Genomic DNA, 57,671 nt, shown 5'->3' with positions numbered 1-57,671 from the left:
ACTGCAGAAGGCGGGCGAACAGCAGGTCGCGCGCCTCCAGGAGGGCGAGATCCTCCTCATCGTCGATCTCACCCGAGGGCAGCAGCCTGGCCGCCTTGAGGTCGAGCAGGGTGGCCGCGACGAGCAGGAAGTGACTCGTCAGCTCCAGGTCCCACTCAGGGCCGCGAGCGCGGATGTAGGAGATGAACTCGTCGGTGACCTGGCTGAGTGAGACCTCGGTGATATCGAGCTTGTGCTTGGAGATCAGACCGAGCAGCAGGTCGAAGGGGCCCTCGAAGACCTCCAGGTGCACCCTGAAGGTGTCGTCGGCCGTCTCTGGCTGCTCGGTCATCCCACCATTGTCCCGCACCCGGGACCGCAATCACTGCTCCAGCGCGGCCCACCGGGTGAGGACTTCGCGGGCCAGCTCGCGGTAGGCGCTGGCACCGAGGGAGGAGGAGTCGAAGCTGGTGATGGGCTCACCGGCCACGGTGGCGTCGGGGAAGCGGACCGTCCGGTTGATCACCGTGTGGTACACCTTCTCGTCGAACGCCTCGACCACCCGGGCCAGCACCTCGCGGCCGTGCAGGGTCCGCGCGTCGTACATGGTGGCGAGCAGGCCCTCGATGACCAGGTCCTCGTTGATGCGCTGCTGGACCTTGATGATGGTGTCCATGAGCAGCGCGACTCCACGCAGGGCGAAGAACTCACACTCCAACGGCACCATGACGCCGTGCGCGCAGGCCAGCGCGTTGATCGTGAGCAGGCCCAGGGAGGGCTGGCAGTCGATCAGGCACACGTCGTACTCGGGCAGGAGGGGCTTGATCACCCGGCCGAGCACCTGCTCGCGGGCGACCTCCGTGACGAGCTGGACTTCGGCCGCGGACAGGTCGATGTTGCTGGGCAGCAGGTCCATGCCGTCGACGCCGGTCTCCATCAGCACGTCCCTGGCGGTGATCTGCCGCTCCATGAGGAGGTTGTAGACCGTCAGATCGAGCTGGTGGGGGTTGATCCCGAGGCCGACAGAGAGGGCACCCTGCGGGTCGAAGTCGACCAGCAGCACCTTGAGCCCGGCCTCGGCCAGCGCCGCGCCCAGGTTGATGGTGGTGGTCGTCTTGCCGACGCCGCCCTTCTGGTTGACCATGGCCACGACACGCGCCGGTCCGTGCACCGTACGAGGAGGCGGGTCGGGAAAGACCGGGCGGGGTCGCCCGGTCGGGCCGAGGACTCCCCCAGCGCGAGGGGTCCCGGCGGTCTTGGTGTCCCCCCAGGGATTCTCGGGGTTTCCAGGGGTCGTTCCCCGGACAGAACCGTCGGTGGTCACAGTCACCAGTCGAACCTCCCTGACGGCCTTGAACCGGACCGTCCGGACGGACACTATGGCGTCAACACGTATGCGGCAAGGCGGCACGCCCGGACATAAGCAAGGTCAATGCCGCGCGCGCGGTTGCGCGACGGCACAGGCCTCGCGGAGCTTGTCGACCGCGACCAGGGTGTATACCTGCGTGGTGGTCACCGAGGCGTGGCCGAGCAATTCCTGAACCACCCTAACGTCCACACCCCCGTCGAGGAGGTGTGTTGCGAAGGAATGTCGCAAGATATGGGGTGAGATTCCTGCCAGCCCTCCGCGCTCGGCGGCGGCCTGGAGGACCTCCCAGGCTCCCTGACGGGTGAGCCGCCCGCCTCTGGCGTTGAGGAACAGCCCCGAGGTGCCCCGGCCGTGGGCGGCGATGCCGGGACGCGCCCGGGTGAGATAGGCTCCCAGCGCCTCCCTCGCGAAGCGGCCCAGGGGCACCAGGCGGGTGCGTCCGCCCTTGCCGCGCAGGCGCACCTGCTGGGCCTTCGGGCTCAGGTCGACGTCGTCCACCGCGAGGCCCACGGCCTCGGAGATGCGCGCGCCCGTGCCGTACAGCAGCTCCAGCAGCGCCCGGTTGCGCATCGTGAGGGGCGCCCCCTCGGGGCCGGAGGCGGCGATGAGCCGCTCCACATCGTCCACGCTGATCGCCTTGGGCAGGCGCCGGAGCTGCCGCGGCGGCTGTACGCCGTGGGCCGGGTCGTGGCCTGCGGCCCCCTCGCGCAGCGCGAAGCGGTGCAGGCCACGTACCGCGGAGACGGCACGCGCCGCCGAGCTGGCGACGAGGGCCTGATGCTCCCCGTCGCCCTCCCTGAGCGCGGTCAGGAAGGCCGTGACGTCGGCCTCGGCCACCTCCCCGAAGGTGACACGGCCACGGCTCTTCAGATGATCCACATAACGCAGGAGGTCACGGCGGTAGGAGGCCAGGGTGTTGGCGGCCAGACCCCGCTCCACCGCCAGATGGGTGAGGTAGCTGGAGAGGACGGCCTCCGTCTCGCTCAGGGTGTCCTCCCGTCATGCCTCCGGTGCTTCGGCGGGCCGCAACGAGGCGAAACCATCCGCCGAAGCGGCGTATGCGGCGAGAATACCGGCCACGGCTTGGGAATTGTGGATCATTCCCGCCAGGGCACGCCGAACCGCGTCGGACAGGGGGATCCAGACCACCGGCATGTCGACTTCCTCGTGCCGGTGGACGAAGTCCAGCTCCCCTTCGGGGATGGGGCTGAGGTCTCTGGCGAGGAAGATGCGGGTCCGCTCGTCGGTCATTCCCGGCGAGGTGAAGGCGTCGACCAGGGTGTGCCAGGTCTCCGCCCGGTAACCGGCCTCCTCGGCGAGCTCGCGGGCCGCTCCGGCCTGGAGCGCCTCGCCCTCGACGTCACGCAGGCCCGCCGGCAGCTCCCAGAGCAGGCGCCGGACCGGGTGGCGGTACTGGCGGATCATCAGCACCCGGCCGGCGTCGTCGAGCGCGACGACGGCCACCGATCCGGGGTGGACCACGTAGTCGCGCTCGACGACCTCCTGATCCCGCATGAGGACCGCGTCGGTCACCACGGTGATGACGTGTCCGCTGAAATGCTCGGCGGAGGAGACGACCTTCCACTCCTCCGGGATGTCCCGGACCTCGAACTCGGGAGTGCTCACTTGCCCCGACCGGCCTTGGCGGAGGTGCCCCGGCTGTCGGCGTAGGTCAGAGCGGCGCCGACCAGGCCCTTGAACAGCGGGTGCGCCCGGGTCGGGCGGGAGCGGAACTCCGGGTGCGCCTGGGTGCCGACGAAGAACGGGTGGATGTCGGCGGGCAGCTCGGCGTACTCCACCAGGCGGCCGTCGGGCGACAGGCCGGAGAAGACCATGCCGACCTTCTCCAGCTCGTCCCGGTAGGAGTTGTTGACCTCGTAGCGGTGGCGGTGGCGCTCGTCCACCTTCGCCATGCCGTACAGCTGGCGCGCGAGGGAGCCCTCGGCGAGTTTGGCGGGGTAGAGGCCCAGCCGCATGGTGCCGCCCATGTCACGCTCGCCGGAGACGACGTCCTCCTGGTCGGCCATGGTGGAGATGACGGGGTGGGTGGTCTCGGGATCGAACTCCGTGCTGCCGGCGTCCTCGATGCCGGCGAGGTTGCGGGCGGCCTCGATGACCATGCACTGCATGCCCAGGCAGATGCCGAGCAGCGGGATCCGGTTCTCCCGGACATGCCGGATCGCGCCGAGCTTGCCCTCGATGCCGCGCACGCCGAAGCCGCCGGGGACGAGCACGCCGTCCACGCCGTCCAGCTCGCGGGCGGCTCCTTCGGGGGTCTCGCAGTCGTCGCTCTTGACCCAGCGGATGTTGACGCGGGCGTCGTTGGCGAAGCCGCCCGCGCGCAGCGCCTCGGTGACCGACAGGTAGGCGTCGGGCAGGTCGATGTATTTGCCCACGAGGGCGATCGTGACCTCCTTGGCCGGGTGGTGCACCCGGCCGAGGAGCTGCTCCCATTCCTTCCAGACGACGTCGCGGAAGGGCAGGCCGAGGCGGCGGACGACATAGGCGTCCAGGCCCTCGGAGTGCAGCACCTTGGGGATGTCGTAGATGCTCGCCGCGTCGACCGCGGAGACCACGGCGTCCTCGTCGACGTCGCACATGAGGCTGATCTTGCGCTTGATCGAGGTGCTGACCGGGCGGTCGGAGCGCAGGACGATCGCGTCGGGCTGGATGCCGATGCTGCGCAGCGCGGCGACCGAGTGCTGCGTCGGCTTGGTCTTCAGCTCCCCGCTCGGGCCGATGTAGGGCAGCAGCGAGACGTGCAGGAAGAACACGTTGTCGCGGCCGACCTCGTGGCGGACCTGGCGGACGGCCTCCAGGAAGGGCAGCGACTCGATGTCACCGACGGTGCCGCCGACCTCGGTGATGACCACGTCCACGTCGGGGCCGGCCATGGAGCGGATGCGGTCCTTGATCTCGTTGGTGATGTGCGGGATGACCTGCACGGTGTCACCGAGATACTCGCCGCGGCGCTCCTTGGCGATGACATTGGAGTAGACCTGGCCGGTGGTCACGTTCGCCGAGCCGTGCAGCTCGGTGTCGAGGAAGCGCTCGTAGTGGCCGACGTCGAGGTCGGTCTCCGCCCCGTCGTCCGTGACGAAGACCTCACCGTGCTGGAACGGGTTCATCGTTCCGGGGTCGACGTTGAGGTAAGGGTCGAGTTTCTGCATGGTGACTCGCAGGCCACGCAGTTTGAGAAGACGTCCGAGGCTCGACGCCGTCAGTCCCTTACCGAGACTGGAGGCGACGCCGCCGGTGACGAACAGATGCTTGGTGTGTGCGGCGCTGCGCAAGAAGTCTCCCGTGGTCGTCATAGATCAGTCGGCGCACCCTGATAGCGGCCCACCTGTCCACGGACTCTCAGAATATCAAACCGTTCCTGCGGACCGTCCGCATGCCCCTTGACCCGTATTCCCCTCGTACATGACCGAACGGTAACTTAGCTCCTTATGTCGATTCGTGGCGTGATACGGCGTGCCGTCGGCGGCCTCATCCATCGCGGCTGGGCCGCGATCCGAGCGGCCGGCGCGGTAAGCCCCGCCAACCCCGCCGGCTACCGCTTCCGCCGTCTCGGCGACGGCGCGTGCCTGTCCTTCCCCGTCGGCGCGATCTTCGGCGAGGCCTGGATCGAGATAGGCGAGCACACCCTGATCGGTGAGCGCGTCTCCATCTCCGCGGGCATGGGCCCGGGGGTGGACCTTGGCCCGGTCTCGATCGTGCGGATCGGCGGGAGCTGCTCGATCGGCCGGGGCAGCCACATCGTCGGCCACCAGTCGATCGACATCGGCGATCACGTGTTCACCGGCCCGTACGTCTACATCACCGACCAGAACCACGTCTACGACGATCCGGAGACGCCGATCGGCCGCCAGTGGCCCCGCAACAATCCGGTGGTCATCGGCTCGGGCTCCTGGCTGGGCACCGGCGCGATCATCCTGCCGGGCACCCGGATCGGCAGGCAGTGCGTGGTCGCGGGCGGAGCCGTGGTCCGCGGCGAGTTCCCCGACCACAGCGTGATCGCCGGTGTGCCCGCCAAGGTCGTCCGCCGCTACGTGCCCGGAGACGGATGGCTGCCGCCCCACCTCGGCGGCTCCCGTGCCGAGCCGGTCGAGCAGTCCGAGGCCGTCCCGCCGGCCGGGCCCGTACGGCACGCCGGGCCCGCGGGAACCACCGGACCGGCCGGAGCCGAGCGGGTCGGAGCCGGGCCGGCCGGCACCGGCTGAGCCCCGGACGCTGGACCGTACAAGCTTCTGGGACTTACGGTCGCGGCATGCGCACCGCGATCTGTGAGAGATTCGGCGTCGAGTTCCCTCTCTTCGCCTTCAGCCACTGCCGCGACGTGGTCGCCGCGGTGACCAACGCGGGCGGGATCGGCGTGCTCGGCGCCGTCGCCTACTCCCCCCAGCAGCTCGACGCGGAATTGAACTGGATCGACGCGCGGGTCGGCGGGCGGCCGTACGGCGTGGACGTCCTCGTCCCGGGCAAGATCGACGCGTCCGCGGCCGACCGGAGCGCCCGCCTCGCCGACTTCATCCCCGAACGGCACCGCGACTTCGTGGCCTACCTGTTCGGCAAGTACGGCGTGAGCGCGCCCGAGCCGTTCACCGGCACGATGCCGGCCCACGGCGACGAGATGGGCCGCCGGGTGACCGCCGAGGGCGCGACAGGTCTCATCGGCGTGGCGCTCAAGCATCCGATCGCCCTGATCGCCAGCGCGCTCGGGCCGCCGCCGCCGGAGATGGTGGACAAGGCGAGGAAGGCCGGGGTGCCGGTCGCCGCGCTGGTCGGCACCGTCGAGCATGCCCGGCGCCAGGTGGCGGCGGGGGCGGACGTGATCGTGGCACAGGGGTCGGAGGCGGGCGGGCACACCGGCGAGATCTCCACCATGGTGCTGGTCCCCCAGGTCGTGGACGCCGTGGACGTCCCGGTGCTGGCGGCGGGAGGCATCGCCGACGGCCGCCAGGTGGCGGCGGCGCTCGCGCTGGGGGCCGAGGGCGTGTGGTGCGGCTCGGTCTGGCTGACCACCGAGGAGGCCGAGACCGTCCCCCCGGTCAAGCACAAGATGCTCGCCGCCACCTCCGCGGACACGGTGCGGTCACGGTCGCGGACCGGCAAGCCCGCCCGGCAGCTGAAGTCCGCCTGGACCGAGGAGTGGGACGGGGCCCAGGAGAGTCCGGGCCCGCTGCAGATGCCGCTGCAGATGTTGCTCGCCGAGAGCGCGATGGCCCGGATCAACCGAGCGGCCGAGCGGGGCCGGCCGGGGGCGGTGGAGCTGGCCAACTACTTCGTCGGGCAGGTCGTCGGCCAGATGAACCAGGTCAGACCGGCCCGCCAGGTCGTCTACGGCATGATCGAGGAGTTCGCCGCCTCCGTGGAGCGCCTGCAGCGGTTCACCGACGACGGGCACGCCCCTCACCCGTGACGACGGCGACCGGATGCGCCCCGCAGCCGATGGAGCCCGGCGGGATCCATCGGCGCCCGGGAACCGTTGAAGGAGAGACGAGGAGAACACGACGGAGGCACGATGCTCGCGGCACTGACAGGCCTGGGACTCTCCACCGCGGCGGGGTTGAACGCCTACATCCCGCTGCTCGTGGTCGGCCTGATCGCCAACCTCACCGACCGGATACGGCTGCCCCAGGAGTTCGCCTGGCTGTCCAACGGCTGGGTGCTCGGGATCATCGGTGTGCTGCTGCTCGCCGAGATCGTGCTCGACAAGGTCCCGGTGGTCGACAGCGTCAACGACATGATCCAGACCGTGGTCCGCCCGGCCTCCGGCGGCGTGGTGTTCAGCGCCACCGAGGCGGCCGCCCGGCTCGACGGCTCGACCTGGATGAGCCACAGCCCCTGGCTGAGCTGGGTGCTGGGCATCGGGATCGCGCTGGCCGTGCACGTGATGAAGACGACCGCCAGGCCGGTGGTCAACGTCTCGACCGCGGGGGTCGGCGCGCCCGTCATCAGCACCGTGGAGGACGCCGGAGCGCTCGGCATGAGCCTGGCCGCGATCTTCCTGCCGGTCCTGGTCGTCGTCGGGGTGGCCGTGCTGGCGCTGCTCGCCTGGTGGGCGATCCGCAAGGTACGGCGCCGCCGCGCGCTCAGGCGGAGTCCGGCCTGACGCGCGGCCCGGTGCGGCCCGGCCTGACGCGCGGCCCGTCCCGGAGCGAGCGGTGATCGCGCGGGGGGAGAAACCCCACCGGCCGGCGACCGCCTCCATCTGAACGCGCGGGCTATGCTCGAAGAACCTCATTTCGCCCCCATCGGGAGGTGGCTCCGATCGGCACTTTCCTCACCATCGTGCTGGTGATCTTCCTGTTCCTCCTCCTCCTGGGGGGAGCCGGCATCTACCTTCTGGTCAAGGTAGGGAAGAAGGCGACCAAGAAGGCCCGCAAGGTGAGCAACCGGGTCGCCTCCCACATGGCGGCGATGGGTCCCGGCGACGCCGGCGAGACCGAGCGGATGCGCCTGGATCTGCGCCGCGAGGTCTCCCTGACCCGTCAGGCGGTGGACCACGCGCTGCGCGACGGGTGGGGCCTGGGCGACCTGCCCCAGCTGGTGGCCGAGATCGGCGCACACGCCGACCAGCTCGACGTCCAGCTCGGCCTCTACGCCCAGCACAGCCGGGTGTCGGCCTACGTCGACCACGCCTCCCTGGGCCGTCTGCGCGAGCACCACGCCAAGCTGACCAGTTCCTGTGCCCGGATCCGCGCCGACCTGCTCAACGACCAGATGGCGCACGCGGCCGGAGGCATCGCCGACATCCAGAACCGCACCGACATCGAGATCGAGGCGCGCCGCCGCGCCCCCGACCCGCTGGACCAGATCGACGAGCTCCACCGGCGCGCCATGGTCAACCGGTCCCGCCCCGAAGAGCACCGCTGACGACTACGGAACGTGTCACCATCCGCTCTCCTACGGACGGGCGGTAAATGGCTTGCGGTAGACCGGAACGGGACTGCACAATCATCGATGTCGATCACGCGGCGCCGCTGTGCGCCTTGGACGAAGGGAGGGTGACCGTGGCTGCTTTCTTCTCTCATGTCCGTAAGTCCTCTCCCACCGGTCCTCGCTGACCTGATCGCCGCACCGGTGGGCCTCTCGATCCGGAGAACCCGCAGTGCCGAAGCATCCCGAACACCGCCGCCGTGGTAAGCACGCGCTCGATGACGACGACGTCGAATGGCTTGCCAACGCCCCCGATGATCTCGACGGGCCGCCGTCCGGCGACCGCTGGTCCACCTGGGACCTGAGCACCCCGACCGAGCGCGGCCCCCGGCCGCATCCCGAGTGGCTCGTCACCGAACTGGCCGCCGTCGACACCGAACTCGGCATCCTGAAGACCGGCAAGGAAGCCGACGTCCATCTCATCTCGCGAGGCGTCCCGGACACCGACCGGACCTGCCTGCTGGCCGCCAAGCGTTACCGCTCGGCCGAGAACCGTCTCTTCCACCGCGACGCCGGGTATCTCGAGGGGCGCGGCGAACGGGACAGCCGGATCAGCCGGGCGATGGCCGGCCGATCCCGGTTCGGCAAGCAGATGATCGCCGGGCAGTGGGCCGGCGCCGAGTTCGCCGCGCTGTGCCGCCTCTGGTCACTGGGGGTGCCTGTGCCGTACCCGGTGCAGATCGTCGGCACCGAGATCCTGGAGGAGTTCGTCGGCACTCCCGACGGCTTCGCCGCGCCCCGCCTGGCCGCCGTCTCCGAGGGGCTGGCAGAGCTGTGGGAGCAGCTCGTGGACGCCACGGTGATCCTGGCCCGCGAGGGCCTGGCCCATGGGGACCTGTCGCCCTACAACATCCTCGTCCACGAGGGCCGGCTGGTCATCATCGACCTGCCGCAGATCGTGGACGTGGTGGCCCACCCCGTCGGCGCGGATTTCCTCGACCGTGACGCGCGCAACGTCGCCACCTGGTTCGCCGCGCGCGGCGTGGCCGCGGCCGACGCCGACTCGCTGGCCGCGCTTCTGCGGGCCGAGGCCCGGCTGTCCTGACCTGCGCCCGACAGCGCCAAGCCGGTCTCCGCTGCCCGCGCGGGCAGCGGGGACCGGCGCTCCTCCTCCGAGCCGTCCGCGTGCCCCTTCTCCGGGGGCGCCGGCCGTCTCAGGGCCGCGGCCGACGCGGGCCCGTCCCGGGGACTTCGCCCCTGTCAGGAGACTCCGGCCTCGCGCATGTCGCGGACCTCGCGCTTGAGCTCCTTGATCTCGTCGCGGAGCCGGGCGGCCACCTCGAACTGCAGGTCGGTGGCCGCCTGGTGCATCTGGTCGGTGAGCGACTCGACCAGCGCCTCCAGCTGTGCACGGGGCATCTCCCCCGCGATCGCCTTGGCATGCTGGCCGACCTGCTTGACCGCGAAGCCGGGGACCGGGGCTTTGCCGCGCGACTGCTGGCGGCCGCTGCCGCCGAGGAGCTGGGCGGTGTCGGCGTCCTCGCGGTTGAGCGAGTCGAGGATGTCGGCGATCTTCTTGCGAAGCGGCTGCGGGTCGATGCCGTTGGCCTCGTTGTAGGCCGTCTGCTTGGCACGGCGCCGGTTGGTCTCCTCGATCGCCCGCTCCATGGAGGCGGTGACCCGGTCGGCGTACATGTGCACCTGACCGGAGACGTTGCGGGCCGCGCGGCCGATGGTCTGGATCAGCGAGGTCTCCGAGCGCAGGAAGCCCTCCTTGTCGGCGTCGAGGATGGCCACCAGCGAGACCTCGGGCAGGTCCAGGCCCTCGCGGAGCAGGTTGATGCCGACCAGGACGTCGAACTCGCCCATCCGCAGCTCCCGGAGAAGCTCGATGCGGCGCAGGGTGTCGACCTCGCTGTGCAGGTAGCGGACCCGGATGCCGAGCTCCAGGAGGTAGTCGGTGAGGTCCTCGGACATCTTCTTGGTCAACGTGGTGACCAGGACCCGCTCGTCCTTCTCGGTCCGGGTCCTGATCTCGTGGACCAGGTCGTCGATCTGGGACTTCGTGGGCTTGACGATCACCTCGGGGTCGACCAGGCCGGTCGGCCGGATGACCTGCTCCACCACGTCGCCCTTGGAACGGCCCAGCTCGTAGGTGCCCGGGGTGGCCGACAGGTAGACGGTCTGGCCGATCCGCTCCAGGAACTCCTCCCACTTGAGCGGGCGGTTGTCCATCGCCGACGGCAGGCGGAAGCCGTGCTCGACGAGCGTGCGCTTGCGGGAGGCGTCGCCTTCGTACATCGCGCCGATCTGCGGCACGGTCTGGTGCGACTCGTCCAGGACGAGCAGGAAGTCCTCGGGGAAGTAGTCGAGCAGGGTGTTGGGCGCGCTGCCCGGCTCGCGGTCGTCCATGTGGCGCGAGTAGTTCTCGATGCCGGAACAGGTGCCGATCTGGCGCATCATCTCCAGGTCGTAGGTGGTGCGCATCCTCAGCCGCTGGGCCTCCAGGAGCTTGCCCTGCCGCTCCATCGTCTCCAGGGTCTGGGCCAGCTCGGCCTCGATGCCCCGGACGGCCTTCTCCATCCGCTCGGTGCCCGCGACGTAGTGGGAGGCGGGGAAGATGTAGAGCTCGTTGTCCTCCGTGATCACCTCGCCGGTCAGCGGGTGCATGGTGGAGAGCTTCTCGATCTCGTCGCCGAACATCTCGATGCGCACGGCGAGCTCTTCGTACTTGGGAATGATCTCGATCGTGTCGCCGCGCACCCGGAAGGTGCCCCGGGTGAAGGCCAGGTCGTTGCGGGTGTACTGCATGTCGACCAGCCGGCGCAGCAGTCTGTCGCGCTCGATCTCCTGGCCGACCTTGAGCCGGGTCATGCGGTCGACGTATTCCTGGGGGGTGCCCAGGCCGTAGATGCACGACACCGACGCCACCACGATCGTGTCGCGGCGGGTCAGCAGCGAGTTGGTCGCCGAGTGGCGCAGCCGCTCGACCTCGTCGTTGACCGACGAGTCCTTCTCGATGTAGGTGTCGCTCTGCGGGACGTACGCCTCGGGCTGGTAGTAGTCGTAGTAGGAGACGAAGTATTCGACCGCGTTGTTGGGCATCATCTCGCGCAGCTCGTTGGCGAACTGCGCGGCGAGCGTCTTGTTGGGCTGGATGACCAGGGTCGGTCGCTGCAATCGCTCGATCAGCCAGGCGACCGTGGCGGTCTTGCCCGTGCCCGTGGCGCCCAGCAGGACGTTGTCCGCGTCACCCGCCTTCACACGCCGCTCGAGCTCGGCGATCGCGGCGGGCTGGTCGCCCGAAGGGATCATGTCGGTGACGACCTCGAAGGGGGCCACCTTGCGCTGCAAATCAGTTACCGGCCTCACTCCACCCACTGTAGGCGGAGCCACCGACATTCCTCCCTGGCCCGGAGCCTGGCTCTCGTTTTAATCGGGTGGCAAGCGATCCGCAAGCCGGGTGTTCTTTACTGTCCCGGATGCCCTCGCCTACGAAGCGTGATATATCGGGCTTTCGATACATATCTATCCCGGAGGTTTGATGTCCCGGCCAAGAGAGGCGATGCGGACGGCGATGGCCGCCGCACAGGCGATAGGGCAGGGAGGCGACCCACGACAGGTGGCGAGCCAGTTCGCAGGGCAGGTGGCAGGCCAGGTCATGGGTCAGACCGCCGGCGAGAAGGGGTTCGCGCTCAACCCGACAGACTTCCTTGCCGCCCGCGAGCAGGGCGCGTCCGTGAGCACGGTCATCGAGGCCCGCACCGCGTCGCTGAACGAGGCCGGTGAGATCGTCAACCGCAGCTTCACCGGCAACGGCCCGGACGGCGAGGCGGCCCACGTGATCTCGCCGGTGGTGATACCCAAGGGCACCACGGCCCGGGTGGTCATCCCCCTGGTCGTGCTGGCGGCGCTCGGCCTGGTCGGGCTGGCCGCCACCGGTCTCATCCCCGGTGCGCGGGTGCTGTTCGGACCGCACTACTGGGCCGTGCTGGTGCTGGCCGCCGCTTTCCTGTGGTGGCGGCGGAGCGTGGTCATGGTGCCCGAGGGCTGCAAGGCCCTGATCACCAAGTTCGGCAAGCTCGTGCAGATCGCCGAGCCGGGCCGGGTGACGCTGTTCAACCCGTGGAAGCGGGTCAGCTACATCGTCAACACCACCCGTGAGTATCCCTTCAACGCGCCCATCCGCGAGGCCCCGACCCAGCAGGGCGTCAAGGCCAGCGTGGACCTGTTCCTGCAGTTCCGGATCGAGGACCCCGCCGAGTTCATCTTCGTCCTCGGCTCGGTCGGCGGTTTCCAGGCCAAGCTGCAGAACGCCATCAGCGAGGTCACCCGCTCCCTCATCTACGCCCAGCGCGCCGAGGACATCTACGACCTGGTCGGCGAGAGCACCCTGGGCATGCTGGACAGCCTCAACCAGCAGTTCCTGCCCGCCGTACGGCTCACCGACGTGAACATCACCCACGCCGAGCCGTCCAGCCAGGAATATCGGATGGACCTGGCCGCCCCGGAGATGATCAGGGTCGCCAAGGAGGCCTACACCTACGAGTACGAGCTCCAGCTGCGCAAGGAGCAGAACGAGGGCGACCTGGTCAAGGAGCTCGCCGGGCTGCAGGAGCAGCTCTCGGCCATCCACGCCGAGATCGCCGGATACCAGGCCCGGATGGACACCGCGTTGGAACGCGCGTCCCACCAGGCGAAGGCCCAGGGAGGCCAGCGGCTGGTGGAGGCGGAGTCCACCGCCAAGGCCAACGCGGCCCTGCTGGAGGCGCAGGCACTGGACATCCGCGCGCTCAGCGCCGCCGAGGCCCCGGAGATCCTGGACTACCGCTTCCAGCAGGACCTGCTCGACAAGCTGGAGGCGGTGGCCTCCCACCTGCCCCACCTGGTGCAGATCGGCGAGTCCGTCGACATCGACCTGCTCGCCCTGGCCAGGCAGCTGGTCGGCAGCCGGGAGGCGCAGCTCTTCTCCGAGGCGGACATGGCCGCCATCAGGGGACGGATCACCGAGATCGGCAAGCGGGTCGAGGGACGCGACGCGGAGATCGGCGCCCTGCTCAACCCGGTCCCCGAGACCGGGGTGCCCGCCGCGGGCAACCCGGCCCCCGAGGCCGTGGTACCCGACGCGGACAGAGCTCCGCAGACCATGACGCCCGCCGTACAGGAAGAAGAGGTCTGAGGTGAGCAGAGAGTTCTCCAAGATCAAGGAATCCCTGGCCTCCTGGTCGGAGATCCGCCAGCTGCTGCGCGGCGGCGAGTCCGGCCAGCTCGTCCCGGTGGTCATCCCCAAGGACCGCCGCGGCTTCGCCTGGGTGACGCTGCTGTTCCTCGCCCTCTACCTGGCCGGTACGGCGCTGCTGGCCGGCGGGGTGTTCTCCGCCCTCGCCGCGGTCGGCGCGGTGCTGTCCCTGCTCGCGGCGCTGGTCTGGCTGTGGCGCCGGGCGATCATCGAGATCGAGGAGGGCACCACCGGCGTGCGCAGCCGGTGGGGCGCGATCACGGGCACCCTGCCCCCGGGCCGTCACTACCTGTGGCTGCCGTGGGACCGGGTGGACGCGGTGGTGGACACCTCCACCGAGATCCCCTACTCCGCTCCGATCGTCGCCTGCCCGACCGCGGAGAACGTGCCGCTGAAGTCGATCGAGTTCTTCCTGAAGTTCCGCATCGTCGACCCGGTCGCCTTCGTCCGGACGATCGGCGCGGGCAACTTCGACCTGGTGCTCAGCAGCGCCGTACAGGACGCCATCCGCCAGCGCAGCCGCCGCGTGCACACCGAACGCGCCTACGACCTGCGCGGGTCCGACGTGGGCGACATGCAGGAGCTTCTGACCCGCCAGCTCGGCCGGTACGGCGTGCGGATCACCGGCGCCAACATCCCCGACGTGCAGCTTCCCGACCAGTACCAGCAGCATCTGGCCACCCGCGAGAAGGTGGCCAAGGAGTTGTCGGCCTTCGAACGGGAGTGGGAGCTCACCCGCAAGCGGCGGATCGACACCCTGCTGATGGAGATCGAGCGCGCCAAGAAGACGCGGGACGCCCGCATCGTCGAGGTGCGGGCCGCCGCCAACACCGCGCGCAAGGACGTCGCCCGCATGCTTGAGGAGCACGAGACCGAGGCGCAGCGGGTGCGCTGGGAGATCGAGGCCAAGGGACGGGCCGAGCTCACCTCCGCGGAGAACGAGGCCAAGGGGCTGCGCCGGCTGGCCGACTCCTACCGCGACAACCGCGCCGTGCTCCAGTACGAGCTGGCCCGGCGCCGCCTGGACGTGGGGGCTCGGCTCGCCGAGAACGCCCCGCGCCCCATCGTCGTGCGCACCGACGGCGCCTCCGGTGAGTCCTCCGCGCTGTCGACCATGCTCCTGGCCCAGATCCTGCCGCAGCTCGGCCGCGGGAACGGCCAGATCAAGCCACCCGTTGAACCCAACTGAAACCTTCTACCCCCTGGGAGTGCCCCAATGGTGTTCCGTAAGCTGATGGCCGCGTTCGGCGCGGGCGTCGAGGTCGACACGGTCCTGCAAAACTCCAGCGTCCGCCCCGGCGAGGTCCTGCGGGGACAGGTCAACTTCCGCGGCGGCGGCTCCGACTACAAGGTCGAGGGCATCTTCATCGACTTCACCGCGGTGGTCGAGGTCGAGAGCGGAGACAACGAGTACCGGTCGACCTACAGTTTCCTGCGCCAGCAGATCACCGGCCCGTTCCACCTCTCCGCGGGCGCCCCGCAGGCGGCTCCCTTCGAGATCCCCGTGCCGTGGGAGACCCCGATCAGCGCCGTCGGCGGCCATCCGCTGCGCGGCATGCAGCTGGGTGTCTCCACCGAGCTGGCCCTGGCCGGGGCGATGGACAAGGGCGACCTCGACCCGCTCTTCGTCAACCCGCTGCCCGCCCAGGACCACGTGCTCGCCGCGCTGGACGGCGCGGGCTTCCGCTTCAAGAAGGCCGACCTGGAGCGCGGCACCCTGCGCGGCTCGCGGATGCCGTTCTTCCAGGAGATCGAGTACTACGCCGGCCACGAGTACGCCCGGCACTTCAACGAGCTGGAGCTGACCTTCATCGCCGGCCCGCAGGCGATGGACGTCATCCTGGAGGCCGACAAGCGCGGCGGTTTCCTGACCTCCAGCCACGACACCTACAACCGGTTCACGGTCCGCTACGACGACCACCCGGGCCAGGTGGAACAGTCCCTCCGTGCCGGCCTGCACGCCATGGCCCAGAGGCGCGGCTGGTTCTGATCCTCCCCCGGGAGCTGCCGGACGACCGCCTGCGGACTCCGCGGAGGCGGAGGCGGACGTCCGTCCCGGCCCTGGAGTGCGGCCCGGTTCTCGATCTACCATGACGGCGGGGCTGATCGGCAGCCGGACGGGCGGGGCGTATACATGGGGCGGATGGCGCGGTTCGGCAAGAACATCGACGGTTTCGTCGCGCTGCTGCTCGCCGTGGGAGTCGGTGTCGTCGGCCTGCTGGACGACACGATCGACAAGGCCCTGCGTGACCAGGTGATCGAGTCCGGCACCCTGCTGGTGCTGGCGCTGCTCACCACCGCCATCCTGCGGGACCGCTGGCGCCAGGAGCCGGCCGAGAAGGCGATGCGAGAGAGCTTCGCCAGGGCCGTGACGCTGCCGGAACGGCCGGAACGGCTGGAGAACGTGGTCTCCGGGGCCGGTCGGGCGCTGCAGGACCTGTCGATCGTGAACGTGCTCAACGGCCCCGAGGAGATCGCCGGGGCCCACGCGGAGGCGCGCGCCGACACCGATCGCTGGATCTTCAAGGGCGGCACGGCACCTACCTGCGCGCGGTGACGCTGCCCGAGTGTGTCGCGGCCGCCCGCCGGGAGCGGCGCGCGCTGCTGATGCGGCTGGAGATCATCGATCCGGGCAACGAACGGGTCTGCGAGGCCTACGCCCGCTTCCGCCGGTCGATGTCGCAGGAGCCGGACGGCACGGGAGAGGTCTGGACGCCCGAGCGCACCCGCAAGGAGGCCTTCGGCACCATCCTCGCGGGCATCCGGGGGATGATCGAGGTCAACCCCAAGGGCGGTGACGGCGACGTGGTCACCGATCTGGACCTGGCCGCGGAGAAGCTGCTGCTGGAACGGGTGCTGACCGCCTTCCCGGGCCGCGGTGATCGCCGAGGAGGCGGGCGAGCTGGGCGAGCCGGGATCGGAGTGGACCTGGGTCATCGACCCGCTCGACGGCACGAACAACCTCGCGATCGGCCTGCCCCTGTACTCCGTGGGCCTGGCCCTGTGCCGGAACGGACGGCCCGAACTGGGAGTCGTCCACGAACCGGTGACCGGCAGGACGTGGTCGGCCGTCCGGGGGCGGGGGTCGCTCGGCCCGGACGGCCCGCTGACCGCCCCACCCTACCGGCCTACCGGCAGCGGTCCCGTGCTGGCCTGGATCCAGGGCTACGGCGTACGGCGCGGCGACGACGTGGCCTGCGCGCTGAAGGCGGAGCCGGACACACGCGCCCGCCGGGTGCTGCGGCTCTGTGCCCCGCTGCTGGCCTGGGTGATGCTCGCCCGGGGCGACATCGACGGGATCATCGGCTACCAGACCGGCATCGTCGACCTGCCGGGCGGGCTGCTGATCGCGCAGGAGGCCGGGGCGGTGGTCAGCCGCTTCGACGGCACCCCCTTCGACTGCGCCCCGCTGACCGGAGGCGGGCGTGACTTCGTCGCGAGCCGGGCCGGGCTCCAGGACGACCTGCTGGAGGCGGTCCGGGTCAGCCGGTGAGCAGCAGCACGCCCACGCCCACGGTCGCGGTCACGCCCACCACGGCCAGCCCCGCTCCGGCCAGCACGAAGGTGAGCGGCGGCACGCGCACGCCTCGGCGGCGGCACCACTCGAACCACAGCAGGGTGGCGAGCGAGGCCCACGGGGTGATCACCGGCCCGATGTCGGTACCGGTGAACAGGGCCAGCAGCTGCTCCTGGTTGTCCACCGGGATGACCTTCTCCACCGCGGTGTAGGCGGGCAGGTTGTTGATCAGGTTGGACAGCCCGGCCCCCACGGCCGCCGCCCGGTAGGCCCCGCCGCCGTCGCCGCCGGTCCCGGCCAGGGCGCCCATCAGGCCGGCCAGGCCGTACCGGCTCAGGGTGGGCACCACCAGGAACAGGCCGGTGACGAAGACGAGAAGCTGCCAGGGGAACAGTGCGAAGGTGAGTTTGGACCTGTCACGCCAGGCGAAGGCGGCGATCATCAGCACCGCCGAGACCAGGGCGGCCGCCTGGATCGGCAGTCCCAGCAGGAGCGCGGCGATGAACAGCGCGCACACCGTGGCGGCCGTCCGGAACAGCAGCGGGTCGGCGACCGGCACCGGGGACGGCGGCTCGTAACGGTCGGCGCCGCGCCGGCCGCGCCGCCAGAAGAGCGTCCAGAGGAAGACCATGGTGACCAGCGACGCGAAGGCCGTGCACAGCAGGAAGAGCGCGGCGTAGTTTCCCCGGCCGACCACCGCCAGCCGGGTGGCGATCACGTCGAAGACCTGGGCCTCCTTGACCAGCTCCGCGAGCACGATCACGGCGCCGAGGAACAGCAGGATGGGCGCGATCCGCTCCAGCTCGGCCCGCGCTTCCCCGCCGTCGCGTTCGCCCGGGACAGCCCCCACTACAACCTCTGGCGGACCGAGCTGCGGACCAGTCTCAGCCAGGCTCGCCGGGTGCCCGCGGAGGAGGCCACCCCGCTCGGTGCGGAGCCGACGGCGGAGGAGCCGCCGGGGGCAGACGGCGACGGCTCGGGGCAGGTCATGGGCCGGTGGCCGTCTCACCTAACCGGCACGGGCCGACAGCTCGGCCCAGAGCTCGTCCACCCGGGCGTCCAGCTCCTCCAGCGCTCCCTCGTTCGGCACCACGAGGTCGGCGACCTTCAGCCGGTCCTCGCGGGTCGCCTGGGCCGCGAGCCGGGCTCTGGCGTCCTGCTCGCTCATGCCGCGCAGCTCGACCAGCCGGGCGAGCCGGACGTCGTCGGCGGCGTCCACGACGACCACGACGTCGTACATCGGGGCGAGGTCGTTCTCCGCCAGCAGCGGCACGTCGTAGACCACGATCGCGTCGCCGTCGGCCTCCTCCTGCAGCTCGGCGACCCGGGCCCCGACCAGCGGGTGCACGATGGCGTTGAGCGAGGCCAGTTTCTCGGAGTCGGCGAAGACGATCGAGCCGAGCCTCTCCCGGTTGAGCGACCCGTCCTCGTACAGCACCTCGTCCCCGAACACCCCGGTGATGCGCGCCAGCCCGCTGGTCCCGGGCTCGACCACCTCGCGGGCGATCTTGTCGGCGTCGATGACAACGGCTCCCCTGGACGCCAGCCGCCGTGACACCTCGCTCTTTCCCGACCCGATCCCGCCGGTAAGTCCCACCTTCAGCATGATCCGCAGCATACGTGGTGCGGCCCGCCCCGGAGCGCCGGCCTTCACGGCCGGGGAGTGGGCGCCCGTGGCGACGCCGGTCCCCCGGAGCACCGAACCACCGCACCACCGCACCGCCGCACCACCGCAAAAGCCAAATGGGACGATGATGGGTGGTTCTTTGCGGTCATGGCTGGAGGTCGCGGCGCATGTGGACCAGGGTCAGGTGGTCGCTCATCCGCTCCCGGCGCGTCTCGCGGTAACCGTGGCGGCGGTAGAGGCGCAGGTTGCCCTCGGACAGGTGCCCGGTGAACAGGTCGAACGCCAGCGCGGCGGCCACCTCCTCGTGCAGGGCGGCCAGCAGGGCGCCACCGATCCCCCTGCCCTGCGCGTCCGGCGCCACCACCAGCCGGCCGACCAGGCAGGTCGCATCCGACATCCGGCCGCGGACCGCGCCGACGATCCGCCCGCCCTCACGGGCCACGAGCACCGTCGCGGTCTCGACGGCCTTGCGGACCTGCTCGGCGGACTCCACCAGCGGCGCGATGAACGGATCGCCGTAGAGCTGGGCCTCGGTGACGTACGCGGCCCGCTGCACGGTCAGGATCTCGCCTGCGTCCTCGGGCTCGGCCCATTCGATCACGGTCACGGCCCAACCCTAGCGGAGACACGGAAAAGGGCCCCGCCGGAGCGGGGCCCTTCCCGTCGGGGTCCTCAGACCCCTACTGCTTCACCTGCGTCAGCTCTGGCCGCCCGCGAGCTTCTCGCGCAGAGCCGCGAGAGCCTCGTCGGAGGCGAGGGCACCCGCCGCCGGAGCCGAAGAGCTGCTGCTGGAGCTGGAGCTCGAAGCGCCGGAGGCCGGGGTCTCACCGGAGTAGGACGTGGGAGCGGCCTCGCCCGCCTCGGCCTCGGCCTTGCGGGCCTCCTCCACCTGCTTCTTGTGAGCCTCGAAACGGGTCTGGGCCTCGGCGTACTGCCGCTCCCACTCGTCACGCTGCTTCTCGAAGCCCTCGAGCCACTCGCTCGTCTCGGAGTCGAAGCCCTCGGGGTAGATGTAGTTGCCCTGGTCGTCGTAGGTCGCCGCCATGCCGTACAGCGTGGGGTCGAACTCGATGTCGGCACCGGCCGCGCTCTCGTTCGCCTGCTTGAGCGACAGCGAGATCCGGCGACGCTCCAGGTCAATGTCTATGATCTTGACGAAGATCTCTTCGCCGACCTGGACGACCTGCTCGGGGATCTCGACGTGGCGCTCGGCCAGCTCGGAGATGTGGACCAGGCCCTCGATGCCCTCCTCGACGCGGACGAACGCACCGAACGGCACCAGCTTGGTGACGCGGCCCGGAACGACCTGACCGATCTGGTGGGTGCGGGCGAACTGCTGCCAGGGGTCCTCCTGCGTCGCCTTGAGCGACAGGGAGACCCGCTCGCGCTCCATGTCGACGTCGAGAACCTCGACGGTGACCTCCTGGCCGACCTCGACAACCTCGGAGGGGTGGTCGATGTGCTTCCAGGAGAGCTCGGAGACGTGAACCAGACCGTCGACGCCGCCCAGGTCCACGAACGCACCGAAGTTGACGATCGAGGAGACGACGCCCTTGCGGACCTGACCCTTCTGCAGGGTGTTGAGGAACGTCTGACGCACCTCGGACTGGGTCTGCTCAAGCCAGGCGCGGCGGGAGAGAACCACGTTGTTGCGGTTCTTGTCCAGCTCTATGATCTTCGCCTCGAGCTCACGGCCGACGTACGGCTGGAGGTCGCGGACGCGGCGCATCTCGACCAGGGACGCCGGAAGGAAGCCACGGAGGCCGATGTCGAGGATGAGACCACCCTTGACGACCTCGATGACGGTACCGGTGACGATGCCGTCCTCGTCCTTGATCTTCTCGATCGTGCCCCAGGCCCGCTCGTACTGAGCGCGCTTCTTGGACAGGATCAGACGCCCTTCCTTGTCCTCCTTCTGGAGAACCAGGGCCTCGACGTGCTCGCCAACCTCGACGACGTCCGCGGGATCGACATCGTGCTTGATCGAGAGCTCACGCGAGGGGATGACACCCTCGGTCTTGTAGCCGATGTCGAGCAAAACTTCATCTCGATCGACCTTGACGACGGTGCCCTCGACGATGTCGCCGTCGTTGAAGTACTTGATGGTCAGATCGATCGCTGCGAGGAAGTCTTCCTCGGAACCGATGTCGTTGACCGCTACCTGCGGGGTGCTCGAGGTGGCCTCAGTGCTGCTCGTCATGTGTGGAATTGCTCCGAACGCGGACAGATGTCGATGTGGCGAACACGCGGCAGGCCTCTTATCGTTCAGCCGAAGGAATCCATCGGCATGACGAGCGCGAGCCCACTCCGTCCGAGACACGCGCGAGCCCACAGCGCAGCGATCAGCATATGAGACCAGACGAGTCTGGTCAATCCGAAGACACGACACGCCGTAAACAGAAAGTCAGCCGACGTTAGTAGGCATTGACCTGACGCCTCCACTTGGAGGTGATGATACCCCGGAGCTTCTCCGGCACGGACACGCGATCGGGGTCGCCGTCCGCCGTGTAGAGCCGGTCGGGGTGCTTTTTCAGCCACTCCAGCCAGTACTGCGAGCACCATTTGCGGCACTCGCCCTTCTTGCCGTTGCTCTGGATCCGCTGGATGGCCCGCCAGTCGAAGTCCTTGACGAAAGGCGACTCCGACGGCTGCGCGCCGGCCAGGAAGACCCCCTTGAACGCGTAGCGGCTCCCGTCCCACTTCCCAGACTGCGCCGTGGACCGCTTGCGCGGCATCGCGCCGAACGGCAGCGCGAAGGTGTCGGAGGGACCGGCGCCGAGCTTGTCGAGCAGCCGCTCGGTCCGGACGATCTGCTCGGCGACCTTCTTCTTCGACAGGCTCGGCAGGTTGGCATGGGTCCAGGTGTGGTTGGCCACCTCGAAGCCGCGGGAGGTCAGCCACTGCACGGCCCGCGTCTGGTCCCGCCGGTCGCGCAGGCCGAACGGCTCGCGGTTGACCCAGAAGGTGGCGACGGGCCGGAACCCCGGATGCTTCTTCGCGACCTGGTAGATGATCCCGACCGCGGTGTCCTTGGCCGGCATGCCGTTGCCGTCCAGCGCGAAATGGCTCGCGTGCCCGTCGTCGAAGGTCAGCACGACCGGGTGCTTACCCGCCGGGATGTCGATCTTTCCGGTGACGAACTCCCGCGCGGTGATCGGCACGTAACCGTCCTTGGCCAGCTTCTCCATCTCCTGGCGCACCTGGGAGGGCGTGCGGTCGATGGAGGCCAGCCGCTTCTTCATGATCCGGTGGTACATCAGCACCGGGACCGTGCCCGCCTCGTTGGCCTTCACCTGCCGGGCGAACTCCGGAGTCGTCCGGATCGGCGGTGGAAGATCCGCCGAGGGCAGGTCGGGCTCCGGCGACGGGCTCGGGGTGGGGGTGGGGGTGCCCGTCACCGCGCCGGCCAGGGGCGCGGCCCGCGGGGCGGCCTCCGTGGGGAGCGTGATGAGCACCACCACCGCGGCGGCCACCACCAGGGTGTTGGCCATCATGATGATCAGCGTGAGGGGGGCTGGACTCCGCACGGAACTCCCGGGTCTGTCGAGGGATCGGCTGTCTCACCACCCTAGAACAGACTCGGACAGGTCGGGCGCCCCGTCAGTGACCGGCGTCCTCCCAGGTCCGGCCGACGCCTACGGAGACCTCCAGCGGGACGCGCAGCGCGTAGGCGGCGTTCATCTGGTCTGTGACCAGCTCACGCAAGGTCTCCAGCTCTCCCGGCGCCACCTCGAACACCAGCTCGTCGTGGACCTGGAGCAGCATCCGGGAGCGCAGGGACGCCTCCTTCAGGGCGTTCTGCACATTGAGCATGGCGACCTTGATGATGTCGGCCGCCGAGCCCTGGATCGGCGCGTTGAGCGCCATCCGCTCGGCCATCTCGCGGCGCTGGCGGTTGTCGCTGTTGAGGTCGGGCAGATAGCGGCGGCGGCCCATGATGGTCTCGGTGTAGCCGTCGTGCCTGGCCTGGGCGACGATCGCGTTGAGGAAGTCGCGGACACCGCCGAACTCCTCGAAGTATTCCTCCTTGAGCGCCCTCGCCTCCGGCACCGGGATGTTGAGCTGCGCCGACAGCCCGAAGTCCGACAGGCCGTACGCCAGGCCGTAGTTCATGGCCTTGATCTTGGCCCGCAGCTCCCCCGTCACCTGCTCGGGCTCGATGTCGAAGACCCTCGCGGCGGTGGCCTTGTGGAAGTCGTGCCCGGACTCGAAAGACGCGATCAGCGACTCGTCACCCGACAGGTGCGCCATGATCCGCAGCTCGATCTGGCTGTAGTCGGCGGTCAGCAGGGTCTCGTATCCGGCCCCGACCGTGAAGCCCTGCCGGATCCGGCGGCCCTCGACGGTGCGGATCGGGATGTTCTGCAGGTTGGGCTTCTCCGAGCTGATCCGCCCGGTGGCCGCGATGATCTGGTTGTAGGTGGTGTGGATCCGCCCGTCGTCGGCGATCTCCTTGATCAGACCCTCGACCGTGACCTTCAGCTTGGCCTGGTCGCGGTGGCGCAGCATGATGGTCGGCAGCTCGTGCTCGGTCTGGGCGGCCAGCCAGGCCAGCGCGTCGGCGTCGGTGGTGTAGCCCGTCTTGGTCTTCTTGGTCTTGGGCAGGTTCAGGCGGACGAAGAGGATCTCCTGCAGCTGCTTGGGCGAGCCCAGGTTGAACTGCTCCCCCACGGCCGCGTGCGCCGCCTCGACGGCCTGCTTGACCGCGCCGCCGAACTCGGCCTCCAGACCGCTGAAGTAATCCCGGTCGGCGGCGATGCCGGCCCGCTCCAGCTCGGCCAGCACGGTCACCAGCGGCAGCTCCACCTCGCGCATCAGGCGGGTGCCGTCCCGCGGCTCCAGGAACGCCTCCAGCGCCTCGGCCAGCTCGCAGACGGCCAGGGCCCGCAGCCCCAGCTCATGGGCGGCGTCGGCGTCGACGTCGTCGAAGAGGCTGGCCTGGCCGCCGGCGTCGGCCTCGCTGCGCAGCTCACGCTGGAGGTAGGTCCGTACGAGGTCCTCCAGCGGGAACGTCTTCTGCCCCGGCATCGCCAGGTAGGCCGCCAGCGCCGTGTCGCACGTCAGGCCGCGCAGGTCCATCCCCTGCGCCCACAGCGCCAGCATCGGCCCCTTGGCGTCGTGCACGGCCTTGGGGCGCGCGGGGTCGCCGAGCCAGGCGCGCAGGGCCGCCTCGTCGGCCTCGGTCAGCGTGGTGGGGTCGACGAAGGCGGCGCGACCGCCGGGCACGGCGATCGCGAGGCTGTCGATCCGCCCGGTGCCGCTGCCGTAGGCGCCCTTGAAGGCGAGCCCGGCCCGGCCCTGCGGCAGCGCCTCCAGCCATCCGGCGACCTCGCCGGGGCCGAGCACGACGGCCTCGACCTCGAAGCCCTCCTCCGCCTCGGGCTCGGCGGCGCCGAGCGTCTTGAACAGCCGGTCGCGGATCTCTCCCCGGAACTCCAGCGTGTCGAGGATCTTGTTGACCTCGTCGCGGTCGGCCTGGCCGACCGTCAGGCGGGAGACCTCGTGCTCCAGCGGGACGTCGCGCATGAGCTGGGTGAGGCGGCGGTTCATCAGCACCTGGTCGAGGTGGTCGCGGAGCTTGTCGCCGACCTTGCCCTTGACCTCGTCGATCCGGTTGACCAGCTCCTCCAGCGAGCCGAACTCGCGGATCCACTTGGCCGCGGTCTTCTCCCCCACACCGGGGATGTTCTTGAGGTTGTCGCTGGAGTCGCCGCGGATGGCCGCGAAGTCGGGATACTGGACCGGGGTCAGCTCGTACTTCTCCAGCACCGCCTCGGGGGTGAACCTGGTCATGTTGCTGATCCCGACCCGGGTCATCAGCACCGTGATGTGCTCGTCGACCAGCTGCAGCGCGTCACGGTCGCCGGTGACGACCAGCACGTTCATGTCCTGCGCCGCGGCCCGGGTGGCGAGGGTGGCGATCAGGTCGTCTGCCTCGTAACCCGACAGCGACAGGTGCGGGACGCGCAACGCGTCGAGCATCTCGTGGATCAAGCTCATCTGGCTGCGGAAGCTGTCGGGGCTCGCGCTCCGGTTCGCCTTGTACTCGGCGTACTCCTCGTGCCGGAACGTCGGCTCCGACCGGTCGAAGCAGACCGCCACATGCGTGGGCCGCTCGTCGCGGAGCACGTTGACCAGCATCGAGGTGAACCCGTAGACCGCGTTCGTCGTCTGACCCGTGGTCGTGGAGAAATTCTCCTCCGGCAGGGCGTAGAAGGCCCGGTAGGCCAGTGAATGCCCATCCAGCAGCAGGAGACACGGACGAGTGGGGGTCGCTTCGTTCTTCGGCACAGGGAAAGCCTAGTCTGCCCCTGCGACAGAAAACCTGGCCGAGCGCGACAGGAGACATCCCCTTGACCATGACCGACCCCGACGACGTCACCCGCCGCATGGAGGAACAGCTCGGCGCCTCCCACCGGAACACCCTTGTCGAGCGCATGGGGATCGAGATCACCGAGGCCACCCCCGAGCGCGTGGTGGGCCGGATGCCGGTGGAGGGCAACGTCCAGCCCTACGGCCTGCTGCACGGCGGCGCCTCGTGCGTGCTCGCCGAGACCCTCGGCTCGACCGGCGCGGCCATCCACGCGGGGCCCGGGCGCATCGCCGTGGGCATCGAGATCAACGCCACCCACCACCGCTCGGCCACCTCCGGGTACGTCACCGGCGTGGCGACCCGGATCCACGGCGGCCGCACGCTGGCCACCTACGACATCGAGATCACCGACGAGCAGGGCCGCCGGGTGTGCACCTCGCGCCTCACCTGCATGCTGCGTGACCACTGATCCACGACTCGCCCGCGATATGACCGCCCCCTTTCTCCACTCTTGCCGCATGAACGGCTACGGTGGGTGACAGCGGTGCCCGCGGGGAGGCCGAGTAGAAAACGCACAGGGTCGGGGAAGCTCTGTACGGTGCCAAAGGCCTCCCCCGGGCTCGTACGGCGACGGCCCGCGCCACGCGGGCGCGGGCCGTACGATATCCGGGCTCTCAGATGTCGGTGTGCGTCGGGTCGAGCACGCGGCGCAGGAAGGTCTTGGTGCGCTCGTGCTGCGGGTCGCCGATCACCTGCGCGGCCGGGCCGTCCTCCACGATGACACCGCCGTCCATGAAGACCACCCGGTCGGCCACGTCCCTCGCGAAGGCCATCTCGTGGGTGACCACGAGCATGGTCATCCCCTCCTCGGCCAGCTTGCGCATGACCGTGAGCACGTCGCCGACCAGCTCCGGGTCGAGCGCCGAGGTGGGCTCGTCGAAGAGCATCAGCGCCGGGCTCATCGCCAGCGCCCTGGCGATGGCCACCCGCTGCTGCTGCCCACCGGACATCTGCAGCGGGTAGGCGTCGCACTTGTCGGCGATGCCGACCTTCTCCAGGTTCTCCCTGGCGATCTTCTCGGCCTCCGCCTTCCCCCGCTTGAGCACCCGCCGCTGGGCGATCATGACGTTCTGCAGCGCGGTCATGTGGGGGAACAGGTTGAACTGCTGGAAGACCATGCCGACCCGCCGGCGGGCGGCGTCGATGTCGACGTCGCGGTCGGTCAGCTCGATCCCCTCCAGGACCACCCTGCCCGACGTGGGCTGCTCCAGCAGGTTCACGCAGCGCAGCAGCGTGGACTTGCCCGACCCCGAGGGTCCGATGACGCAGACCACCTGGCCGGGGTCGACGGCGAAGTCGATGCCCTTGAGGACCTCCAGGTTCCCGAACGACTTGTGCAGGTCACGGATCTCGACCGCGTGGTTCACCGCGCTCACCGTCCCTTCGCCTGACGCTTCTCCAGCCGGGAGGCGAGATACCCCAGCGGGATGGTGACCAGGAGATACGTCACGCCGACCACCAGGATGGGCGTGGCGTTCGCGTAGGTCGAGGCCATGTCGTTGCCGAACTTCGTGAGCTCGACGTACTCCCCGGAGACGCCGAGGAACAGCACCAGTGAGGAGTCCTTGAGCAGGGAGACGAACTGGTTGGTCGTCGGCGGGATCACGATGCGCACGGCCTGCGGGATGACGATGGTCGTCATGGCCCGCGCGTGCGACATGCCCAACGACCGCGCCGCCTCCATCTGCCCCTTGGGGACCGCCTGCAGACCCGCGCGGAGCGTCTCGGCCATGTAGGCCGAGCCCACGATGGTCAGGCCCAGGATGCCCTGGCCGTAGGTGCCGCCGGGCACCTCGAAGCCGGGCAGGGCCAGCGGGAGAAACAGGATGAGCAGGAAGATCAGCAGAGCGGGCAGACCCCGGAAGATCTCGATGTAGGCGATCGCGATCCACCGGTACACGAGCACCGACGACATCCGCATCAGCGCGAACACCAGGCCCAGCAGGAAGGCGAAGAAGAAACCCCCCACCGAGTAGATGATCGTGTTCTTCAGCGCGACCGTGAACACGTCCGGCAGCGTCTCCGCCGCGACCTCGGGCTTGGCGAAGTTCGCGGCGAGCTGGCCCCATTCGATGCGCAGGGCGAGGGAGACCACGACGGCCACCAGCACGACGTACTGGACGGCCCGACTGATCTGCTGCTTCTTACGCGGGCTGAGCCCGGTCCTGACGGGGGGCGCCCCGCCAGGACCGGACGGCTCAGCCGGCGTCGACTGTTCGGTCATCGATCAGCCGAGCTCTCCGGGCTTCTTGCCGAACCACTTCACGAAGATCTTCTCGTAAGTGCCGTCCGACTTGGCCGTGGTGATCGCATCGTTGATCGCCTTGAGCAGGACCGGGTCGGCCTGCTTCTTCAGGCCGATGCCGTACTGCTCGCCGGTGTCCAGGCTGGCCACCAGCTCGAACTTGTCGGCGATCTCCGGCTTCTTCAGCCAGGTCAGGACGACGGGCAGGTCCTGGACGATCACGTCGGCCTGACCGGACTGCAGGCCCAGGAGCTCCTTGGGAGAGTCGGCGAACTCCTTGGGGTTGAGCCCCTGCTTCTTGACGTACTCGAGGCCCGTGGTGGAGGCCTGCGCGCCGAGCTTGAGGTTCTTGGCCTTGATCTCGTCCAGCGTCTTGACGCCGAGGCCCTTCTTGGCCAGCAGCGCCTGGGTGGCGTCGAAGTAGGGCTCGGAGAAGGTGATGTTCGCCCGGCGCTCCGGGGTGATGGTCATGCCCGCGGCGGCCACGTCGCACTTGCCCGCGGCCATCGCCGCACCGCTCTTGATGACGGCGAAGTCGATGTCGACGATCTCCTGCGTCAGGCCGAGCTTCTTGGCCGCCAGGTCGACGATGTCGACGTCGAAACCGACGGTCTTGTCACCCTCCTTGAACTGGAAGGGCTCGTACGGCAGGTTGGTGCAGGTGGTGAGCTTGCCAGGGGTGACGAGCTTGGGACCTCCGGCGGCCGAGGCGGCGCCGTCGGAGTTCGCACTGGTGGTGCCACCGCCGCCACAGGCGGACAGGCCAAGCGCGCCGGCGACGACCACCGCGCCCACCGCGACCGCACGCCGGGAAACAAAACTCAGGCCCACAAAGGCCTCCTCACAGTCAATGTCGCATCTCGAACAGACACCTCAGTGCTGGTGATGCTGCCCCATATGCATAGCGATGCAGATCACCGATATGACACAGTTCGGACAACAACCATGCTGAGAACCGCCTGATCAGTACCCTGTACCCCGGCACGGATCATGACGCGTCCACTCATCGAATGGTCAGCGACTCGCCTTTGAGCCGACTGTTACGGACCCGGACCGGTTGAGACCGGGTCCTTGAAAGCTAAAAATATCCTATATCTGCACTTCAGAGTCGTTTCGCCCCGTCGGACCCGTCCAGGAGAGACCCTCGGAAGGGCGCTCACACCGGCGGGAACGGGCCCAGGCATCCGTCACAGACCGGCCCCTTCCCCGTCACCTCGGCGACACCTTCACCCGGCACCGGCCGCGCATTGAACTCGGCGGCCCCACTCGGTTACGTTGCCCGGTGTGCGCACCCCCCCGACACGGCTCGCCGGCGCCGTTCTGGCCGGCGCCCTCCTCACCGGCTGCACCGGGACCGGCCCGCCGGAATCCGCCGCCCCCTCCGTCACCCCCACCTACGACCTGGCCCCCCGCCCGGTCCGCCCCGGCGAACGCGCCATCCACGCCCGGCCGGTCACCGACGGCGACAACCGCTTCCAGGTGATCGGCCTGCAGGCGGGCATGAGCAGCTTATTCGGCACCCACGCCGAATGGCAGGCCAAAGGCCAGTACGTGGTCGTGCGCATCGTCGTGGAGAACCCCGGCCGCGCCAACTCCCGCTTCGACGCCAAACGGCAGAAGCTCATCGCCGCCGACGGCACGGCCTACGGCATCGACAGGTCCGCCCAGGCCATCAAACGCCAGCCCGACACGCTCCCCCTCGGCGCCGAGATCAGAATCGAACTGGACCTGTGGTTCGACATCCCCAAAGAGGCCAAGATCGCCGCGATCCAACTGTTCGGCGACCCGCCGCTCGGCGTCGGCGGCAGCACCCAGGGCGTCAAGGTGCCCCTCACCTGACCAGGCGGGCCCGCCGCGCCACGAGTGCGCGACGGGCCCGCCCGACCTCACCTGGTACGGCTCACACCTGCTCGCGCGGCACGCCGCCTCCGGACGCGTCACCCTCCGGCGCGTCACTTCCCACTGCCTCGCCCTCCGCCGGAGCGGCCTGCTCCGCCGTCGTGCCGGACCGCTCAACCGGCACCTCGTGCGCGAGACCACCGCCGAGATAGGCGGCCTGCACATCGGGGTCGTTGAGCAGGTCGACCGCGGGCGCGCTCTTGACCACCGCCCCGGTCTCCAGCACATACGCCCGATGGGCCAGCTTCAGCGCCTGCTGGGCGTTCTGCTCCACCAGCAGCACCGTGGTGCCCCGGCGGTTGATCTCCTCGATGATCGAGAAGATCTGCTGCACCATCAGCGGCGCCAGACCCATCGACGGCTCATCCAGCAACAGCACCTTCGGCTTGGCCATCAACGCACGGCCGATGGCCAGCATCTGCTGCTCACCGCCCGACATCGTGCCGCCCATCTGCGTCCGGCGCTCGGCCAGACGCGGGAACAGCTCGTAGACCTCCTTCAGGTCCGCGCCGAAGTCCCCCGAACGCGTGTACGCGCCCATGAGCAGGTTGTCGTGGACCGTCATGCCGGGGAAGACGCCCCGGCCCTCGGGAGCCTGCCCCAGCCCCGCCATGACCCGCTTGTGGCCGGGCATCTTGCTGATGTCCTTGCCGTCGAAGTGGATGCTCCCCGACGACAGGCCACGCAGACCCGAGATCGTCTTCAGGGTCGTGGTCTTACCCGCCCCGTTCGCCCCGATGAGCGTGACGATCTCGCCCTCGTTCACCTCGACCGAGATGCCCTTGAGCGCCTCGATCTTGCCGTAGTGGACATGGATGTCCTTGATCTCAAGAAGCATCTGCGGGAGCCCCCAAATACGCCTCGACGACCCGGGGGTCGTTCCGCACCTCGTCCGGCAGGCCATCGGCGATCTTCTGACCGAAGTCCAGCACCGCGATGCGGTCGCTGATGCCCATGATGAGGCTCATGTCGTGCTCGATGATCAGAATCGTCCGGCCGGCGTCCCGGATGTCCCGGATCAACTGCTGCAGCGCCACCTTCTCCGCCGGGTTCATACCGGCGGCCGGCTCGTCCAGCAGCAGCAGCTTCGGCTTGGTCGCCAGCGCACGGGCGATCTCCAGCCGCCGCTGGTCACCGTAGGGCAGATTCTTGGCGTGGTCGTTCGCCCGGTGGGAGATCCCGACGAAGTCCAGCAGTTCCATCGCCAGCTCACGGCCCTCACGCTCGGCCCTGCGGTGCCAGGGAAGCCCCAGCGCCACGCTGACCATGCCCGAGCGGTGATGGGCGTCCGCACCCACCATGACGTTCTCGATCGCCGTCATGTTGTGGAACAGCCGGATGTTCTGGAACGTACGGGCCACACCCCGCTTGGTGATCTTGAAGCGCTTGATGCCGCTGATCTTCTCACCCTCGAAGCGGACCTGACCCTCCGTCGGCTGGTAGACCCCGGTGATCACATTGAAGACCGTCGTCTTGCCCGCGCCGTTCGGACCGATCAGAGCGAAGATCTCACCCTCGTCGATGGTCAGGTTGACATCCTTCAGCGCCGTGACACCGCCGAACCGCATGACCAGACCCTGCAGCTCCAGCATCGCCCGGCCGCTCCGCTCCTGGCTCACCTCAGCGCTCACTTGGAAGCCACCTCCTCACCATGCGACTCCGGCCCGGGCACCTCGGCCCCGAGCGTGCCCATCCCGCCCGCTCCCTCCTTCAGCTCCGCCTTACGCTGACGCGACGGCAACAGCCCCTCGGGACGGAAGATCATCAGCGCGACGAGCACCGCACCGAAGATCAACATGCGGTACTCCTGCAGACCGCGGAACCGCTCCGGCAGCCACGCCACCACGAACGCGCCCAGCATGACGCCCGGCAGGTTGCCCGCACCACCCATGACCACCGCGGCCAGGATCGTCGCCGACAGCAGGAACTGGAAGTCGTTCGGGTTGAGCGAGATGACCTTGGACGCCCACAGCACGCCCATCGCGCCGCCGATCGAGGCACCGATCGCGAACGCCAGCATCTTGAACCGGAACGTCGGCACGCCCATGACCTCGGCCGCGTCCTCGTCCTCGCGGATCGCCGCCCACGCCCGCCCGACCCGGCTCTTCTCCCAGCGCTTCACCAGGATGATCACAATCACGGCCAGCGCGACCAGCAGGTAGTAATACGGCCGCGGATCCAGCACGCCGTACTTGAAGAACTTCACCCCGAGCAGATCGTAGAGATCGACGCCGAAGACGTTCAGCTCGTCGATGCTCGGCGGGTGCGGAATACCCCGGATGCCGTTCGGACCGCCGATAGAGTCGGTGTTCCGCGCGGTGATCCGGATGATCTCACCGAAACCCAGCGTCACGATCGCCAGATAGTCACCGCGCAACCGCAGCGTCGGACCGCCCAGCGTGATGCCCGACAGGGCGCAGATCCCGATGCCCGCCAGCAGGATCAGCCAGAAGTTCCAGCCGAGCTCCGTGCCGATCAACGCCATCGCGTAACCGCCCACGGCGTAGAACGCGACGAAACCCAGGTCCAGCAGACCCGCCTGACCGACCACCACGTTCAGACCGATGGCCAGCACCACATAGGTACCGATCGGGAAGAACAGGATGCTCGCCCAGTCGGTGTAGGGCGACATGAAACTACCGATGCTCTCCGACGGCAGAAGCAGGGCTCCGACGATCAGAACCACATAGAGGATCCACCGCTGCCAGCCGGGCGTGTTCAGCCAGCGATCATGCATGACGTCGCCGTAACGGCCGAACTGTTCACGGAAACGTGCTTGGAGATTCTGTTTCATGCGCGCGCCTGCTGGAGTGATTCACCGAGAATTCCGGTGGGGCGGAACATCAGGACCAAGACGAGGATGGTGAAGGAGATCACGTGCTTCCAGTCGGAACCGAAGAAGATCGCCCCGTAGTTCTCCACCAGACCGAGCACGACCCCCCCGACAAGCGCACCCCGCAGATTGCCGATGCCACCCAGCACCGCCGCGGTGAACGCCTTGATACCGAAGAGGAATCCGATGATGTAACTCGTGTTCTCGTACGAGATCAGGTACAGCGCGCCGGCCACACCGGCCATGCCGCCACCGATGAGGAACGTCATCCGGACGATCTTGTTGATGTCGACGCCCATCAGCACGGCCGCCTCGGGATTCTGCGCCGTGGCACGGATACCACGACCGATCTTCGTACGGTTCACCAGCGCGTCGAGCGCGACCATCATGCCGACCGCCGCCACGATCACCAGCACCTGGTCCACCCGGACCGAATGACCGAAGATCGAGAAAAGCTCGGTCCGCTCCATCAGCCGGGGCAGAGCCATCTGAATACGACCCTGCTGCGGACGGTTGAAAACACCCGGGATCACCAGCAGGGCGAACAGCTCCTGCAGGAAGATCGAAGCACCGATCGCCGAGATGAGAGCCGCCAGCCGGGATGCCCCGCGCTTACGCAACGGCCGGTAGGCGATCTGCTCGAGCGCGATCGCCGTACCCGCGGAGGCCAGCATGCCGGCCAGGATCATCAACACGATCACACCCACCAGGGCGAGACCCGTGAGCGCCGAATTGATACCGAGGACGAAAGGGACGAACATCGCCCCGAAGGTTCCGATCATGAACACTTCGGAGTGCGCGAAGTTGATCAGCCGCAGCACGCCGTACACCATCGTGTACCCAAGCGCGATCAGGGCGTAAATCGAGCCGAAGGCCAAGCCGTCGATCGTGGCCGGCCAGAACTGATTGATGAAGTCATTGAGCACTAGGGGTTACCACTTCTAGCGGGGGTCGCCTGCACTTCCGGTAGCACACCACTTCCAGCACGACCTCGTAGACCCTCTGGAAGAACGCCGGGAGCGGGAACCCATCGCGGCGTTCCCGCTCCCGCACGCCAACTACCTCACGTCACCGAGGTCGGGGATTAGCCCAACTTCGCCTCGGTGGCCTTGCCCAGCAGGGCGATGGCGCCATTCTTGACCTGGTAGATGTAAATGTCCTTCGCCTCGACCTCACCATTGGGCGCGAACTTGACCTGCTTGGAGACACCGGCCAGATCAACGGTCCCGATGAAAGCGTTGATCTTGTCCGGAGTGGTGTTACCGGCCTTGAGCGCCTCGGCGAACACCGTCGCCGCGTCATAACCCTCAGCCGCGTAAATCGCCGGGTCGGCGCTGTAAGCGGCCTTGTAGGCGTCGGCGAAGCCCTTGACCTTCGCGTCCGTCACATCCGGCGTCGCGATGTAGCACGGGCAGCCGACGAGAGCACCCTCCGCGTTCGCAGCACCGGCACCGTCGATCAGACCCTTGTCCAGCGAACCGTCACCGGAGAAGAACTTCGCGTCCTTCACACCCTTGTCACGGAGCTGCTTGAGCAGGTTGCCAGCCGCCGCGTAGTAACCACCGAAGAAGATGGCATCCGGCTTCGACGCCGCCACCTTGTTCACCACCGAGGAGTAGTCACTCTCCGCCGGGTCGAGCGAGTCGTTCGTGACCTTCGCACCCTTGGTGGCCAGCTGCCCACGGACCGCGTCGGCCAGCGGCTTGCCGTACTCCGACTTGTCGTCGATCACGAAAACGTTCTTCGCGGCGACGGGGCCCGCGATGAAGTCCGCGATACCGGGACCCTGGACACTGTCGTTCGGCAGCACGCGGTGCCAGAACTTCCAGCCGTTCTCAGCGAGCTTGGTGTTGGTCGCCGAAGCACTGATGCTGGGGATCTGCGCCTCCTCCAGCACCGGACCGACCTGCGCCGACTCACCCGAGAACGCCGGGCCGAGCAGGCCGACGACCTTGTCGGTCTTAATCGCCTGCTGCGCCAGCGCGACAGCCTTGGACGGGTCACCCTGGCTGTCGTACTCGACCAGCTCGACCTTCACGGCCGGGTTGGTCTTGTTGTACTCGTCGAAGACGAGCTTCGCACCGTTCCTGGGGGGGATGACAATGCCGGCATTGGGACCGGTCAGGTCACCCATAAAGCCGATCTTGACTGTGCTGGGAGCGGCAGCACTGGAGCCGCCGTCCGCCGGCTTGGCGTCCGTGCCGCCGTCACCACAGGCAGCGAGACCAAGGGTGAGCGCCACACCGGCAGCGAGCACTCCACCGAGGCGAGCAGTCTTAGGCCGCAAGGTTGCCTTCCTTTCGCCCGATCCCGCGTCAGGACCGAGTTCACAGATGCCCTCCCCTGACGGAGTGGCCAGGGGGTCGTTGTCGGTTAGTACAGCCAGCCGATGTCACGGGTCGATACAGGACAGCCACCAGTTATCGTTTCGTTACAACACCGATCCTTTTCGGCTACCAGGACAAAAGCCATGGTCACCGGCAACCTCGCCCACCCACCCACCATGATCACTCCAGGTACACGAAAGCCCACGCACCCCCTTGACTCTCGGGAACACGCGGGCTTAATCACACAAGGATCGCCCCGACCACGGCACGGCGGAACACGACGCCCCGGCAGGGCCAGGCACGACAGAGCGCCCCCACCCCCTCCCAGGCGCCCTCAAAGCCCCCTCAGAACCTCAGACCTCCCCCGGCCCTCAGACCTCCCCAGACCCCTCAGACCCGACCGGACCAGGCGTCCCGTCCACCACCACCTGCGCCACCTGACGCATACTCAACCGCCGATCCATCGACGCCTTCTGAATCCACCGGAACGCCTGCGGCTCACTCCACCCGTGCTGCTCCATCAACCGCCCCTTCGCCCGCTCCACCAGCTTCCGCGTCTCCAACCGCTCAGAAAGCGACCCCACCTCCCGCTCCAGCGCCGCGACCTCCTCATGCCGGCTCACCGCCATCTCGATCGCCGGCACCAGATCCGACTTCGTGAACGGCTTCACCAGATACGCCATCGCCCCCGCGTCCCTGGCCCGCTCCACCAGATCCCGCTGCGAGAACGCGGTAAGGATCAGACACGGCGCGATCCGCTGCGACACGATCTGCTCGGCGGCCGAGATTCCGTCCAGGATGGGCATCTTCACATCCAGGATCACCAGGTCCGGCCGGTGCTCCACCGCCAGCTTGACCGCGGTCTCCCCGTCCCCGGCCTCACCGACGACGGCGTACCCGTCCTCTTCAAGCATCTCCTTGAGATCGAGACGGATCAGCGCCTCGTCTTCCGCGATCACTACGCGCCGCTGAGTACTCACGAGCAAGAGAGTACCGATGTCCGCTAGATTGGGACCACGCCGGTGCCCGACACTGATCCAGTTCTGGGTAAGCTCATCACTGGCACACAATCCGGACAAGTCCGGAAATATAGGCCGGAATGGCGAAATGGCATACGCGGACGCCTCAAAAGCGTCTACCTGAAAGGGTGTGCGGGTTCGAATCCCGCTTCCGGCACCTACTTGGCCAGAGCTTCGATCTCGAAAAGGCCCTATCTTCGATCGCTGCTCAGCCAACCCAGTCTGTCACTCGCCGCATTCATCTCAAAACCGTCGGTGACCGCTGGCATGGTTACTCCATGCACCCCCGTGAAACCGTTGATCGCGCCCTTCGACTCTCCGCCCTCGGCTTCAACGACCGTCAAGTCGCCGGATTTTGCGGCGTCTCCCTCGGTGCCGTTCAGAAATGGAGGACCGGGATACGGCGAGCACACGAAGAGGAGGACGGCAGGCGATCCCGTTCATGCCCTCGCTGCCATGATCGAGCACTCGATGAGGCGACCTATGCCTATCCTTTGGGGCTGTACCTCGGCGACGGCCACATCGTGCTCTGCCGTAAAGGCGTCTACCAACTCTCTATCGCTTGCTGCGATGGCTGGCCAGGACTCATGGAGGAAGCAGCGGACAGCATGGCCAAGGTGATGCCCACTTCTTCTGTGAGCCGTCGCCAGAAGATAGGTTGCACGGAGGTCAAGAGCTATTCCAAACACTGGTCGTGCCTCTTCCCTCAGCACGGTCCTGGACGCAAACACCTGCGAAAAATCATGCTGGAGGACTGGCAACAGAAGATCCTCGAGGCACACCCCGGCCTGTTCGCACGAGGCCTGATGCACTCGGACGGTTACCGTGGCCTGAACCGGGTGCGTCGCCACTTCAACGGAAGCGATCACTGGTACGAATACCCTCGCTATCTCTTCAAGAACGAATCCAAGGACATCCTCGAGTTGTGCGGCGAAGCACTCGACCTGCTTGGCGTGGACTGGCGCTATTCCCGCTACAACACCATCTCCGTCGCGAAGCGGGAGGCGGTCGAGCGACTGGATGAGTCCGTGGGGCCAATGTCCGGAAGGTTCGGGGCACCTCAGATCCAGTAGGTTGCCCGGAGGGGACGGATCCGGGTCGACGGCAGGGGTGAGTGGTGGGCCGCGTTGAGGGGGGTCGCGTCGGCGTTCCGGGGGGTTTTCCGGCTGATGTCCGGTTGGCTGGGCATGGTCTGGTGTTGCGGGAGTGGGGCGACGGTGATCTCGCGGCGATGGTGGGGTTGTTCGACGATCCGGATGTGGCGTATTGGACGCCGTTGGTCTCGCCGTTCGATCTGGGTGCGGCGCGGGTTTATCTGAAGCGGGCGCGGGAGCGGCGGGCGGCGGGGTTGCGGGTTCAGTTGGCGATCACGGCCGATGGGGGTGAGCCTCTGGGTGAGGTGATGCTCATGTTGTCGGGGGTGGGCCTGGATGTGGCGGAGATCGGTTACATCGTGGGGGCGGCGCATCGGGGGCGGGGGTTGGCGGGCCGGGCGGTGCGGGTGATGACGGATTTCGCGCGTGGCACGGTGGGGGTCGCCCGTCTGTTGCTGGAGATCGAGGCGGGTAATGCGGCGAGTGCGGCGGTGGCGCGTGCGGCGGGGTATCGGTTGACGGAAGCGCCGCCGATTCTGGCGGAGGAGAAGGGGCGTTCGGTGGCTCTGCGGACGTGGGAGTGGCTGTAGGGGTTTCGGATGGTGTGGGGTTTGGCATGATCCGCCATGAATACAACCGAAACCCCACCAAAATGGACTAGGACCGAAATCCCCATTTGGGATTCTTGCTCTTCGTAGTCCGGTGCTGCTCGTTGGTGTCCAAGGGATGAGACGCGACAGGTGTGCCGGGAGCACCGGAGTAGTCCTCTCGCGCAACTCCGCTCCGACCTGCGTGGATGTCGAAGCCTGGCGGTGGGTTGTGATCTTCCTTCACGCCCGAAACGGGCATTTTGGCGCATGTTGAATTTTCATCTCTTGACGGCGAGAAGCCCGGATAAGTAGGAATAATCTGCCTTACCACTTGTGAATACCTGACAGGGCAAAAACCCTGTTTGGGGCTATGGGGGGGTGAATGCTCGAAGCGATGCGCGAGGACCCTTCGTCCGCCTCGCTGCCCGGCCCGTCGTCTGCCTCTCCGACACCGACATCACCTCCGACATCACCCCCGGCGCCCGCTCCGGCATCGGCTCCGCCGGCGGAGCGGCCCGTGGCGCCGGAGCCGTTCCCGTCGAAGTCCCCGGTCCCCGCCGGCTGGACGTCCGGCCCGCCCCGTACCGTTCCCGGCGTCCCCCTGTGTGATCTCATCGCCGCCCAGGCCGCGCGCACCCCTGACGCCCCGGTGATCCGCCAGTGGGACGTCCTTCTCACCTACCGCGAGCTGCTGTCCGCCGCCGGCGCGCTGGCCGTACGGCTGCGCGCTCTGGGGGTCGGCCCGGAGACGCGGGTGGGGCTCTGTGCCAGGCGTACGCCGTTTCTGCCTGTCGCCGCGCTCGGCGTCATGCTGGCGGGCGGGGCTTACGTCCCGCTGGATCCGGGGCATCCGCGGCGCAGGTTGCTGGAGGTGCTCGACGACGCGTCGATACCGGTCGTGGTGGTCGACGGGCATGGCCGTGCCCTGCTCGACGGCTGTGGCCGCCCTCTGGTCGGGCCGCGGACGGGGATCGGGGACGGGGTCGGTGTGCCGGAGGGAGGCCTGGTCCGGCCGGGGAACGCGGCTTATGTGCTGTACACCTCGGGGTCGACCGGCCGTCCCAAGGGGGTGGTGGTGGATCATGCCTCCGCGGCGGCGTTCGTGTCGGCGGCGGTGGCTCATTTCGGTCTGGACGGGTCGTGCCGGTCGATCGCGTTCTCGGCGCTGGGGTTCGAGGTCTCGGTGCTGGACATGTTCGCCCCGTTGACGGCGGGCGGGTGCGTGCAGCTCGTGCCCGATGAGGATCGGGCCGATCCGGCGCGGCTGCAGCGGTTCCTGGAGGCGCACGAGGTCACGTGGGGGTTCGTCCCGCCGGCTCTGCTGCCGCTGGTCGATCCGGCGGGGTTGCCGCATCTGCGGGATCTGGTCACGGCGGGTGAGCCGCCCGGCCCGGAGCAGGTGGCCCGCTGGTCGGGGGGTGCGCGTTTCCACAACTGGTACGGGCCGACGGAGACGACGGTGTGCGTGGTCGGCGCGGAGCTGTCGGGGGTGTGGGATCGGCCGTTGCCGATCGGCCGCCCGCTGGGTGGTTGCCGGGCGCATGTGCTGGACGGGGAGATGCGGGAGTGCCCGGTGGGGGTCGCGGGCGAGTTGTACATCGGTGGCCCGCAGGTGAGCCGGGGTTATCTGGGCCGGCCGGGGTTGACGGCGGAGCGGTTCGTGCCGGATCCGTTCGGGGGTGTGCCGGGGGCGCGGCTGTACCGGACGGGGGACCGGGTGGCCTGGCGGGAGGACGGCCGGATCGCGTTCATGGGGCGGCTGGACCGTCAGGTGAAGGTGCAGGGGCAGCGGGTCGAGATCGGCGAGGTCGAGTCGGTGGTCCGGGCTCATCCGGGGGTGTTGCAGGCGGTGGTCGACGCGCCGGGTGAGCTGGTGGCGTATGTCGCCCCGCTGGACGGCCCGGATCTGGCGGCGCTGCGGGAGCACTGCGCGGTGCGGCTTCCGCCGTACATGGTGCCGACCCGGGTGGTGCGGGTCGCGGCTCTGCCGTTGAACGCGTCGGGCAAGGTCGATGTCGAGGCGCTGCGGGCGGTGGCGGGGCGGGTGGTGCCGGGCGGGGGTTCCGGGGGGTTGGCGGGGATCTGGGCGCGGGTGCTGGAGGTTCCCGATCCGGTCGCGGAGGACAACTCCTTCGAGATCGGCGGTCATTCGCTGGCGATCGCCGCGGTGCAGGCGCGGCTGGTCGCGGCGGTGGGCCGGGAGGTTCCCATCGTGGACCTGTTCCGCCATCCGACGATCCGCGCCCTGGCGGCGCATCTCGACGGTGGAGGCCACACCCCCGGCCTCGACCGTGCGGCCCGCCGTCTCGCCGTGCGGCGGGACCGGCTGAAGGACCGCCCCCAGAGACCGAACTGATTCTCTCACCGGCGCCACCGCGCCTCAGGCAAGGAGAAAGGGACCCACGCATGGCCGAGGAACCCACCGTGGAGCCGATCGCGATCATCGGCCTTTCGTGCCGGGTGCCGGGAGCCGGAGACGCCGGGCAGTTCTGGCGCAATCTCGCCGACGGAGTCGAGTCGCTCACCCGTTTCACCCGTGAGGAGCAGCGGGCGTTCGGCGTGTCCGAGCGTGCGCTGGACGATCCGAACTTCGTGTCGGCCGCCATGATGCTGGACGACCATCAGGGGTTCGACGCCGCGTTCTTCGGTATGTCGATCAGGGAGGCGGAGGTCCGGGATCCGCAGCACCGGCTCTTTCTGGAGCTGGCGCACACGGCTCTGGAGGACGCGGGTTACGACCCGTTCAGGTATCCGGGTGAGGTCGGGGTCTACGCCGGTTCGGGGTCGGACTTCTACCAGTGGATCAACATCCGGAGTAACGCCCAGGCGCATGCGAACGCGGGCTGGCTGGCCGTCATGGTCGGCAACCATGTCGACTACTGCGCGACGTTGTCGTCCTACAAGCTGGATCTGCGCGGTCCGAGCTACACGCTGCACACGGCGTGCTCGACGTCGCTGGTCGCGGTGCACGTCGCCGCCGAGGCGCTGCGCAACGGCGAGTGCGACATGGCGCTGGCGGGCAGCGCGATGCTGGACCTGCCGCAGGGGCAGGGGTATGTCTACGACGAGGACGGCATCGTCTCCCCCGACGGTCACTGCCGGGCGTTCGACGCGAAGGCGGCGGGCACGATCTGGGGCAGCGGCGGCGGGGTGGTCGTGCTGAAGCGGCTGTCGGAGGCGCTCGCCGACGGTGACAACATCCGGGCGGTGGTGCTGGGCAACGCGATCAACAACGACGGGGCGAGCAAGGTCGGGTTCTCGGCGCCCAGCATGGACGGGCAGGCCGCGGTGATCGCGCAGGCTCTCGGTGTGGGTGGGGGTCGTCATGGCGACCGGCGGGATCGGCGCGATCCTCGGCGCGACCCTGTCGGTGCGGACCATGCGCCGCCTGGGTATCGGCCCCACCCTGCTGTGGAGCACGATGATCGGCAACTGCGCGCTGCTGCTGGTGCCGTTCGCCTCCGGCTCGGTCTGGACGGCCGCCGTGATGCTGGGCGCCTCCCAGTTCATCGTCTGGGCCAGCAACCAGATCTTCTTCGTCAGCAACATGACCCTGGTCCAGTCGATCACCCCGCCGAACCTGCAGGCCCGGGTGATCGGCACGGTCTACTCCCTCGGACTGATCCCCGCCCCGCTCGGCGCGCTGGGCGCGGGTCTGCTCGGCGAGGCCCTGGGCCTGCGCCCGGCCATCCTCGTCGCGGTGGTCGCCGGCGCCATCCTGCCGATCCTGCTGCTGGTCTTCTCCCCCATCCCGAGGACCGGGGAGATCCCTCACCCGTGAAGGCGTCCGCCGATTCGGATGGTGGTGAACGGTCGCCTCAGGTGTCCCAAACCCTAAAATCAATTACCTAATATCGTAGCATTCTGCAATTAACTACTTACCCTAAGTAATACAGTTTCATAACAATGCTGCTCGGAGGGCCGAAACCGGGGAACCCGATACATGTGGCAGGTGTTGCCACGGCACGAGCACCTCTCCTTTTGGAGCCCCCGATGCCCGACCCTCAAGGAAAAGATCCGCAGCGGCCCCCCGTCCCCGAGCAGCCCCACCCACGCCCCACACCTCCCGGGAAGCGTCGCCGTCCCGGGAGACGCACCCGGATGACGGTCGCGGCCGGAGTGATCATCGTGATCACGCTGGTCGGCGTCGTCGTCACCGCCGTCGGCTGCGGCGGCAACTGCGGCAGGGACACCTTCGGTGAACCGGTGGACAGGTCGGCGAAGAACCGGGCGATCGGCATCGGCAAGAAAGTGCGGGAAGGCTCGTTCGAGTTCACCGTCACCAAGGTCACCACGGCGTCCAGCGTGGGCGACGGCCCCCTCGCCCGTAGAGCCAGAGGAAGGTTCCTCCTCGTGCACCTCACCGTCCGCAACATCGGCGGCGAGGCCCGGATCTTCTTCGGCGACAACCAGAAGGTGTCCGACGACAAGGGACACGAGTACCTGGCCGACAGCAACGCCGCCACCTCCGATCCGCACTCCAAGAGCCTCTACGAGGAGATCAAACCCGGTGACAAGGTCAGCGGCGTGGTCGCCTTCGACGTGCCGAGGGACAGGAAGGTGACGACGATCGAGCTCCACGAGTCGATGTTCTCCGACGGGGTCCACGTGCCCCTGAAGTTCTGAGACCGGCCGTGGTGCCCTCCGCTCACACGCCCGGCCCCGGCGGGCGCACACGGCTGCGGCCTCCCCCTCCCACGGCCCCGGCGAGCCGGTCTCACTCGGCGAGGCTCGCGTCCGGATGCCTGCCGGGGCCGGCGGACACGGACAGCTCCCCGGCGGAGTCGACGAGTCGTGTCACCGCATCGGCTCGCACCCCGGGTCGTGCGCGCAGGAAGTCCAGCGCGGCGACCGCGTCGGCCGCCAGGTCGTCCATGGTCGCGTCGCGCCACTCGCCGGATGATTCACCGAAGGCGTCCTTCTCGCAAGTCCGGTGGCCTGCGCAGGTCTGCTCACCTTGCCGAGTGGTAGCGGCTCGATGCACCGCCAGGCCTTAGCCGCTGCCGACGGTGCCGAACGCGGCGCCTGTCTGGTCGGCCAGCGTCACCGCGACCAACCGGGCCTGCAGGGGCGGGATGGTTCCCGGTGTGGGATCGAGCATGAACCGGCCGTAGAAGCGGCCGTTGCCGAACGTGCGCAGCTCGATCTCCCGATTGGGCAGGCCCAGCCGGTCGACATCCCAGCGTTTGCGGCCCCAGACCACAGTGCCGTCCGGTTCGAGCCGGGGTGGATGGCCGATCAGGCTGCCGTACTCGAAACGGCACCCGCGTAAATGCAGCAGAGTGGTGAGCTGGGCCGTGACGTGGTCGACCACCGTGTCGGGCTCCTTCGCGGACTGGGCCAGCTCGGCGGTGTCGTGGATCCGGGCCAGGTAGTCGGCGTCGGTGATGGCGACCACCTGCAGCCGCCGGGCGCGGGCGGCCAGCTGCGAGACCGCCAGGCCCACGACGAGCAGAAGGACCGCGGTCTGAATGTCTACGGACTTGGTGACGGCGAAGCGCTGGTAGGGCTGGGTGAAGAAGAAGTCGAACCACACCGCGGCCGAGAGCGCCGCGAGTCCGCCGGCCAGACGGTTGCCGTTGGCAGCGACCGCGACCACGATCACGACCAAGATCAGGGCGATGCTCGTGTTCGGCAGACCGGCGCGAAACGTCAGCAGCACCACCGCGACGGCCAGCGGGGCCACCAGCGCGGCCAGCAGCGCGAGGCGATCTCTGTCCAAGTAACGGGGCATCGCTGCCACCTCCCGGATCACGTATTCGCCGAGGTCAACGCCCTACTCCTACCCAGCTGCGCATGATCCACCAAGCATCCGCCCCCGCCTCGCCGGACGTCACCGGGCGCCGGGGCCTCCGGCGTGACCTCCCGCAGGCCGAGGCGTCAGGCGGCCAGCTCCGCGACCAGCTCCAGCTGCTCCAGGCGGAGCCGCAGGGTGGGGGTGACCAGGCCGACGATCAAGCTGGTCGCCCCCGCCTCGCGGTAGGCGGCCACCCGCTCGCGCAGCTTGCCCGCCGGGCCGCACATCGTCATCGCGTCGACCAGCGCGTCCGGGAGCAGGGACATCGCCTCCCCCTGCCGCCCGCCCAGGAACGCCTCCTGGACCGCCTCGGCCTCCTTGCCGGAGCCGAGGGAACGGGCCAGGCGGTTGTAGAAATTGGTCCGGCGCGAGCCCATGCCGCCCAGGTAGAGGGCGAGCATGGGCCGCATCATGTCGAAGGCCAGCTCCTCGTCCTCGTCGACCAGCGTCAGGACCATCGGGGCGACGTCGAAGCCGTCCAGACTCCGGCCCGCCCGCTCCGCGCCCCGGCGCAGCTGCGCCGTACGCTCGGCCAGGTGCTCCGGCGGGAAGTGGATCGCCAGCCAGCCGTCGGCCAGCTCACCGGCGAGCGCGGTGGTCTCCGGGCCCATGGCGGCCAGATAGACCGGCAGCCGCGCCTGGACCGGGAACACGCCGAGGGAGAGCTCCTTGCCCAGGTCGATCGTGGCGGCCGTCATCGCCGCCACCACGGGTTTGCGCCCCGACATCTGCAGCACCCCGGTGCCCAGGCCGATCCGCTCGGTACGGCCGGCGATCCAGGCCATCAGGGCGGCCGGGTCGGTGCCGTAGGTCTCGGCCGCCCACACCGAGCCGTACCCCAGCCGCTCGGCCTCGTGGACCAGGGTGAGATGGTCGGCGGGACCGAGGCCGGCCCCGCCCCAGTAGCTCATGCTGTAGCCCAGGCGCATCCGATCTCCTCTGCGATGACGGCGGCGAGCCGGTCGGGGGCCTCCTCGGCCAGCCAGTGGGAGGCGTCGAGCTCACGCAGCGACGGCCTGGAGACGCTCTGCCTACGCCAGCCGAGCAGCCCGCCCCGTGACACCGAGCCGTCACGCCTGCCGTACAGGACGGTGATCGGGGTGGGCAGGGGCGGTCCCGGACGGTGCCGGTAGCCGGCGAGCATGCCGAAGTCGGCGCGGAGCGCGGGTTCGAGAACCGGTCGGAGCACCTCGCGCTCGGCCACCTCTGCCGGGACCCCGCCGAGCTCGATCAGCTGCTCCCAGAACAGCCACGACGGCAGGGACGGCAGCCTGCGCAGCAGGAGGACGACGTCGGGGGCGGCGAACGAGCCGACCAGCAGCCTCTCGGGGCCCGGGGGCGCGCCGGGATCCGTCGCGGGTGACAGCTCGGCCAGGCGGCGGCAGACCAGATAGGCCAGGAGCGCGCCGCTGCAGTAGCCGAACAGCGCGTACGGCCGGCGTGCGGTCGCCAGCAGGTCGCCGGCCAGCAGGTCGACCAGCGCGTCCAGGTCGGTCAGCGGCGGCTCGGCCAGCCGGGCCTGCCTGCCCGGCAGGTTCACCGCCCACACCTCGACCTCGGGAGGGAATCTCGCGGCCAGGTCGGTGAGGGACGCGGGGCCCCCGCCCGCGTTCGGGAAGACGTAGAGCCGGAAACGGCCCTCGGCCCGCTCCCCCACCGGCACGAACCACGACGCGCTCAACGGTCTGCCCCTTCCGCGGTCTCTCCGGCCTCCGTGAGGAACGCCGCCAGCTCGGCCGGGATCGGGTGGTCGAAGACGGCCCGCACGGTGACCGGCCGCCCGGCGAGCTCCTCCAGCGGCGCGATCAGCCGTACGGCGAGCACCGAATGACCTCCGTTGAGGAAGAAGTTGTCGTGTTCGCCCGGTCCCGGGCGTCCCAGCGCCTCCCGCCACAGTCGCAGGACACCCCCGGCGAGCTCCGGACCGGGCACGGCCACAGACTCCGGCGCAAGGTCGTCCTCGGGTACGGCCAGCCCCCGGTAGTCGATCTTTCCGTTGGCGGTCGTCGGGAGACGCTCGACGAGCACGATCCCCGAGGGGACCGCGTAGTCCGGCAGCCGGGACCTGGCGTAGCGCCACAGCTCCTCCCGCGCGGCGGCTCCCGCCTCCTCATCGGGCAGGTGCGTGGGCGGCACGAACGCCGTCATCCTGTCGTCGTGGACGATGACCGCCGCGGCCTTGACCGCCGCCGCGGAGGCCAGCAGCTCGTCGTAGGTGACCACCCGGTCGCCGTCACGGACCGCCGTACCCCGGTGGGCGGCGACCCGCTCCGGCAACGTGGGCGGGCCGCTCCACCGGCGGCCGGTGTCGTTCAACCGGCCGAGCAGCTCCCGGTCCGCCGGGGAGAACGCCTCCAGCTCACGCTGCGGCCGGTCGGCGTCCTCGGCCGCCTGCCGGAGCAGCGAGGTCATCCGGGCGACGAACGCGGCGATCTCCGCCTCGTCGTGGACCTCCGTGCTGTGCCAGACCCGGACCGTCAGCCGGTCCGGTTCCTGTACGGCGATGCACTGCAGATCCAGGCGGCCGCGGTCGAACAGGTCCTCGACGTACTCGGGCACGGCACCGCGGATGCGGACCTGCTTGTCGGTCCACGGCCGGTAGTTGAACATGTGCCGGAAGAGCGGCACCCGCCAGTCCCCGGTGCCGTGGCCACGCGCGACCAGCACGGCCTCCACCGACGCGTCGGCGTGCTCACGCCGTACCCGACGTGGCCGCGCATCGCGGCCGTCCTGGTGGAGACCGGCACCCCGGCCACCAGCTCGGGACCGGCGCCGTGACCGCGCAGGGCCAGCAGGAAGGCACTGGTCAACACGATGTTGTCGGTGGTGCGCAGACCGGTGCGCAGCCTGTCCAGTGCCTGCCTCGTCGGCGCGTCCACCTCCCACGAGCGCGGCGGGCAGCGGGTCCTGGCCCGTCTGCGCGTCGTAGAAGCCGCCCAGCTCCTCCACCAGGAACTGCATCGACGTCGCGTCGATGACGATGTGATGGCCGACCAGGCAGACCACGCTGCCCGCCCCGTCCGGCAGCGTGAAGTGGGCCGCCCGGAACAGCAGATCACGGGCCAGGTCGAAGGGCCCGTCCAGGAACGCCTGAAGGTCGGCGACCAGCGTCTCCTCCGTGGTCTGCCCGTTCACCAGCGTGATCTGCGCGTCCTGCGGGGCGGTGAGATGCCGGACGGGCGCCCCGTCCACCTCCGGGAACCTCAGGCGCAGCGCGGGATGCCGCTTGAGGAGGCGGTTCACCGCGTTCCGCAGGGGGAACGAGCGCAGCGGCTCGCGGGTTCTGAACGCCACCGCCAGATTGGACACCCCGCTCGTCCCCGCCAGGTGCTCCAGCACCCAGAACGAGTAGGGCACGGCTCCCAGCGCCCGCATCGCCCGGGGGGAAGTGGAAACGCACCCTCCGGGCGCCGGCGGCCTCACCCGCGGTCCTGGCGCCGGCCAGGGCGGCCGCGGTGGCGGCGGTGGCGGCGGAGCAGACGACGGCCCCCCGCGCCGGGCGCGCCGGGCGGCCCCGTTGCAGGGTGGCCACGGCGTCGGCGAACCGGGCCTCGCCGAGGGCCGCGAAGAAACCCGCCAGGCTCTGCCGTACGGCCTCCGCCTCCTCGGCCGTGCGGCCGGACCACACGACCACCCGGGGCCGGGCGTCGGCGCGCAGACGGATCGGCGCGAAGCCCTTCCCCACCGTCGGCGGCCCCGGGGAGCCCGCCGGCCCGGAGGGGGCGAGCACGGCGCCCTCCAGCGCAGCCTCGACGGTCTCCGGGGTGAGCGGTGCGCGGGGGCCCAGGCCGATCACCGCGATCGGCGCGGTGCCCGTCACCGAGGCGCCCCGCCGTCCCTGCGGATGCGCGCCCGGACGTCCCTGCGGCTACCGCCGGCCGGGCGTGGTCGCGCGAGGTCGTTCCTGCCCGGATCCTGCGAGCCGTCGACGAGGCGGTTGAGCGCCCGCACGTTGGGCCGGGTGAACATCGAGGTGACCGGGATGTCGATCCCGAACACACCGGTGATCTCCGCGTGGAGGTCGACCAGGGCCATCGAGTTGAGCCCGGCCTCGAAGAAGTTCTCGTCGGGGTCGACGGCCCTGCCGAGCCGGGCCTCGATCATCGTGGCGACCCTGTCGACGGTCGGAACGGTCTGCCCCGGACGGCCCGGCGGGCTCCCCTCGCCGTCCTCTCACCGGTTCTCCACCGGTCGACTGCTCTGAACCATCCGGCACCCTTCGGTCAGCCTCGGGCACGCCGCCGCGCACGCCATGTGCTGATCCTCTGTCAGGGGTTCGGGACACCACAAGACCGTATTTTTGGGTCTCTGCCACTACGCACCGCGATCAGAAGAGCCCAACATGCCGGTACGGCCGCCGCCGGGGCGGTGGCCGTACCGGATGAGAAGGTCAGGCCGGGTGCGAGACGGCCGCACCGATGGTGTGGACGCGCAGGGCGTTGGTGGAGCCGGCCGTTCCGGGAGGCGAACCGGCGACGATGACCACCTTGTCGCCCTTCTCCAGGCGCGCGTTGGCCAGCAGGGACGCCTCGACCTGGCGGACCATGTCGTCGGTGTGGTGGACGAACGGCACCTCGAAGGTCTCCACGCCCCAGGTCAGCGCGAGCTGGTTGCGGACGTGCGGGGCGGAGGTGAAGGCCAGCAGCGGGATCGGCGACCGGTAGCGCGCCAGGCGGCGGGCGGTCTCCCCGGACATGGTGAACGCGACCAGGGCCTTGGCGCCGACGATGGCGCCCACCTCGGCCGCGGCACGGGCGATGGCCCCGCCGGTGGTCTCCGGCAGCCGGTCGAGGCTGTGGGTGGCCTGCAGCGAGGTCTTCTCCGCGGTGGTCGCGATGCGGCTCATCGTCTCCACGGACTCGATGGGGTAGTTGCCGACCGAGGTCTCCCCGGACAGCATGACCGCGTCGGCGCCGTCCATGACCGCGTAGGCGACGTCGGAGGCCTCGGCGCGGGTGGGACGGGGGGCGCTGATCATCGAGTCGAGCATCTGGGTGGCGACGATGACCGGGCGGGCCTTCTCACGGCAGAGCTCGATGGCCCGCCGCTGCACGATCGGCACCTCTTCGAGAGGCAGCTCGACACCGAGGTCGCCGCGGGCGACCATGATGCCGTCGAAGGCCTCGATGATCTCGGGGAGGCGCTCCACGGCCTGCGGCTTCTCGATCTTGGCGAGCAGCGGGAGGCGGACGGCCTCCTGCTCCATGATGTTGCGCACCACGTCGGCGTCGGACGGGCGGCGGACGAAGGAGAGCGCGATGAGGTCGAAGCCGGTGCGCAGAGCCCAGCGGAGGTCGGTCTCGTCCTTGTCGGTGAGAGCGGGCGCGCTGACGTTGACGCCGGGCAGGTTGAGGCCCTTGTTGTCGGAGATCATGCCGCCGATGATCACGCGGGTGGTGACGCGCGGGCCGTCGACCCTGGTCACCTCCAGGTGGACACGGCCGTCGTCGACGAGGATGCTGTCGCCCGGCTTGACGTCGTTGTGAAGGCCCAGATAGGTGGTGGAGACCTGCTCGCGGTCGCCGGGGACCTCTTCGGTGGTGATGGTGAAGACGTCGCCGAAGCCCAGGCGGACCGGGCCCTCCTCGAACGTGCCCACCCTGATCTTGGGGCCCTGCAGGTCCGCCAGCACGCCTACGCCGCGACCTAGTTCGGCGGCGGCCTCCCTCACCCTGTCGTAGACCTCCTTGTGCAGCTCGTGGCTGCCATGGCTGAGGTTGAAACGGGCCACGTCCATGCCTGCGACGATGAGCTCGCGGAGGCGTTCGGGAGAGGAGGTGGCAGGGCCGAGAGTACAGACGATTTTCGCACGACGGGTCACGGGTCCCACCCTAATTGGTACAGACCACTCGGTTGTTACGTTGGTCATAGCGCAGATGAAAAACTCGGTGACATTACGCTACCTGGCCGGACAGTGGGTGGCGAACCGGCCTCCGGGCGCCCCCGGAGGGTTCTCATCAAGCGCCAAGGGGAGATTGAGGGGTTCTCCCGAGAGTGTGCCCATGGATGTGCGGAGAGAGCCACGGTGGGCGAGATGGGCACTGGTCGCGGCGTGTGCGCTGGGCGGGGTGCTGTACGGCTCGTGCCGCAGGTCGCCGAGGGGGTGCTGGCGGTCGCCGTCCTGCACCGGGCCGTGCTGCGCTGGGCGGGCCCGGCGGCGGGATCATGGCGGTCACCTCGCTGGCGTGGGTGGCGGCGGTCGATCTGTGGCCGGGGACCAAGCCGTACATCGGGGGCAGCAGGGACGGCAGCGCCTGGGACCTGGTGGTCGGCTACAACGGCCTGGGCCAGGTGCTCGGGACACGTGACGGAGCCGGGACGGGGCTGGGGAACGCGGGACCGAGCATGGGCGGCGACCCCGGGTGGGACCGGCTGTTCAACGACCAGGTGGCCGGGCAGATCGGCTGGCTGCTGCCGTTCTGCCTGACGGCCGTGGCCGCGGCGGTCGCCGTGTCCGTCACCCGGAGGCGGCGGGAGGGTCCGGGCGAGAACGGGTGTCCGGCTTCACCGGTCGGGGAGCCGAGGCCGACCCCCGGCTCGCCTGGGTGCGGCGCGACTGTGCCCAGGTCCGGCTCGACGGGGTGAGCGACCTCTACCGGTGCGGCATGTGACGTCCTCCCGCGACGGGTGCGGGAGGACGTCACATGCCGCCGGTGCGTCAGTGGGTGGCGGCGATGGTGGCCGCCCTGGCCGCGTTGACGACGCCCCGGCCGTAGAAGCCGTTGCGTGACGCGCCGCCCTCGCAGGTCTGGGGGATCTTCTGGCCCGCGAGACGGTAGACGTAGGTGCGCGGCGAGGGGCAGGACTTCCTGGTGGCGCTGGCGTAGAGCAGACGCTCGACCTCGGCGGGCGGCATGGTGAGGCCGCCCTTGCCGGGCTTGCCGAAGCGGCTGATGATGATGGCGGCGACGCCGGTGGCGTGCGGGGCGGCCATCGAGGTGCCCGCGAGATACTGGTAGTAGGCGCAGGTGCCGCCGTGACAGTCGCGGACCACGGAGGGGGTCGTGGGCCGGCCGTCGGCGGCGACCAGCCCCTGGGCGCGCATCGCCCTCTCGGGAGCGGCGGCCAGGATGGTCCTGGTGGTGTCGGGCCCGCCGGGGCCGTCATACTCGTCGCCGCCGGGGGCCGACAGGTCCGTCTGCTCGACGCCGTAGTCGGAGTAGTAGGCCTTGCGCCCGGTCTTGCCGAGGGACGACACCGAGATCACGCCCTTGGACTCGGCCGGGATGTTGAGGCAGGAGTTGTCGACCTTGCGCGGACGCGCGGAGTCTGCCGGGTAGTCGGGGCTCAGGGTGTCGATCTTGGGGCTGCCCAGGTCGGTCATGCCGTTGCCGAGGGCGCTGATCAGGGTGACGCCGTGCTCGCGGGCGTAGTCCAGGGCGCGCTGCATGCCGGTGATGACGCCACGCTGCTCAAGCTGCTCGGCCTTGGAGTCGGCCGGGTTGTCCGCGCAGTTGAAGAGCCAGGGATCGACGTAGTAGCTCATGTTGACCACGTCGATCCCGGCGTCCGCGGCGTAGGTGAGCGCGTCGAGGCTGGGCTTGAGGAAGAACGTGCCGGAGTCCTGGCCCGCGCGCAGGTTGACCAGGGACACGTTCGGGGCGACGCCGGCGATGCCCAGGCCGTTGACCGGCGAGCCGATCGTGCTGGCGACGTGGGTGCCGTGGCCGTCGTCGTCCCAGTCGACCGGGTCCTTGCACCCCTCGAACTCGCAGGGGCCGTCGAAGTTCTTCCCCTTGGAGTCCTTGGGCATGTCGGTCACGAAGTTACGGCTCAGCTCGCGGTTGAAGTTGGGGGCGATGTCGGGATGCCTCCCGTCCACGCCGGTGTCGATGATGCCGACCAGCACCTTCTTGCTGCCCGGGGCGGTGGCGTAGGAACCGCGGGCGGTGGCGCCCATCATCTTCATGTCCCACTGCCGCCCGGCCAGCGGCTCCTCACCGGGAGAGGAGGAGACTTCCCGAATATCCGAGACGGGGACCTGGTCCGCGGAGCCGGCGAATCCGGTCACCGAGCCGATCCTGCGGTTGGAGGAGACGCCCGCGACGGCGTCGTTGCCGGAGAGGTCCTCCGCGAACCCGGTGTCCGGGCCCCTGGCGACGACGTAGCCGAGTTTGGCCTCGGTGGACAGTGCGGTGCCGCCGCCCGCCTTGATCGCGGCGACCGCCCGGGCCTGGGAGCCCGCGGCGTAGAAAACCAGGTAATCACGGAGCTGCCCGGTGGCGGCCGCCGTCCCGCCGGTCAGGGCGCCCACCGTGAGCGTGCCCGTCAGGGCCACCCCGATCGCCGCGCTGGTCAGCCGGCTACTCCAGTGATTCATCCATCCTCCGCACCTGCTTGGATCAGGCGATCATCCTTCAGGTAGATGACCGTCTGGGCAACTTGAAAACCGATTCACCGATTTTTCCGACATATAAGCAATCGCCGTAATAAAGGCGGCTCCGTACGGCTCCGGCGGATGGTCGCGGAACAGAAGATGCGCTGTCATGAGGTTGTTCGGGGACCTTTTCCATTCAGGTGAGCAGAGAAATGCCCGATCCAGGCTCCCCCGAGCTCAGCCCCGCCGACGGCGCGCACCGGATGTCACCGACCATCGAAGAGGCCGCCCGGCTCATCTTACTCGAGATAGCCCCTGCGGAGGTGCGCTTCCTGCCTCTGGCCTGCGCGGACTTCTTCGGCAACACCATCGCCCGCAGGCGCACGGTCCGCGCGGCGCTGCGGGGCCGCGAGCGCGACGAGCCCACCGGTTTCGACACGGGCGAGGGCATGCAACTCATCCTCGGCGCGATCCTGACCCCGCTCAACGGCGTGGCCTGCGAGGTGCTCACCGGGATGACCACCCAGCAGGTCGGACGGGCCCGCTCCTGGTCGCCCTCACCGGACCGAGACCCTGACCGAGAGGCAGACGCGCCCTCAAAATGCCGTAACGCTATGGCGAACGGCATACGACCTTGCCGTCACATCATTGACTTCCTCCTCACGGCTGAAGCCGGAGGATTCCCACCCTCACGGGTGGAGTTTCCTGCTTCACCGCCAGTCGCCCGCCGGGCCTGCGCCCTTGAGGTCTTACACCGGCTCCACAGGCGTTTCACCTCTCCGCCAGCCCGGCGGCGAGGATGTTCTTCGCGGCGTTCACATCACGGTCATGGACCACGCCACAGGCGCACACCCAGTCGCGGACGTTCAGCGGCATGAACCGCTGGAGCGCGCCGCACGCCGAGCACAGCTTCGAGGAGGGAAACCACCGGTCCACCACCAGCAGCTCCCGCCCGTACCACTGCGCCTTGTACTCCAGCATGGTGCGCATCTGCCGCCAGGAGGCATCAGAGATCGCGCGGGCCAGGCTGTGGTTTTTCACCAGGTTACGCACGGTGAGATCCTCGATCACGACCACTTGGTTCTCGCGGACGATCGCGGTGGTGAGCTTGTGCAGGACATCGCGGCGACGGTCGGTGATCCGGGCATGCACCCGGGCGACCTTCACCCTCGCCCTGTCCCGATTCGCCGACCCCTTCTCCTTGCGGGCCGGTATCCGCTGCGCGCGGGCGAGTCTCCTGCGGTCGGCGCGTTCGTGGCGGGGGTTGGTGACCTTGCCGTCGTCGTCGGTCACGCCCGGAATCGGACGCGACAGGGTGACCAGCGCGGTGATCCCGGCGTCCACCCCGACCATGTCCGAGGTCGGGTCCAGAGGCCGGACGGTGTCCTCACACAGGATCGACACCGACCAGCGCCCGGCCGCGTCCTTCGACACGGTCACCGTGGACGGATCGGCCCCCTCGGGCAGCGGGCGCGACCACACGATGTTCAGCGGGGCGTCCATCTTCGCCAGGGTGAGCCGCCCGTCGTGGTAGCGGAACGCCGAGCGGGTGTACTCGGCCGACAGCCGGGACTTCTTCCGGGACTTGAACGCCGGGTACCCGGCCCGCTGGGCGAAGAAGTTCGCAAACGCCGTCTGCAGGTGCCGCAACGCCTGCTGCAACGGCACCGACGACACCTCGGCCAGGAAATCCAGCTCCTCGGTGCGTTTCCACTCCGTCAGCGCGGCCGACGATTCCACGTAGGAGACCTTGCGGCCTTCCGACCGGTAGGCGCGGGTCCGCTCCTGCAGGGCCTTGTTGTAGACGAGGCGGACGCAGCCGAACGTCCGGGCAAGCTCATCAGCCTGCTCGGGGGTCGGGTAGAAGCGGAACTTGAACGCCCGCTTCACGATCTGCGCCACGCCTCGCATCGTACCGAACGATCAGCTGAAAATCGCGCGCATGTTCGATTTAAACCGTGCGGCACCGTGCCGCGTTTCCTCCCCAGGGCCAAAGCCCGGGGTCTCCACGCTGGAGGTTTTCGATGACGAAGTCCTCCTGCGTCAGCCCAGCCTGGGCCTGCCCCGGCCCGGTGGTGTCGATCCCGACCGGCCCGAGCAGCTCGATCCCGTAGGCGCTCTGGGCCGAAACGATGAGCGCGGCGCTGATGTATCCGGCATCGACCGCGTGTTCACCGGGTCGTAGCCCGCGTCGCTCCAGCGCGGCATGGACCGGTGCGGTCAGCTCGATATCGCCGGTGCAGGCGTTGGTCGTGGCCACGTTGGTGATCAGATGGGGGTGTCCTCGTCACAGGTCTCGCTCAGGTGGACCTTGTAGCCGCACCAGCCCGAGCCGCGTTTGACGCCGTAATGCGCCTGTGGATCGTAGGGCGAAACCATCGGTCCCGACACTCAGAGCCCACCGGGTCCGGGCGTCTTCCCCCTTGGGGAACCGATAGGCGTCCACCCGCGCCCCATACCGTTCGATCCACTCGGCCGAGACCACCGCCGTACTTCCAGTCGATCCGCCCGCGCACCGCGTCGGCGGCCTGCCGATCGCTCAGCCCTTCGGCGAACTGCAGCACCGACACCGGCGCCGGTATCCCGGGAGACAGCCCAGGTCCGCCCCGCGCAGGAAACGCCTCGACGAACTGCTCGTCTTCGAAGAACGGACCGAGTTCATCACGGACCCGCACCGCCAGACATCCCTTGGGGAAAGCCGCCCATGCTATCCGGACGGTTGATTCCGGCACCTCACCAGCGGGACAGGGACGCAGAGACATGGCAGAACCTCCTCCACACACTGTCTGCAAGAGGGTTCCTCCACCGTGTCACGTCAAACGATGATCACCACTCGAATCGGCCAACAGAGTCCTAAAGGCGGAGATTCCCGCCTGCCACACGTGCGGCAAACGCCCGTGGAGGAGCGGTAAGTCCCGGTGTCCGTGCCGGGCACGCACCGGCGAAACGGGAACCCCGGAAACGGGGAACGCTCCGGCGCAAGCCGGAAGCTGCCTGAGAGCGCGCTTACCAAAGCACACTCACAGGCAACGGTAGCCAGCGATCTTGTCTGGATGTCACACATCATCGCTGGTCAGCAGGATCCGCTGAAAATTTTCCCGGTACTGCCGGGACCCCCGCCACAGGCGCGCGGCCCGCCGGGGCCGGGAGACCCGGCGAGACGATCAGACCAGGGGACGGGCCGTCGGCGGGATCGCCACCGGCAGTGCCGTCTGACCGGTGAGGTAGCGGTCGGCCGCCGAGGCGGCCGAGCGGCCCTCGGCGATCGCCCAGACGATCAGGGACTGCCCGCGGCCCATGTCACCGGCGACGAACACGCCGTCCACCGACGACATGTAGCCCTTGTCCCGCGCGACGTTGCCCCGCGCGTCGAAGAACTCGTCCCCGGCGACCGAGGCCAGATCCTCCAGCAGACCCGCCTTCTGCGGGCCGACGAAGCCCATCGACAGGGTGACCAGCTCCGCGGGGATCTCCCGCTCGGTGCCGGGTATCGGCGCGAACCCGGCCGCCGGGCCCTCCACCTCGACCAGCCGCAGCGCCCGCACGTTGCCGTCGGCGTCACCCACGAACTCGGTGGTGGAGACCGCGTAGACCCGGTCGCCGCCGCCGCCGGCCAGTTCCTCGTGGGCGCTCTCCATCTTGAACAGGATGGGGAACGTGGGCCACGGCTGGCTGCCCGGACGGTCCGCCGGAGGCTGAGGCATGATCTCCAGCTGGGTGACCGACGCTGCGCCCTGGCGGATCGCGGTGCCGATGCAGTCGGCTCCGGTGTCGCCGCCGCCGATCACGACCACGTGCTTGCCCTCGGCGCTGATCGGCGAGACCGGGTAGTCGCCCTCCTGGACCTTGTTGGACGGCGGGAGGTACTCCATCGCCTGGTAGACGCCTCCCAGGTCACGCCCGGCGACGGGCAGGTCCCGCCACTGGGTCGCGCCGCCCGCCAGGACGATGGCGTCGAACTCCTCGCGCAGCTGTGCCGCGGTGATGTCGACGCCGACGTTGACGCCGGTACGGAACTCGGTGCCCTCGGCCCGCATCTGCTCGAGCCTGCGGTCGATGTGGCGCTTCTCCATCTTGAACTCGGGGATGCCGTAGCGGAGCAGGCCGCCGATCCGGTCGGCGCGCTCGAACACCACCACGTCGTGCCCGGCCCGAGTGAGCTGCTGGGCGGCGGCCAGGCCCGCGGGGCCCGACCCGACGACCGCGACCCGCTTGCCGGTCTTCGACGCCGGGAGCTGGGGGGTGACCCAGCCCTCGTCGAAGGCACGGTCGATGATCTCGACCTCGACCCGCTTGATCGCGACGGGGTCGGAGTTGATGCCGAGCACGCACGCCGCCTCGCACGGCGCCGGGCACAGGCGGCCGGTGAACTCCGGGAAGTTGTTGGTGGCGTGCAACCGCTCGATGGCCTCGCGCCAGCCGTCGCGGTAGACCAGGTCGTTCCACTCGGGGATGAGGTTGCCCAGCGGGCAGCCGTTGTGGCAGAACGGGATGCCGCAGTCCATGCAGCGCGCGGCCTGCTTGGTCAGTTCCGGCCGGGGGAAGTCCTGGTAGACCTCCCGCCAGTCGCGGATGCGCACGTCCACCGGGCGGCGCGCCGGCAGCTCGCGCCCGTGAGTGAGGAAACCCTTCGGGTCAGCCATCGGTATGCCCCCCTTATCCCTGAACCGCAGCGGTCATGACCGCCTCGTCGACGTCTCGGCCCTCGATGCGCGCGGCCTCGGCGGCCCGCAGGACCCGCTTGTAGTCCACCGGCATGATCTTGCTGAACCGGGCCGGATCCCAGTCGGTGAGGAGTGCCTTGGCGACCGTGGAGCCGGTCTCCGTCAGGTGCGCCTCGACGATCTCCCGCAGCGTCTCGGACTCGGCCGCGTCCAGCGTCTCGATCTCCACCATCTCGCGGTTGACGCGGTCGGGGTTGAGGTCGAGCAGGTAGGCGACGCCGCCGGACATGCCCGCCGCGAAGTTGCGGCCGGTCGGGCCCAGGACGACCACCCTGCCGCCCGTCATGTATTCGCAGCCGTGGTCGCCGACGCCCTCGACGACCGCGGTGGCGCCGGAGTTGCGGACGCAGAACCGCTCCCCCATGACGCCGCGGACGAACGCCTCACCGGAGGTCGCGCCGTACAGGCCGACGTTCCCGGCGATGATGTTCCCCTCCAGCGGGGCCTCGTCGTGCGGCTGGAGAGTGATCCGGCCGCCCGACAGGCCCTTGCCGAGGTAGTCGTTGGCGTCGCCGGTCAGGCGCAGCGTGACGCCCTTGGGCACGAAGGCGCCGAAGGAGTTGCCCGCCGAGCCGGTGAACCGGACCTCGATGGTGTCGTCGGGGAGCCCGGCTCCGCCGTACCGCTTGGTCACCTCGTGGCCGAGCATGGTGCCGACCGTGCGGTTGACGTTGCGGATGGGCAGCTCCAGGGTGACCCGCCGGCCGTCCTTGAGCGCTCCCTCGGCGAGCTGGATCAGCGTGTGGTCCAGCGCCGCCTCCAGCCCGTGGTCCTGCCCCTGCGTACGGCGGAGCGCGGCACTCTCGGGCAGCTCCGGCTGGTGCAGGATCGGCGCCAGGTCCAGGCCCGCGGCCTTCCAGTGGTGCTCGGCCGGGGTGGTGTCCAGCAGCTCGGCGTGGCCGATGGCCTCGTCCAGGCTGCGGAAGCCCAGTGCGGCGAGGTATTCGCGGATCTCCTCGGCGATGAACTCGAAGAAGTTGACCACGAACTCGGGCTTGCCGGTGAAGCGCTTGCGCAGCTCGGGGTTCTGGGTGGCGACGCCGACCGGGCAGGTGTCCAGGTGGCAGACGCGCATCATCACGCAGCCCGAGACGATCAGCGGGGCGGTGGCGAAACCGTACTCCTCGGCGCCGAGCAGCGCGGCGACGACCACGTCGCGGCCGGTCTTGAGCTGGCCGTCCACCTGCACGACGATCCGGTCGCGCAGGCCGTTGAGCAGCAGCGTCTGCTGGGTCTCGGCCAGGCCGAGCTCCCAGGGGGCGCCCGCGTGCTTCAGCGAGGTCAGTGGGGAGGCACCGGTGCCTCCGTCGTGACCGGAGATGAGCACGACGTCCGCGTGAGCCTTGGACACGCCCGCCGCGACCGTGCCGACGCCGACCTCGGCCACGAGCTTGACGTGCACGCGGGCGACCGGGTTGGCGTTCTTCAGGTCGTGGATGAGCTGGGCGAGGTCCTCGATGGAGTAGATGTCGTGGTGCGGCGGCGGCGAGATGAGGCCGACGCCCGGGGTGGAGTGCCGGGTCTTGGCGATCCACGGGTAGACCTTGTGGCCGGGAAGCTGGCCGCCCTCGCCGGGCTTGGCGCCCTGCGCCATCTTGATCTGGATGTCGTCGGCGTTGACCAGATACTCCGAGGTCACGCCGAACCGGCCCGAGGCCACCTGCTTGATGGCCGAACGGCGGGCGGGGTCGTGGAGCCGCTCGGGGTCCTCTCCGCCCTCTCCGGTGTTGGACTTGCCGCCCAGCCGGTTCATCGCGATCGCGATGGTCTCGTGCGCCTCCATCGAGATGGAGCCGTAGGACATCGCGCCGGTGGAGAACCGTTTGACGATCTCGGAGAC

At 69.1% G+C, this 57,671-nt stretch carries 51 protein-coding genes, 1 tRNA gene and 3 pseudogenes (2 of these 55 cut by a window edge); 20 read left to right on the top strand and 35 right to left on the bottom strand.

The genetic code is table 11. The annotated features are described in order from the left end of the window. The 5 genes from FHR32_RS28765 to pyrG all read right to left on the bottom strand — a co-directional run. Window positions 1-331 carry the 5' portion of a segregation and condensation protein A gene (locus tag FHR32_RS28765; protein WP_184757628.1) on the bottom strand. The gene continues 494 nt to the left of window position 1, outside the view, so only the first 331 of its 825 coding nucleotides appear in the window; the start codon lies at window positions 329-331; its stop codon lies beyond the left edge, outside the window. 30 nt (window positions 332-361) lie between these two features. Then, entirely contained in the window at window positions 362-1,309 is a 948-nt protein-coding gene (locus FHR32_RS28760) for a ParA family protein (RefSeq protein ID WP_184757627.1), read from the bottom strand. Window positions 1,310-1,408: 99 nt separating this feature from the next. Beyond that, window positions 1,409-2,335 (bottom strand): site-specific tyrosine recombinase XerD, encoded by a 927-nt coding sequence (locus tag FHR32_RS28755; protein ID WP_184757886.1) that lies wholly within the window; start codon window positions 2,333-2,335, stop codon window positions 1,409-1,411. Window positions 2,336-2,347: 12 nt separating this feature from the next. Next, window positions 2,348-2,974, bottom strand: coding sequence for an NUDIX domain-containing protein (locus tag FHR32_RS28750; RefSeq protein ID WP_184757626.1), 627 nt, complete (start codon window positions 2,972-2,974; stop codon window positions 2,348-2,350). Next, window positions 2,971-4,641: a CTP synthase gene (pyrG, locus tag FHR32_RS28745; RefSeq protein ID WP_281391094.1), complete on the bottom strand. Its 1,671-nt coding sequence runs from the start codon at window positions 4,639-4,641 to the stop codon at window positions 2,971-2,973. Before pyrG ends, FHR32_RS28750 begins: the two co-directional genes overlap by 4 nt. 156 nt (window positions 4,642-4,797) lie before the next feature. Between pyrG and FHR32_RS28740 the strand changes: the two genes are divergently transcribed. The 5 genes from FHR32_RS28740 (at window position 4,798) to FHR32_RS44830 (ending at window position 9,335) form a co-directional block, all read left to right on the top strand. Continuing rightward, window positions 4,798-5,571, top strand: a complete 774-nt coding sequence (locus FHR32_RS28740; protein WP_246467461.1) for an acyltransferase — start codon at window positions 4,798-4,800, stop codon at window positions 5,569-5,571. A gap of 47 nt (window positions 5,572-5,618) precedes the next feature. Beyond that, entirely contained in the window at window positions 5,619-6,770 is a 1,152-nt protein-coding gene (locus FHR32_RS28735) for an NAD(P)H-dependent flavin oxidoreductase (protein ID WP_184757624.1), read from the top strand. A gap of 102 nt (window positions 6,771-6,872) precedes the next feature. Then, window positions 6,873-7,463, top strand: coding sequence for a DUF4126 domain-containing protein (locus FHR32_RS28730; RefSeq protein WP_184757623.1), 591 nt, complete (start codon window positions 6,873-6,875; stop codon window positions 7,461-7,463). Between the two features lie 149 nt (window positions 7,464-7,612). After that, complete coding sequence (locus FHR32_RS28725; protein WP_184757622.1) at window positions 7,613-8,227, top strand: hypothetical protein; 615 nt, start codon at window positions 7,613-7,615, stop codon at window positions 8,225-8,227. A gap of 235 nt (window positions 8,228-8,462) precedes the next feature. After that, on the top strand, window positions 8,463-9,335 hold the full coding sequence (locus FHR32_RS44830; RefSeq protein WP_184757621.1) for a serine protein kinase RIO: 873 nt from the start codon (window positions 8,463-8,465) through the stop codon (window positions 9,333-9,335). A 155-nt stretch (window positions 9,336-9,490) separates the two neighbouring features. Here the strand turns inward: FHR32_RS44830 and uvrB are convergent, their stop codons facing one another. Beyond that, window positions 9,491-11,602 (bottom strand): excinuclease ABC subunit UvrB, encoded by a 2,112-nt coding sequence (gene uvrB, locus FHR32_RS28715; RefSeq protein WP_312882743.1) that lies wholly within the window; start codon window positions 11,600-11,602, stop codon window positions 9,491-9,493. A gap of 172 nt (window positions 11,603-11,774) precedes the next feature. Between uvrB and FHR32_RS28710 the strand changes: the two genes are divergently transcribed. The 5 genes from FHR32_RS28710 (at window position 11,775) to FHR32_RS28690 (ending at window position 16,962) form a co-directional block, all read left to right on the top strand. Then, complete coding sequence (locus FHR32_RS28710; protein ID WP_246467460.1) at window positions 11,775-13,409, top strand: SPFH domain-containing protein; 1,635 nt, start codon at window positions 11,775-11,777, stop codon at window positions 13,407-13,409. Between the two features lies 1 nt (window position 13,410). Beyond that, window positions 13,411-14,658, top strand: coding sequence for an SPFH domain-containing protein (locus FHR32_RS28705; protein ID WP_184757620.1), 1,248 nt, complete (start codon window positions 13,411-13,413; stop codon window positions 14,656-14,658). Between the two features lie 27 nt (window positions 14,659-14,685). After that, window positions 14,686-15,459, top strand: coding sequence for a sporulation protein (locus tag FHR32_RS28700; protein WP_184757619.1), 774 nt, complete (start codon window positions 14,686-14,688; stop codon window positions 15,457-15,459). A gap of 153 nt (window positions 15,460-15,612) precedes the next feature. Then, entirely contained in the window at window positions 15,613-16,026 is a 414-nt protein-coding gene (locus FHR32_RS28695) for a hypothetical protein (protein WP_184757618.1), read from the top strand. 321 nt (window positions 16,027-16,347) lie between these two features. Beyond that, window positions 16,348-16,962 carry an inositol monophosphatase family protein gene (locus FHR32_RS28690; RefSeq protein WP_312882742.1) on the top strand — a complete coding sequence of 205 codons (615 nt, stop codon included), beginning with the start codon at window positions 16,348-16,350 and terminating at the stop codon, window positions 16,960-16,962. Here FHR32_RS28690 and FHR32_RS28685 read toward each other — a convergent pair. The 6 genes from FHR32_RS28685 to polA form a co-directional block, all read right to left on the bottom strand. After that, window positions 16,952-17,836 (bottom strand): SLC13 family permease, encoded by an 885-nt coding sequence (locus FHR32_RS28685; protein ID WP_312882741.1) that lies wholly within the window; start codon window positions 17,834-17,836, stop codon window positions 16,952-16,954. The two genes, FHR32_RS28690 and FHR32_RS28685, sit on opposite strands and share 11 nt — an antisense overlap. Before the next feature lie 159 nt (window positions 17,837-17,995). Then, entirely contained in the window at window positions 17,996-18,592 is a 597-nt protein-coding gene (gene coaE, locus FHR32_RS28680) for a dephospho-CoA kinase (RefSeq protein WP_184757617.1), read from the bottom strand. 166 nt (window positions 18,593-18,758) lie between these two features. Further along, on the bottom strand, window positions 18,759-19,220 hold the full coding sequence (locus FHR32_RS28675; protein WP_184757616.1) for a GNAT family N-acetyltransferase: 462 nt from the start codon (window positions 19,218-19,220) through the stop codon (window positions 18,759-18,761). Window positions 19,221-19,310: 90 nt separating this feature from the next. Further along, window positions 19,311-20,813, bottom strand: a complete 1,503-nt coding sequence (rpsA, locus tag FHR32_RS28670) for a 30S ribosomal protein S1 (RefSeq protein ID WP_184757615.1) — start codon at window positions 20,811-20,813, stop codon at window positions 19,311-19,313. Between the two features lie 214 nt (window positions 20,814-21,027). Continuing rightward, complete coding sequence (locus tag FHR32_RS28665) at window positions 21,028-22,107, bottom strand: polysaccharide deacetylase family protein (RefSeq protein ID WP_184757614.1); 1,080 nt, start codon at window positions 22,105-22,107, stop codon at window positions 21,028-21,030. A gap of 106 nt (window positions 22,108-22,213) precedes the next feature. Further along, window positions 22,214-24,904: a DNA polymerase I gene (gene polA, locus FHR32_RS28660; RefSeq protein ID WP_184757613.1), complete on the bottom strand. Its 2,691-nt coding sequence runs from the start codon at window positions 24,902-24,904 to the stop codon at window positions 22,214-22,216. A 98-nt stretch (window positions 24,905-25,002) separates the two neighbouring features. Here polA and FHR32_RS28655 point away from each other — a divergent pair, with 98 nt between their 5' ends. Beyond that, a complete protein-coding gene (locus FHR32_RS28655) occupies window positions 25,003-25,395 on the top strand; it encodes a PaaI family thioesterase (RefSeq protein ID WP_184757883.1) in 393 nt (130 codons plus the stop codon). Between the two features lie 205 nt (window positions 25,396-25,600). Here FHR32_RS28655 and FHR32_RS28650 read toward each other — a convergent pair whose 3' ends face one another. The 3 genes from FHR32_RS28650 to FHR32_RS28640 are packed head-to-tail and all read right to left on the bottom strand — an operon-like array spanning window position 25,601 to window position 28,062. After that, window positions 25,601-26,362 carry an amino acid ABC transporter ATP-binding protein gene (locus FHR32_RS28650; protein WP_312882740.1) on the bottom strand — a complete coding sequence of 254 codons (762 nt, stop codon included), beginning with the start codon at window positions 26,360-26,362 and terminating at the stop codon, window positions 25,601-25,603. Further along, window positions 26,359-27,210: an amino acid ABC transporter permease gene (locus FHR32_RS28645; RefSeq protein ID WP_184757612.1), complete on the bottom strand. Its 852-nt coding sequence runs from the start codon at window positions 27,208-27,210 to the stop codon at window positions 26,359-26,361. Before FHR32_RS28645 ends, FHR32_RS28650 begins: the two co-directional genes overlap by 4 nt. A 3-nt stretch (window positions 27,211-27,213) precedes the next feature. Then, window positions 27,214-28,062: an ABC transporter substrate-binding protein gene (locus tag FHR32_RS28640; protein ID WP_184757611.1), complete on the bottom strand. Its 849-nt coding sequence runs from the start codon at window positions 28,060-28,062 to the stop codon at window positions 27,214-27,216. A gap of 453 nt (window positions 28,063-28,515) precedes the next feature. Here FHR32_RS28640 and FHR32_RS28635 point away from each other — a divergent pair, with 453 nt between their 5' ends. Next, window positions 28,516-29,070: a DUF4352 domain-containing protein gene (locus tag FHR32_RS28635; protein ID WP_184757610.1), complete on the top strand. Its 555-nt coding sequence runs from the start codon at window positions 28,516-28,518 to the stop codon at window positions 29,068-29,070. 61 nt (window positions 29,071-29,131) lie between these two features. Here the strand turns inward: FHR32_RS28635 and FHR32_RS28630 are convergent, their stop codons facing one another. The 6 genes from FHR32_RS28630 to FHR32_RS28605 all read right to left on the bottom strand — a co-directional run bounded on the left by FHR32_RS28630 (window position 29,132) and on the right by FHR32_RS28605 (window position 35,270). Then, window positions 29,132-29,968 carry an ABC transporter ATP-binding protein gene (locus FHR32_RS28630; protein WP_246467459.1) on the bottom strand — a complete coding sequence of 279 codons (837 nt, stop codon included), beginning with the start codon at window positions 29,966-29,968 and terminating at the stop codon, window positions 29,132-29,134. Further along, entirely contained in the window at window positions 29,958-30,722 is a 765-nt protein-coding gene (locus FHR32_RS28625; RefSeq protein ID WP_184757881.1) for an ATP-binding cassette domain-containing protein, read from the bottom strand. The genes FHR32_RS28630 and FHR32_RS28625 overlap by 11 nt, the downstream gene beginning before the upstream one ends. A 35-nt stretch (window positions 30,723-30,757) precedes the next feature. After that, on the bottom strand, window positions 30,758-31,924 hold the full coding sequence (locus tag FHR32_RS28620; protein WP_246467458.1) for a branched-chain amino acid ABC transporter permease: 1,167 nt from the start codon (window positions 31,922-31,924) through the stop codon (window positions 30,758-30,760). Beyond that, window positions 31,921-32,841: a branched-chain amino acid ABC transporter permease gene (locus tag FHR32_RS28615; RefSeq protein ID WP_221466247.1), complete on the bottom strand. Its 921-nt coding sequence runs from the start codon at window positions 32,839-32,841 to the stop codon at window positions 31,921-31,923. The genes FHR32_RS28620 and FHR32_RS28615 overlap by 4 nt, the downstream gene beginning before the upstream one ends. Before the next feature lie 206 nt (window positions 32,842-33,047). Beyond that, window positions 33,048-34,250, bottom strand: a complete 1,203-nt coding sequence (locus FHR32_RS28610; protein WP_184757608.1) for a branched-chain amino acid ABC transporter substrate-binding protein — start codon at window positions 34,248-34,250, stop codon at window positions 33,048-33,050. A 411-nt stretch (window positions 34,251-34,661) separates the two neighbouring features. After that, window positions 34,662-35,270, bottom strand: coding sequence for an ANTAR domain-containing response regulator (locus FHR32_RS28605; protein ID WP_312882738.1), 609 nt, complete (start codon window positions 35,268-35,270; stop codon window positions 34,662-34,664). A 113-nt stretch (window positions 35,271-35,383) separates the two neighbouring features. Between FHR32_RS28605 and FHR32_RS28600 the strand changes: the two genes are divergently transcribed. The 5 genes and pseudogenes from FHR32_RS28600 to FHR32_RS44825 form a co-directional block, all read left to right on the top strand. Next, window positions 35,384-35,466, top strand: a tRNA-Leu gene (locus FHR32_RS28600). Further along, window positions 35,438-36,382 (top strand): hypothetical protein, encoded by a 945-nt coding sequence (locus tag FHR32_RS28595; RefSeq protein WP_312882737.1) that lies wholly within the window; start codon window positions 35,438-35,440, stop codon window positions 36,380-36,382. The genes FHR32_RS28600 and FHR32_RS28595 overlap by 29 nt, the downstream gene beginning before the upstream one ends. Before the next feature lie 122 nt (window positions 36,383-36,504). Next, the gene (locus FHR32_RS28590; protein ID WP_312882736.1) at window positions 36,505-36,993 is read left to right on the top strand and encodes a GNAT family N-acetyltransferase; all 489 of its coding nucleotides are present in this window, start codon (window positions 36,505-36,507) and stop codon (window positions 36,991-36,993) included. 517 nt (window positions 36,994-37,510) lie between these two features. Then, window positions 37,511-39,349, top strand: a complete 1,839-nt coding sequence (locus FHR32_RS28585; RefSeq protein WP_312882735.1) for a non-ribosomal peptide synthetase — start codon at window positions 37,511-37,513, stop codon at window positions 39,347-39,349. A gap of 50 nt (window positions 39,350-39,399) precedes the next feature. Further along, a pseudogene (locus FHR32_RS44825) lies at window positions 39,400-40,113 on the top strand (beta-ketoacyl synthase N-terminal-like domain-containing protein); the annotation flags it as partial. On the opposite strand, the gene FHR32_RS44820 reads toward FHR32_RS44825, so the two are convergent. After that, a complete protein-coding gene (locus tag FHR32_RS44820) occupies window positions 40,086-40,265 on the bottom strand; it encodes a hypothetical protein (RefSeq protein WP_246467927.1) in 180 nt (59 codons plus the stop codon). The pseudogene FHR32_RS44825 and the gene FHR32_RS44820 overlap by 28 nt on opposite strands. Window positions 40,266-40,318: 53 nt before the next feature. Here FHR32_RS44820 and FHR32_RS44815 point away from each other — a divergent pair, with 53 nt between their 5' ends. Further along, window positions 40,319-40,774: an MFS transporter gene (locus FHR32_RS44815; RefSeq protein WP_246467926.1), complete on the top strand. Its 456-nt coding sequence runs from the start codon at window positions 40,319-40,321 to the stop codon at window positions 40,772-40,774. A 320-nt stretch (window positions 40,775-41,094) separates the two neighbouring features. Further along, on the top strand, window positions 41,095-41,619 hold the full coding sequence (locus tag FHR32_RS28575) for a DUF4352 domain-containing protein (RefSeq protein ID WP_184757605.1): 525 nt from the start codon (window positions 41,095-41,097) through the stop codon (window positions 41,617-41,619). 91 nt (window positions 41,620-41,710) lie between these two features. Here the strand turns inward: FHR32_RS28575 and FHR32_RS28570 are convergent, their stop codons facing one another. The 7 genes and pseudogenes from FHR32_RS28570 to pyk form a co-directional block, all read right to left on the bottom strand. After that, a complete protein-coding gene (locus FHR32_RS28570; RefSeq protein WP_184757604.1) occupies window positions 41,711-41,869 on the bottom strand; it encodes a hypothetical protein in 159 nt (52 codons plus the stop codon). 117 nt (window positions 41,870-41,986) lie between these two features. Next, window positions 41,987-42,727, bottom strand: coding sequence for a DUF4118 domain-containing protein (locus tag FHR32_RS28565; RefSeq protein WP_184757603.1), 741 nt, complete (start codon window positions 42,725-42,727; stop codon window positions 41,987-41,989). 146 nt (window positions 42,728-42,873) lie between these two features. Further along, window positions 42,874-43,719 carry an LLM class flavin-dependent oxidoreductase gene (locus FHR32_RS28560; protein ID WP_184757602.1) on the bottom strand — a complete coding sequence of 282 codons (846 nt, stop codon included), beginning with the start codon at window positions 43,717-43,719 and terminating at the stop codon, window positions 42,874-42,876. Then, window positions 43,698-44,471 (bottom strand): thioesterase II family protein, encoded by a 774-nt coding sequence (locus FHR32_RS28555; RefSeq protein WP_184757601.1) that lies wholly within the window; start codon window positions 44,469-44,471, stop codon window positions 43,698-43,700. The genes FHR32_RS28560 and FHR32_RS28555 overlap by 22 nt, the downstream gene beginning before the upstream one ends. Continuing rightward, the gene (locus FHR32_RS28550) at window positions 44,468-46,165 is read right to left on the bottom strand and encodes a condensation domain-containing protein (RefSeq protein ID WP_184757600.1); all 1,698 of its coding nucleotides are present in this window, start codon (window positions 46,163-46,165) and stop codon (window positions 44,468-44,470) included. Before FHR32_RS28550 ends, FHR32_RS28555 begins: the two co-directional genes overlap by 4 nt. A 441-nt stretch (window positions 46,166-46,606) precedes the next feature. Continuing rightward, window positions 46,607-46,897 (bottom strand): annotated as a pseudogene (locus FHR32_RS28545) (acyl carrier protein); the annotation flags it as partial. 283 nt (window positions 46,898-47,180) lie between these two features. Next, window positions 47,181-48,611, bottom strand: coding sequence for a pyruvate kinase (gene pyk / locus FHR32_RS28540; RefSeq protein ID WP_184757598.1), 1,431 nt, complete (start codon window positions 48,609-48,611; stop codon window positions 47,181-47,183). 344 nt (window positions 48,612-48,955) lie between these two features. On the opposite strand from pyk, the gene FHR32_RS28535 reads away from it, so the two are divergent. After that, window positions 48,956-49,375, top strand: a complete 420-nt coding sequence (locus FHR32_RS28535) for a hypothetical protein (protein ID WP_184757597.1) — start codon at window positions 48,956-48,958, stop codon at window positions 49,373-49,375. A gap of 73 nt (window positions 49,376-49,448) precedes the next feature. On the opposite strand, the gene FHR32_RS28530 is transcribed toward FHR32_RS28535, so the two are convergent. The 6 genes and pseudogenes from FHR32_RS28530 to gltB all read right to left on the bottom strand — a co-directional run. After that, window positions 49,449-51,110, bottom strand: a complete 1,662-nt coding sequence (locus tag FHR32_RS28530) for a S8 family peptidase (protein WP_184757596.1) — start codon at window positions 51,108-51,110, stop codon at window positions 49,449-49,451. 657 nt (window positions 51,111-51,767) lie between these two features. Continuing rightward, a pseudogene (locus FHR32_RS28525) lies at window positions 51,768-53,018 on the bottom strand (RNA-guided endonuclease InsQ/TnpB family protein). A 40-nt stretch (window positions 53,019-53,058) separates the two neighbouring features. Next, complete coding sequence (locus FHR32_RS28520; RefSeq protein WP_184757595.1) at window positions 53,059-53,367, bottom strand: hypothetical protein; 309 nt, start codon at window positions 53,365-53,367, stop codon at window positions 53,059-53,061. A 40-nt stretch (window positions 53,368-53,407) separates the two neighbouring features. After that, the gene (locus tag FHR32_RS47780) at window positions 53,408-53,869 is read right to left on the bottom strand and encodes a transposase (RefSeq protein WP_486389395.1); all 462 of its coding nucleotides are present in this window, start codon (window positions 53,867-53,869) and stop codon (window positions 53,408-53,410) included. A gap of 402 nt (window positions 53,870-54,271) precedes the next feature. After that, window positions 54,272-55,750 (bottom strand): glutamate synthase subunit beta, encoded by a 1,479-nt coding sequence (locus FHR32_RS28515; RefSeq protein WP_184757594.1) that lies wholly within the window; start codon window positions 55,748-55,750, stop codon window positions 54,272-54,274. Between the two features lie 13 nt (window positions 55,751-55,763). Then, window positions 55,764-57,671: the end of a glutamate synthase large subunit gene (gene gltB, locus FHR32_RS28510; RefSeq protein WP_184757593.1), read on the bottom strand. The gene runs 2,598 nt beyond the window's last position; 1,908 of the gene's 4,506 nt are visible here — the last part of the coding sequence; its start codon lies off the right edge, out of view; it ends in the stop codon at window positions 55,764-55,766.

It is taken from the genome of Streptosporangium album (assembly GCF_014203795.1).
Taxonomy (GTDB): Bacteria; Actinomycetota; Actinomycetes; order Streptosporangiales; family Streptosporangiaceae; genus Streptosporangium; species Streptosporangium album.
The sequence above is the reverse complement of the archived record's forward strand: the minus strand, read 5'-3'. Positions and strand labels throughout refer to the sequence as shown.

What these genes read in the sequence shown, in the direction of transcription:
- FHR32_RS28740 (WP_246467461.1), top strand. Translation starts at nt 4,798, where the DNA reads ATGTCGATTCGTGGCGTGATACGGCGTGCCGTCGGCGGCCTCATCCAT.
- FHR32_RS28735 (WP_184757624.1), top strand. Translation starts at nt 5,619, where the DNA reads ATGCGCACCGCGATCTGTGAGAGATTCGGCGTCGAGTTCCCTCTCTTC.
- FHR32_RS28730 (WP_184757623.1), top strand. Translation starts at nt 6,873, where the DNA reads ATGCTCGCGGCACTGACAGGCCTGGGACTCTCCACCGCGGCGGGGTTG.
- FHR32_RS28710 (WP_246467460.1), top strand. Translation starts at nt 11,775, where the DNA reads ATGTCCCGGCCAAGAGAGGCGATGCGGACGGCGATGGCCGCCGCACAG.
- FHR32_RS28700 (WP_184757619.1), top strand. Translation starts at nt 14,686, where the DNA reads ATGGTGTTCCGTAAGCTGATGGCCGCGTTCGGCGCGGGCGTCGAGGTC.
- FHR32_RS28695 (WP_184757618.1), top strand. Translation starts at nt 15,613, where the DNA reads ATGGCGCGGTTCGGCAAGAACATCGACGGTTTCGTCGCGCTGCTGCTC.
- coaE (WP_184757617.1), bottom strand. Translation starts at nt 18,592, where the DNA reads ATGCTGAAGGTGGGACTTACCGGCGGGATCGGGTCGGGAAAGAGCGAG.
- rpsA (WP_184757615.1), bottom strand. Translation starts at nt 20,813, where the DNA reads ATGACGAGCAGCACTGAGGCCACCTCGAGCACCCCGCAGGTAGCGGTC.
- FHR32_RS28665 (WP_184757614.1), bottom strand. Translation starts at nt 22,107, where the DNA reads ATGATGGCCAACACCCTGGTGGTGGCCGCCGCGGTGGTGGTGCTCATC.
- FHR32_RS28655 (WP_184757883.1), top strand. Translation starts at nt 25,003, where the DNA reads ATGGAGGAACAGCTCGGCGCCTCCCACCGGAACACCCTTGTCGAGCGC.
- FHR32_RS28645 (WP_184757612.1), bottom strand. Translation starts at nt 27,210, where the DNA reads ATGACCGAACAGTCGACGCCGGCTGAGCCGTCCGGTCCTGGCGGGGCG.
- FHR32_RS28630 (WP_246467459.1), bottom strand. Translation starts at nt 29,968, where the DNA reads ATGCTTCTTGAGATCAAGGACATCCATGTCCACTACGGCAAGATCGAG.
- FHR32_RS28625 (WP_184757881.1), bottom strand. Translation starts at nt 30,722, where the DNA reads ATGCTGGAGCTGCAGGGTCTGGTCATGCGGTTCGGCGGTGTCACGGCG.
- FHR32_RS28620 (WP_246467458.1), bottom strand. Translation starts at nt 31,924, where the DNA reads ATGAAACAGAATCTCCAAGCACGTTTCCGTGAACAGTTCGGCCGTTAC.
- FHR32_RS44820 (WP_246467927.1), bottom strand. Translation starts at nt 40,265, where the DNA reads ATGCTGGGCGCCGAGAACCCGACCTTGCTCGCCCCGTCGTTGTTGATC.
- FHR32_RS44815 (WP_246467926.1), top strand. Translation starts at nt 40,319, where the DNA reads ATGGCGACCGGCGGGATCGGCGCGATCCTCGGCGCGACCCTGTCGGTG.
- FHR32_RS28575 (WP_184757605.1), top strand. Translation starts at nt 41,095, where the DNA reads ATGACGGTCGCGGCCGGAGTGATCATCGTGATCACGCTGGTCGGCGTC.
- FHR32_RS28570 (WP_184757604.1), bottom strand. Translation starts at nt 41,869, where the DNA reads ATGGACGACCTGGCGGCCGACGCGGTCGCCGCGCTGGACTTCCTGCGC.
- FHR32_RS28565 (WP_184757603.1), bottom strand. Translation starts at nt 42,727, where the DNA reads ATGCCCCGTTACTTGGACAGAGATCGCCTCGCGCTGCTGGCCGCGCTG.
- FHR32_RS28560 (WP_184757602.1), bottom strand. Translation starts at nt 43,719, where the DNA reads ATGCGCCTGGGCTACAGCATGAGCTACTGGGGCGGGGCCGGCCTCGGT.
- FHR32_RS28550 (WP_184757600.1), bottom strand. Translation starts at nt 46,165, where the DNA reads ATGCGGGCGCTGGGAGCCGTGCCCTACTCGTTCTGGGTGCTGGAGCAC.
- FHR32_RS28535 (WP_184757597.1), top strand. Translation starts at nt 48,956, where the DNA reads ATGGCGGTCACCTCGCTGGCGTGGGTGGCGGCGGTCGATCTGTGGCCG.
- FHR32_RS28530 (WP_184757596.1), bottom strand. Translation starts at nt 51,110, where the DNA reads ATGAATCACTGGAGTAGCCGGCTGACCAGCGCGGCGATCGGGGTGGCC.
- FHR32_RS47780 (WP_486389395.1), bottom strand. Translation starts at nt 53,869, where the DNA reads ATGTCTCTGCGTCCCTGTCCCGCTGGTGAGGTGCCGGAATCAACCGTC.
- FHR32_RS28515 (WP_184757594.1), bottom strand. Translation starts at nt 55,750, where the DNA reads ATGGCTGACCCGAAGGGTTTCCTCACTCACGGGCGCGAGCTGCCGGCG.